The sequence below is a fragment of the Francisella sp. 19X1-34 genome, from assembly GCF_041102755.1.
Lineage (GTDB): Bacteria > Pseudomonadota > Gammaproteobacteria > Francisellales > Francisellaceae > Francisella.
In genome coordinates, this window is record NZ_JBGCTX010000001.1 from 1 (window position 1) to 57671 (window position 57671).

The following is a 57671-nucleotide window of genomic DNA, read 5'->3' on the forward strand; positions in this document are numbered from 1 at the left end:
ATCCATATAAGACCCATATCTTTATTTTGATCCTTCAAATAATCATAAACCCCACTCCATGTTGCTATTGCACATGAATGATCACCACCAAGAGCTAAAGGAAACTTACCTTCATTAAGAGTCTCTGATACTTTTTTAGCAACCTTGCTAAAGTATTTACTCATCGTTTCTACTTCTGTTCTACCACCGATATAATTATATATCTGAGCATTTATTCTTCTATCTCTAAGCTCATTTAAAAGAGTATAAGGAGCTCTACCGCAACCTATTTCTCTACCAGCATTACCAATTCCAATACCAATAGCTTCTACTTTTTTCATAAAAATCTCCTCTTAAAATCTAAACTTACAATGCCGAAAATAAATTCTTTGGATCTTCTATTGGTGGGACCATATCCATTTGACTACCAATATCATATTTCTCAGCTAAATCTAACGTTAGGCGTAAAGCCGAAAAATCTTCTACAGCAAATCCAACTGAATCATAAATAGTAATTTCATCATCACTCTCACGACCCTTTTTCTTACCTGTCAAAATTTCCCAAACTTCAGCATGTAGTACTTTCTCAACCTCTTCTGGAGATAGGTTTTGTATCTCGCCTTCAATCATTGACTGCTCTTTATACTCAACAACTACTTTACCTCTAAATAAAATACTCATATCTAGTTCTGTCTTACCTGGACAATCTCCTCCAAGTCCACTAATATGCACACCTTCTTTAACCCAGTCATTTTCAATAACTATTGCATGAAGTTTACAAGCAGTGCAAACAACTATAATATCAGCATCTTGACAAGCTTCTTTAGCACTATCGCATGCTACAAATTCAAGATCCACATCCTTCATATTATTAGCATATTTTTTCATAGCTTCAGGATCTGTATCATAATATTTAACTTTTTCGATTGGGCGTATTAACTTATGAGCTAAAGTTTGGAATTCACTTTGAGCTCCTGTACCTATTAATGCCATAGTTTTACTATCTTTACGAGCTAAATAATCTGTTGCTAAAACTGTAGCTGCTGCTGTTCTTAAAGCTGTAAGAACTGTCATCTCAGATATTAACAAAGGATATCCATGCTTGATTTCATTTAGCTGGCCAGTTGCTACAACAGTTTGCTTACCTTCAAAAGGATTTGCAGGATGACCATTAACACATTTGTAAGTAAAAAGTTTATTATCTGCTGTTGGCATAAGTTCTAAAACACCACCTGGTACATGAGCAGCATACCTAGGAGATTTATCAAACTCATTCCATCTGACAAAATCTTCTTTTGTGTAATCTACAAGGTCTTTTATGAAGTTGTTAAAACCATGTTTTTCTACTATTCTAGCCATATCTTGGACTGATAAAATTCTCATACTTTCCTCCAAAAATATTTTTTTTAATTTTATATTTGTTTAAGTTTTAGAAAGTTTAATTTGCAAAGCATTAGACTATTGTATTTGATCAAAAGACACAACAAACCTCTTCGCAAATTCAGCTTCAGATAAAGGTTAAGCTTATAACTTTCTTATTCCGAATAAAGAAATAATGTTTAACTTTATTATACTTCTAAGATAATTTAAAGGTAAAGTTAAAAAATAGCACTATTTATTAGAAGTTTTTATAGTTTTAATAAAAATATTAACCAGACTTATAATACTCCATTAAATAAAACTTTCTCAAATTTTTGCTCTTTAACAACCCAAACTAAAGTAACTCTTTGAGATTTAACTGAAACCTTTTGTATTTTATTGCCAATCTTTATAGTATATAGGCCTTGATCTAGATCTGTTGAGTATAGATCAACATTTCGTGGTAAAAGGTTCCAACTTCTTTGATCTGCTTGAGTAGTAGCTAAGTTATATATCGAAGTTCCTATAGCTGCTAAAGCTCCATAATCACCTGATGCTTTGATAGCAGCAACTGACATTGTTGTCTTTACTATCAATCGTAAAACTTCACGAGTAACAATCATAGCATACCTATCAGATAATGATTTTGCTGCCATAGCTGTTGTATCAACCAATAAAGCAGTCTGACCTTGTGTAATTTCTTTATCATTTTTATACACAACTACATTAACAGGTCTTCCTAAACTATAAGGTGCATAATATGGTAATGAAATCTTTTGTACGCCTGCATACTGAACAAATATAATAATTGGTAGATCAAACTTCTGGATTGGTTCAACCCAGCCATTTTCATATATTACAACAAGCTTACCTTGCCCTTTTTTATAAACAGATCCTCCTTGATCAAATGCTTTATGTATCTGTGCATAATCTTTTTGAACATAGGGATTATCAGGAATAATACGCAATGCATTTTTCATTGAAAGATTAGCATTATTTAAATTTGTATCATATGATTGATAAATAATAGCTGCCAAGTAATAGCCAAAACCATTTTCGTAAGAATTGCTAACTTTATTAGCAATATTATATAGTTGCCTATATTGTTTTGAGCTTGATAAATCCGAGTAGACTTTGTTAGAATTAATCTGATTATAGTTACTTAAATTAGCATTACTTGATAAGCTTTTTGATTCAAAAGTTGCATATTGCGCATATGAAAGATTTCTAATACTTACTGCAGCATTTTCAAGATCATGCTTCATCAAGTAGTTAAGAGCCTGATAAGCATATAAAAAAGTTACCTCATAATCAGGTATATAATAATATAGTTCTCTATCACTTGTTAATGTTGCTTGAGCATCTTTTAAAATATTTCTAACCCTGATTCTTGCTTCAAACTCTGACTTAGATACATAATCTGTCGCCTTTGAATACTTATATAACGATAGATCATCATTTTTTAACAGCTGTTCAAATCTACCTGTTTCGAGGTAATCCAAAGATTCATTTATGCTACTAGAATTAAAGTTTTCTAAAAAACTTGCTTCTATCATTCTTGGTTTATTCTCATCAACACTTTGTTTTACCTTAGCCATTTGATGAGGATGGCTACCACTAAAAGTAGCACAACTAGATATAGTCAAACACAAGAGAATTAGTAAAGAATGTTTAAGATTCATTGTATTATTTTGTTAAATATGCACGTAAGCCTTTGTGGATTTTTGTTAAACTACCATCAATTACAATACCTATAGAATATTTAGGCATTACATCTGTAATTCTTACCTTAGCCAAAACTTTACCATCTAATACTATATGCTGACCTGTAGCAGGATCTATAGTAACACCACCCTCTTGACGAACTTCGTACACATTACCTTTAACAACCCTATTTCCACCTTGATTAAAATATACTTCTCCATCATCTACTTTCAACACTTGTAAAGGATAAATAGCCCCAACGACCTGATCAGATATGATTTTACCAAATCTCTTACCTAGATAATTTAATAGCTCTGAATAGTTATCACTATTTGATTCAACATACTGATTAGCAATGTTTGCAGGAACAGTTATATTGATAACATTTGACCACTTAACTTCCATAGTTGCTAATTCCACAACTCGATATGCAACACTTGCAGACACATGATATGAAGTAAATTCTTGGCCATAATACTTAGTATGCTTTTTAGTAATGCTTAAACCTAAAATATCTCCAGTAAGAATAAAATCAGCTCCTATTTTCTTATTAAGCTTATTTTTTTCATTATCTGTGTCAGAGTTCATTATCCGTTGAGTTTCTCTTTCGTACGCTTCTTGATCCTTTGCATCACGATTAGAAACTCTAAATTTACGAGACTGTGTAATCTGAGCAATTATAATATTATTTAAACCATCTTGTAATTGTTTTACACTCATATTAGCTCTTATTTTAGCATTATGGGCATCAAATGGTAGAATTGCTATTTTAAACATATTCAGATTATTACGTTCATCTACTCCTTTATATTTAGTAGAGCTACTCGAAACAATACTAGTACTACCTGATTTTGCAATAGAACTACCTGAACTAGCAGTTAAACTATTTGAAGAACTAGTCGTTGCAAAAGCAATTGATGAAGTTAATAATATTAGTAATATAAAGAAAGAATTTAAAGCTTTTTTCATTTTCAAACCTTAAAACTGATTTAGATATTTATTATCATCACTCTGCCTAATAATGACTTTTCCATCTAAAGAACTCTTGGAATCTGATGATGATTTTGCATGTTGTTTACGATATTCATCATAGTTAAAGTTTTTAATTTTATTAGCTGTTGCTACTTGTTTAGGATCCCACTTAAGAACAACACCATAAACAGTATTTTTTGTACTTGGCAGTTGATAGCGCCATCTTTTTACTGTTTTAAGACCAACCATATCTAGTTTTGCCTGTGTTTTATAGTAAGTAGATAGAGTCTTTTCAATATCCGTCGCATCTATTCTGCGAGTTTGCTCTGTTTTAGTATTTTTTGCTAACGTGCTAGAAATATTCTCTGACATTGTTAAAGCTTCTTTTGTTGACATCTGTCCTGCTATTAGAGTAACAAGATTTGCTCTTGCCATAATAGCAGCTTGCTTGTAGCCATAATCACCAGCAGATACACCTTGAATATTAGGTCCAGTATATGAACCTTGACCATAAGATAGAATATATGGCTTATTATCTTTACCAAAGCCTACTCTAATACCATAATCTCCCATCATATCTTCACCAGTTTTATCTTTATATAAAACTGATGGTGACTCTCCACCTTTACCAACTATTACTGGCTCATTACCATGTTTAATATCCTCAAACATTCCTTTAATTTTAGCTGAATAAATAACAACCACACCAATAGCAGCGTTACCATTTTTCTCAACAACAAAAGTTTTTATAGGAAGTAAGCCTGATAAATTTCCAAAGCCTGTTGTTAGACTTTTTATTGTCATTTCTTGGCTTAAAAGAGCTTTTTTCTTTTCTGAAACTGATGTAAAGCTATTAGGATCTAAACCTTGCTCTTTTAACTGTTTATTTAATTGTGCCTCCTCAAGAGCTTTTTTCTTAGCATCAATTGCCGCTTGTGTTCCTTCTTTAGGCTTATCAGAGTCTGTATTTATCTCATTTGCTCCTGTACCTTGAGTACTATCAACACTAAAACTCTTATCAACTTTGGTATTTGCAGAAATAAATGATATATAATCTGCTTGAGCTTTTATTAAAGCCTTTTCAAAGGCCATTTGCGCACTATCAACATAGTTTGAATTTGTCTGATTTACAGATGCTACACCAATAGCTGAGCCAACATATTCATACTTATCTCTTAAGTTATTTTGATCTATGTAACCTTCCATTACATCACTTAATATTTGCTCAGCTGATCTACTATCAACATCCGCATCCTTTACAGCAACAGGCGCAGAGCTAGAAGAAATCCCATTATTTAATGTAGCTATATCTGTAGTCATATTATTATTTGACTGCTTTTGATCTGGAGAGCTTTTAGCTCCAGAAGAAACCTTTTGTGATAGCCCTAAGCTTGGAGCAGTAGAGTTTTGCACACTAGAATCTTCAGCAAATAAAGGACTAACTATTAATGATGAAGCTATTAATGAAGCTATAATTTTCTTTTTCATATAAATTTCTCCTATTATTCAAAAACTACCAACCAAACATCGATCTTGTTTGAGATTTAAGAATTTGTTTCTCACCTTGCCACACAATTAAGTTTGTCTTTAAATCTAACATTTTCAAAGTAGCCAAGAAAAATTTAGACTTTCTATCTTTGTCCACACTTGTATTGTTAATGTCTTGGATACTTCCATATACCATATATCTAGCCCCAATATTGTGCCCAATTCTAGTAGCTGTACTCTGGTCTACCATGCCACTATTTGCTTGATAACCTAATTGTTCACGGATATTTTTAATTTGTGTCATATCTGTTACTTGGAACAGTCCAGAATTTACAATTTGAGTCTGGACAGTATTTGATAGCATCGTTGTATTAATATGCTCATTTGTTTCATTACGAATGTTACTAAAGAATAAGGTCGGTGTATCCATAGCTGTAATCTTCTTGACTCCACGAGAGTTAAGCATGTCATCAGCCATTTTTTTAGTAATTGCTTGTAAGTCAGTAGAACTGAAATCTATTGAGGTTGTATCTATACTATCTGGGTTTTCATATGCTACTTTCGTACTACATGAGCTAAGTGCTAACAATGTACCTGCACAAGCTACAGCTATCAAAATTTTTCTTTTCATACAATTTTATTAAAAATAACTTATATAGCGATTATAACAAAAATTATTAGTAATGTTATTTATTATGAATAATAAAGATTCTGTATATTTATTTTTTAAAAAGGTAGGGATTATATTAATATAGAGATTTTTTTAGATATAAAGAACTATTTTATTACTTATTGTATTTAAGATGATTGACTTGCTTTATTAGTTGCTGCTTTAGTAGATTCATCTTGTTTATCTGAACTAAACATATCTTTTCTTCTATCTGCACGACGCTCTAATCTATTTTTTCTTAATGGTGATATAAACTCGCGAGATGTTCTAGCATTTCCTTTTTGAGCTGTACTAGTAGCTTCACTTGCTTTAGCTGTTTGAGCTACTGCTGCGTTACTATTTGCTGCAGCTGGTGTTTGATTACTAGTATCTGCAAAAGATACTCCACATATTAATACTGATACTAAACTTGCTGCTGTTAGTTTTTTTAAAATATTCATGACTTTTCTCCTTTTAACTACTCTCAAAGTTCATTTTCATTTTTACTTATTTTTTTTTGATTATTTTTGTTGTTAATTTTTAACAACATAGTAATTATACTATGAATCTTATAAAGATACAAAATAGTTTATAAAATATAGAAACAAGAAGTACGCATAATTTCAAATTAACCTTATGAAAAACAATGTTTAAAACCAAAACTCATAGCAAATATATTTTTTTATTAAAGAATAATATCAAGGAAATTTTCTAGAAAATAAGAGGGTTTTGCTTAAACAGTTTTTTCCAATATTGAATATTAACAGGCCCTTTTATTTTTATAAAAAGATTTCTAAACAAATAAAATAAAAAAGAGCTCCCATTCTCTATTTTACTCATAGGATAGTCAGACTTATTTACAATCCAAGAAACTCTCTCATTCCTCAAGCTTTTATACTTAAATAAAGCATCTTCTATTGAGTTATTACTTAACAAATGAGCAAGAGTTATAGCATCCTCGAGTGCTGAAGCTGCTCCTTGTTGGAGCATAGGACTACAAGCGCTTGATGCATCACCAATAAATGCGATGCTACCATTATAAAATTCTATATCATTAACTGATCTTAATTTTCCACATATGATGTTCTCTCGATTTGCTGCTGTGATTGCATCTTTAACAGTCTGACAATATTCACGAAACGTTTCTTCTAAAGAGAAATCATTTTTAGTGGCATTACATTGATGGGCATAGCAGTATACTTTTGAACCTGTTAAAGGGTATATCATAAAAGCAGTATCTCTACCAATATAATAGTTAGGTTGTCTGTTATCTATATCTAAATCTGCTAAGAATCTCCAAGTTCTTATATTAAACTCTTTTGGTATATTTTGTCCAAAACTTAACTCTCTTACTCTTGAATTTATTCCATCTGCAGCTATGACTAAATCCCAAATATTCTCTTCACCATTTGTAAATTTAGTAAAAACTTTGTCATTTTGATTCTCTAGAGATTCAATACTACAGTCAAAATGTATCTTAAAATCTGAAGAATTTAAAACTTTAATAAGATCTTTTCTCATTAATGCTATAAATTCAGAATACGCTAAATCACCTTCATTTAAGCTTGCCTTAGATAACAATTCACCAGAAGGCTTTGAATATGATATTTCATCAACTTTATAAGCAAAATCCAAAACCCTCTCTTTTAAGCCCAAATATGCTAAAGCTTTAGTAGGATTAGCTGGCAATGCTATGCCTAATCCTAACTTAGAAATAGTTGGTTCTTTCTCTACAAGAACACTATCTATATTATATTTTTTAGTGCTCTAGCCATGCTAAGACCAGCAATACCTGCCCCAACTATTAATATCTTCATAATTAATCACTCAATAATATATTGAAACCTTACCAAAACATATTTGAACGCATAGGCTTAATAGCAAAAACCACTATTAATATTACATAAGCATACCACGGAACTAAGATTAATGCTGGTATTAAAACTGCTAGCATACATGCAAAAAAGAACATGCTGAAAAATAAAAGTACTTGATATGATGGTTTATTGGTTTTAAGGTACATTCTAGCTTTTTCAACGTATGAACCTTCAAATGAAAATAAATGAATCACTATTGGAAATACCGCTACCAAAAACATTAACAAATAGAATATCCAGCTAACTTCAGTCAAAACTAAGTAATTAGTAGCTATTAGCAGACCAACTAAGAAATAAACAATCTTAACCAATGCTATATCAACAAGAGTGAAATGCTGTAACTTCTCTGACAAGAATTCTTCTTCATACATAAGTCATCCCCTTAAAGTTAGTGGTTTATACACTATTAATAATAACTGATTATACTATTTTTTGAAAGAAACTAAGGAAATCTAACTTTATACTTATCTTTATATGTTAATATTTTCTAACTGACTCGCAGGGACTACTTTTTCAACTGTTTTAACAGCTCCATTACCATCTTGTGTTTTTTTAATAATCTTTGCCGTTTTACCATTAGAATTTATAGTAATTGAGCTAAACTCTTTAAATACTTTAGGTTTACCCTTTGCAATAGTTGAACCTGATTGATTTGCTAGCTTAGCAACATTATTATCAATATTAGACACGAGACTATTAAAATGTTGGTCTAACATTTGTTGTTGTTTTTGAAAGTCTGCTAACATCTGTGCAACGGGATCATCCTGAACAGTTTGAGATGTTTTCTCTTGAGGCTTTTGTTTAACCCAACCTACTTGACCATTAGCATTATTTACAACCTCTACCCAGCCCTTCTTAGAAAAAATAGCTTGATATTGAGGACTCTGATCATCAATCTGTCCTAACTTCTGGGACTTCTGATCTGCCTTTGCATACATTATATAGCTTTCGGCATAAGCTCCAGAAACTACTGCTACACCTAGTATTGTTGCTAAAATTTTTTTCATGTTGACCTCCGATTTTCATATATTATCGTTTATACACAAAATATCTAGTAAAGAAAATAAGTTCTTTCGCTATTTTTTCAAGATACAAATCGACTAATTAGCTATAATTAATTAAATGTATTTAAAATAATCTTACAGCATGAGTAATAAATTTAAAGTTTTAGTTGCAGATGATGACAAACAGATTAGTCAATTTATCAAGGCAAATTTTGAAAAAAACAACATCGAAACAACTCTTGCTTTTGATGGCAAAGAAGCATTGTTTCTTATTAATACAAACAGTTATGATGTAATTATCATAGATTGGATGATGCCATATCTTGACGGTATATCACTACTTAAAATATTGCGTAAGCAAGATATTGAGACACCTATTATTATTCTAAGTGCCTTAGATAGTACCGAAAATAAAATTGAAGGTCTCAAATCAGGTAGTGATGATTATCTTACAAAGCCTTTTTCTATTGATGAGTTACTCATTAGGGTTAATATTCTTTATAACAGAACACAAAAGCTTACTCAGGCGAAAACTCATAAACTAACCTGTGGAGATATTGAACTTGATGAACTTGCACATGAAGTTCATAGAAGTGGACAACCTATAATCCTACAACAAAGAGAATACAAAGTTTTACACTTGTTATTAAAACATAAAAATGAAGTAATCAGTAAATCTATGATTCTTAAAGAAGTATGGGATTATGACTTTGACCCACAAACAAATGTCGTAGAAGTACATATATCTCGCTTGCGCACCAAGCTCACGGAAGAAGGTCTAAATGACCCTATAAAAACAGTTCGAGGCTTTGGGTATGTCATCCAAGAATAAAATAAACGAAACTATCCAACGTAGATACATCATCAGCTCAAGCTTTAAAATGGCTATGCTTTTTACAATACTACTTGGATTAAGTATAACATCTTGGATTTATATAATTCTGTCATCTTTAGGAGACAGAATTATTGAGCATATTATACCATTAACCATAGGGGTAACATGTGCTGTCTGTGTTGTTATAATTAGCTATCTTATAAGTGTTTTTGTAGTAAAAAAAATAAACCATATTGCAAGCTCAGCCGCATCAATTGTAAATACCCAAGACTTTAGCCAAAGAATAAAATCAGATACTAATTGGGATGATCTTAGTAACTTATCAAATATTTTAAATATCCTCTTTGGTAATATTGAAGAGCTTCTTATTGATATAAAAAGCGTCTCAAATAATATCGCCCATGATCTAAAGACTCCATTAACAAGACTTAAAAATAGATTAGAAAATCTTGCTCAATCTAATCCTAACGAAGATACTTTAGAAGCTTTAGCTGAATGTAATCAGCTTCTAGATATATTTAACAGCCTCTTAAGATTAAATCGCTTAGAGCACGGTCGCGAGAACTTATCCAAGAGGCGTATAGATATTAAAAATATTATCAATGATGCTATTGAACTCTATGAGCCAATGTTTGAACAAAAAAATACCCTCCTAGAAACTAGTGTTGAAACTAGAAATCTTAATATTGATAAAAATCTGATTTTTCAAAGTATTACAAATATTCTTGATAACTGCTACAAATACTCTAAGCAAAATACCAAAGTTAAAATAGTGAGTAAAATTGAAAACTCTAAATATAAAATTGAAATTATTGATCAAGGTATAGGTATAGACGATAAGAACATTAGTAAGATTTTTGATAGATTTTTCCGTGAAGAAAAAAGCCGTACTCAAACTGGTAATGGCTTAGGTTTATCATTAGTAAAAAAAATCATCCAGCTTCATAATGGCAATATCACTGCACAAAATAATACCCCAAATGGTTTAAAAATAGCTATTTTGCTACCATTACATTAACAATTTTTAACTATGCTTTTATCGCTTTTAAAACTAAGCTATAACTAATAACACATCTATAAGATAGTAAAAGTAATATGGAAAAAATAGCTGTAATAGGAAGTGGAATATCAGGACTAGCTGTAAGTTATTTACTAAAAGATAAGTATGAAGTTACACTATATGAGAAAAATAACTACTTTGGTGGCCACGCTCGTACTTTAGAGGTCAATAATATTTCTATTGATACAGGTTTTATAGTTTTCAATTACCATACATATTATCATCTATCTAGACTTTTCAAACATCTAAATGTTCCGGTTGCAGAAAGTAATATGTCATTTGGAGTTTCTATTAAAAATGGTGCTTTTGAATATGGCTCCAGTAGCTTTAAAAGCCTATTTGCTCAAAAATCAAATTTATTAAAACCAAGCTACTATAAAATGATTAGAGATATTCTTAAGTTTAATAAAATATCAAATGAACATCTCAATAATGGGACTCTAAATGAAAGCATTACTCTGGCAGAATACCTAGATGAAATTAAAGTAGGCAGATATTTCAGAGAGTATTATCTATTAGCAATGGGGGCATGTATTTGGAGCACACCTCTTGAGAAAATGTACGAGTTCCCCGCCCTTAGTTTTATTAGATTTTTTAATAATCACGGCTTACTTACAACTACTAAGCCAGTCCAATGGTATACTGTAAAAGGTGGTAGTAAAACTTATGTTGATAAAATCATCAAAGAGCTGGAAAATACTAATGTAAAATTTGCACCAATGGCAAGAGCTATATCAAGATCAGACAGAATCTCTATTACAGATAAACAAAATAATATTAATGAGTTTGATAAAGTTGTGTTTGCTTGTCATTCAAATGAAGTTCTAGAGCTACTTGATGATCCAAATCAAAATGAAAAAGAGCTAATATCTGCGATTAAATATCAACCTAATACAGTTATATTACATACAGATGATGCCATTATGCCGAAGCGTAAAACTGCTTGGTCAAGTTGGAATTATCTAAGTGCTGAAACAAAAGATAAGCGTAGTGTTGTATCTCTAAGCTACTGGATGAACAATCTACAGCCATTAGATACAAACACAGACTACTTTGTAACAGTAAACCCAGATCAAAAACCAGATCAAAAGAAAATAATCAACGAACATATTTTTGAGCATCCTGTTTTTGATAAAAAGGCAATACAAGCCCAGCAGCAAATTGATAAAATACAAGGTGTAAACAATACTTATTTCTGTGGAGCGTATTTAAGATACGGCTTCCATGAAGATGGTATACTTAGTGCAGTAAATGTTGCATCAAAGTTAGGAGTAGATACTCCATGGTAAAAGATTTTGTTTTAAGCTCGAAAGTCTACCATAAAAGACATCATCCAAAACAAAATTCTTTTAGATACAGATCTTATTATATAATTCTAGATGTGCTTGATCTAAGTGGTAATAAGCCTAAAATCTTTGGTTTAAATAAACTAAATCTGTATAGCTTTTATGATAAAGATCATGGCTATAGAGATGGTTCAAACTGCCTAAAATGGGCTACTAATTTGCTTGAGGAAAATAATTTAGAATACGATAGTATCAAACTTATGACAATGCCTAGAGTTCTCGGTTATCTTTTTAATCCTGTAAGTTTTTGGCTTTGTTACAATCAAAATAAACTTATAGCCGTGATTGCTGAGGTAAATAATACCTTTAAAGAAACTCATAGCTATATTTGTCACAAATCTGGTCAAGAGATTACAGATAAATGTTGGTTTGAAGCAGAGAAAGATTTTCATGTATCACCCTTCTACCCTCGTAAAGGTTTTTATAAGTTTAATTTTTCATTAAATCTAGAAAATAATACTAAAAACCAAATTATTATAAACTACTATGATGATAGCCAATTACAACTTGGTACAGCGATAACAGCACAAGCAAAACCACTAACTAGTGCAAATCTAATCAAAGAATTTTTTAGGTCCCCATTACTAACTTTAAAAGTTATCTACCTAATCCATTGGCAAGCTCTAAAAATTGTATTTAAACGCATCAAGTATATTCCAAAACCTGAGCAGAAAAAAATTAGGGTCAGTGTGGCTAAATCTAAACATTCTAATTATTCTTAGGAATCCACAGATTCTATAGTTATTATACATTGACTTATGTGATAGCTTAATTGCTACTATTTACAAGACCAATTTTTATTACAAATAAGTAAAATTACAAAGTTTTACAAATACTTAATATTTAAGATACATCTCTCAATTAATTTAGTACTTACAAAGTTTCACTAAAAAACAGAGAGTAAAAATGAAGAAAATAATACCTTTTATTATACTAACTACTGCAACAGGATGTACTGTGGATGGGGTTACTAATTCTGATGAAAAGCTAGAGCATAAAATTGCAAAAGCATTAGAACAAAATAAAACACCTCATGAAGATCAGCATCCAGTAAACATATATGTAGGACAGTATCCAACAACAGCTCAACATGCTGGACAACATATAACACCTCAACATGTAGGACAGCATCCAACAACAGCTCAACACGTAGAACAACATTCAACACCTCAACATGTAGAACAACATTCAACACCTCAACATGTAGGACAGTATCCAACAACAGCTCAACACGTAGAACAACATTCAACACCTCAACATGTAGGACAGTATCCAACAACAGCTCAACACGTAGAAACACCAAGTATACCAGCTCCTCCGCCTATACCAAAAAACCTCCTACCATCAGGATTACATGGTGCAAGTCAAAAAGATCAGGGACAAATGTTGCAAAAACAATCAAATCTAATAGGAGAACTTAATAATACGTTAAAAAAAACCAAAGGAAACTATCTAAAACCATCTATAGTAAAAAGTTTGTTTAAGTCTAAAAAAGGTGATCAATAAGAGATAAAACTATTACCTCTATCTTATTATTTACATTCCAAAGAATATCAGGTTGTAGCTTATTTAAGATTTATAAAAAAATAGCTCCATATATTATTTTACTATACCTTCTTTATTCTTATTTTTAGTCATTTCAAAATAACTTATACCTAAAAGTATTTATTAACAAAATTTAATTTTGCAGCAATATTACCACAATATTTTTTTGGTAATATTTAGACAAGTTATAAAACTGGTATCTACAAAATGTTTGAAAAACTAGTAAAGAAAAATCTCCTAGAATCACTAAATAAAATAGAATATGGTGAGCTACATCTAACTACTCCTGAAGGCGATACTATATTTACAAAAGGTGCTAAACCAGGCCCAACAGCAGATCTTAAACTTAATGACTGGCGTACAGTTGTAAATTTAAAGCTAAAAGCCGATATTGGTTTTGCTGCTGACTATCGTGATGGCTACTGGGAAACTTCAGATCTAAAATCACTAATTTCATTAGGTTTAGAGAATGAGCAAGCTTTTGGTCAGTATATGGAACCAAATATTCTTTTTAAAATACTCCAAAAACTTGGTTACCTAACTAAACGCAACAACATCAAACAAAGTAAAAAAAACATCCATGCACATTATGATCTAGGCAATGAGTTTTATAGCCTATGGCTAGATGAAACTATGACCTACTCTTCTGCCTTATATAAAAATGATGATGAAATATTAGAGCAAGCACAAATAAATAAGTATCAAAATATTATTGATAAATTTGATAAAAAAGATGGCTCAATTATTGAAATTGGTTGTGGTTGGGGTGGCTTTGTTGAGACTGCTTTAAATAGTGGTAATTTTTCTGTCAAAGGCATTACTCTATCTCAAGAGCAACATGACTATGCTAAAGATCGATTAATTGGTAAAAATGCCGAGATAGTTATCGAAGATTATCGTATTCAAGAAGGTCAATATGACTACCTAGTCTCCATTGAAATGATCGAAGCAGTAGGTAGAGAATATTGGAGTACGTACTTTTCTAAGCTTAAATCTTTAATAAAACAAGATGGTAAAATCATTATCCAAAGTATAGTTATTGATGACAAACTTTTTGCTGACTATGCAAAAGGTACAGACATGATTAGAACTTTTATATTTCCTGGTGGATTTTTACCATCTATAGAACAGATTAATCTTGAGCTAGATAAAGTAGGACTTAAATGTGTAAACAAAGAATTCTTTGGTAAAGATTATGCTAAAACTTTAGATGAATGGGACAAAAGTTTTATCAATGTAGAACAAGAGCTCATCAAACTTGGTTTTGATAAACGCTTTCAAAGAATGTGGAGATTTTACCTAAATTCATGCAGTGCTGCATTTACCCACGGTCGTATTGATGTTGCCCAACTGGAGATAGTCCATGCTTAGGAAACTATTAGTAGTATTATTTATAACTCTTCCACTTCTAGCTACTGCTAAACCCTTAACTTTAGCACAAGTAAAAAAACAAGAATCTCAGCAAGTTGGTAAGATACATTTTAAAAAGTGGTTTTTTAGCATATATGATGCGACCCTTCTTAGTCAAAATGGTACTTTTAGCTGGAAGAAACCTTTTCTATTAAAAATTCACTATCTAAGAAATATTAGTGGTCAAACTATTGCCAAACACACAATACAACAGATTTATGAACAACACCCTATGGATGTAAATGATAACTCTAAAGAATATAGTAAGGTATTTAACAATCTAATACCAAACGTTAAAAAAGGTTCTAATCTATATGGTTATATGGACCAAGATGGTAATGGTTATCTATATTCGGATTCAGGGTTAATTGGTAAGATACCTTCTAAAAAATTGTCTAAATACTTCTTTGAAATATGGCTAAGTGATAGATCATCAAATATTAAGCTTTCGAAGAAACTAAGGGGATTATTATGAAAAGATTAATATATAAAATAGGAGTAATTATTATGGCACTAGGACTTTTTGGATGTTCTGCTGATATTTCTAGCTATAAAGGTGAAGGACCAAAGTTAGATTTGCAAAAATATTTACAAGGTAAAATAGTTGGTACTGGGCTTATCCAAGATTATAAAGGTAAAGTTATCAAAAAATTTGATTTCTCAGGGACTGCTAGCTGGGATGGTGATACTGGTACTTTTGATGAGAATATGGTTTATTACAATGGTGAAAAAGATCATCGAATTTGGAAGATCAAAAAAATATCTGATAACTACTATGAAGGTACAACTGGCGATGTTATTGGTAAAGCTAAGATTCATGTCGAAGGTAATGCTATGAACTGGCAATATCAAATGAATATCCCTGTTGGGGATAAAAAGTATAAAATTAGCTTTGATGACTGGATGTATCTAATGCATGATGGAGTATTAATAAATAAAAATACTTTCAAAAAATTTGGTATAACCGTTGGATCGCTAACACTATTTATGCATAAGGAAAATACTGGAGAGTAATATGCAAAAATTTGCAAATAAAACCATATGGATAATAGGTGCTACAGATGGTATAGGAAAAGCACTTTTGCAAAGATTAGATAGCTCTATAGATGCTAACTTTATAGTCTCTTCTCGCTCTGAAGAAAAGCTTCAAGATATTGCTAGTAACCTAAAGAATAAATCTGAAATAATAAGCTTTGATGTAGCTAACTTCTCAGAATTTGAAAAAGCTGCTAAATCTGCGCTAAATCATAATCCAGAGTTTATAATCTACTTACCGGCTTTTTATGAACCATCTTTAATTAGTGATATTGCTATTTCAAACTTAGATAAAACAATACAAACAAATCTTACTGCTGTTTTTTATCTAATTAGATTTGTACTACCGTATTTAAAAAACAACTCCCATTGTCAGTTAGCTATAACAGCAAGTGTAGCTGGTTATATTGGGTTACCAAGGTCTCAACCCTATGCAGCAAGTAAAGCTGGTGTCATCAACTTGGTTGAAAGCTTAAAGGCAGAAAACCCTGATTTAGATATCCGTTTAATTAATCCAAGCTTTGTAAAAACTAAGCTAACGGAGAAGAATAACTTTAAAATGCCTGCTCTACTTGAACCTCAACAGGCAGCAGATAGCATTATAAAAGGTCTACAATCTAATAAGTTTGAGGTTCATTTTACGAAAAAATTCACTATAATTCTAAAACTGATTGCAACATTGCCTTACAAACTATATTTTAAAATTGCAAAAAAAATGATCTAACGTGGAGAGCTTATGCAACAACAATCAAATAAATTCACAATAATAGCTTTTAGCGCAATGCACTTAGCATGCTTAGCAATATTTTTTGTGAATTATAATATTACAGCTCTTTTAGTATTTCTTGTAACCTTTAGTATGAGAACATTTGCTCTTACTGCTGGCTATCACCGTTATTTCTCACATAAAGCTTTTAAAACATCACGAGTTTTTCAATTCATATTAGCTTTGGTGGGTACATGGGCCTCACAAAAAGGACCTCTATGGTGGTCAGGACACCATAGATATCATCATATCCACTCAGATAAAGAAACAGATATGCACTCTCCTAAAAATGGTGTTTTTCAAGCTCATGTAGGCTGGGTTTTTGAAGCAAGAAGTGATGAAGTAGATCCTAAGTTTATTAAAGACTGGGTTAAATATCCTGAGATAGTATGGCTTGATAAATATGCTCATGAATCTTTTGCACTATACTTAGTTGGACTTTTTATACTAGGCAGTTGTATTAGCTACTTCTATCCGACTCTTGAAACTTCGGGATTAGCTTTTGTATTTTGGGGTGGTATATTAAGCACAGTACTACTTTATCATACTACTTTTAGTGTAAATTCAATTTGCCATATTTTTGGTTCTAGAGATTACCAGACTACTGATAATAGTCGTAACAATTGGTTAATCGCGCTAATAACATTTGGTGAAGGCTGGCATAATAATCATCACAAATTTGCATACTCAGTAAGAAACAACCTTAAGTTCTGGCAGCTAGACATGACATATATGATCTTATATGTACTTAAGAAATTTAGAGTTGTCTGGGATTTTAAACAACCTAAGAAAACTGCTTAGATATATAATGATATATTTACAGCATTAAGAATGCTTTGAATAAAACTCTCTCCAAGTGTCTATCAATGCTCTATAAGATTTACCCGTAACTTTTCTACATAAATCTCTTGTACTATGACAATCTGATTCTGCAGTATCTCCTAATTCAAGTCGATTTACTTCTATTTGAAGTAAATGGAAATTCCTACGGTTTACAGCAAATTTTAATGAAAATAAGAACCCTATTACAATAAGAACCAAAGGTACTAATACAAATACCCAGTGTAAGTAAAATAGAGTTTCTGGTGTTTGGACTGCTGCATTTTTTTTATAACCGATGACTGTCAACAAAAGCCCTATTCCCGGTAATATTAAAACGCCTTGGGAAAATTTTCTAGCAAATGACATTGCACCAGCATATATCCCTGTTCTTCTCTTACAGCTCATTAATGTATCAACTTCTGTAACAAAACTAAGCATTGTCATAGGCATTACATAACATGCAGATAAACCCAATCCTATTAAGCCGAAGTGAAGGCTTACTGTAAATGGAGAAGCATTCTCAGGAGTTAAGTTTATTAGAGCAACTACAGCTAAAAACCAAATACAAGCACCTATTCTATAAGCTGTTGCCTTACTATACTTACTTGCAATAAATATATACACTGGCAGAACTATTAATTGTACTATCCACATTGAGCTTACATATGACATTAACTCAGGCTTATCTAAATATACATTTATATAATAAGCTGAAAAACTCATAAGAATATCTAAACCAGCAAATGCAAATAAGTACAATCCAAGATGATAACGAAATGTCTTATTTTTAATAGCTGAGAAAAAGCTAATAAAACCACTTAATGGCACCATAAACCATCTTAGACTTTTCTCTTTATAGTTATTTTTAGGAGGTATCTCACTTGTACCTAGAAATACTATTACCCAAACGCTTGCATAAAGTATTGCAAATACTGTAGCCATAACTACATAAGCTTTGGCACTATATGAAAAGCTTACTAAAAGTAAAGGTGCAATAGCTGTAGATAGTATTGCTGAAAACTGAGATGATCCCATTCTAAAAGCTGAGAGATATACTCTTTCTTTATAGTCATGACTCATATCTGCCGCTAAAGATGCATATGGAGTATCAAGTATCGAGTAAATAAAATCAAACACACAATACATTACTAAATAGTATATAAATACATGAGACTCATTAGAATGATCTGCATTAACATGCATAGGAGTCATCCACAAAGGAATAAACGTAAACAATATAGGAATAAAACCAATCAAGAAAAATACTCTTCTACGGCCAAAACGCGAACGAATCCTATCTGATAGATTCCCTACTATCGGGTCAACAATAGCTAACCAAAAACGCCCTAAACCAAATATAAGTCCTGCTAGCCATGGAGATAAACCAACATTATTTGTTAGAAATATTAAAAAGAAAGTCCCTATAAGAGTAAAGGCACCTCCTCCAAAGACATCACCTAAACCATAGGCAAAATAATTACGTAGTTTTAATTTCATTAATCATACACTCCAGATTTATTAATTAGAAATACAAGCAATTATCTTACTTATTGAGATATAGAAGCACAGATTTTTCTTTCACCTTCATAAGGTTGGCGAGAATGCAAAACTGTATTATTATTAATCCATATTACATCACCTTTATGCCATTTAAATGCAACTGCATCTTTTTCAGCAGCTTCTACCAGTTTATGCATAACTTTAGGATCTAAATATTCACCATCACCTGTTACTACAGACTTTTCTCCAGAGTTTCTAGCATCATTCCAACCTGTATAGACAGCTATCATTGAGTTAAAAAATGTTTTTTGCTGTGTTTGCTCATCAAACCTAACAGCTGGTAAAACTGCTGTGATTGTCTTTAGATTATCATTGTCTAACCACTCCCACTCTGTACCAAGCTCTTTCATTACTTTCTCAGCTTCTTCTTTAGTCTCACACTGAAAAGTTTCTTTCCATGATCTTCCAATAGCTGATTTAGCGTCTGTCTCAGGCGGCATCACACGAATATATCTGACACCTTTATTCTCTATCATATTTGCATACTCAGGATCTATGTCAATAAAACTTTTATAAAGTAAGTTTGATTGTAGGATTGGCGTAGCACCTCCTTTTTCTGCAGCAATATGACAATAGAAAAAAATATTTTTAGGTGGGTTTGGAGTTTGTGCCATCTCATGGTGAAATGGAATACTTTCACTAGATGGTGACTCATTAGCTGTTAATACTCTACCATTTGTCATTTTATTACGTGGAGCAGCTCCTCCAACATATCCCATACGAGGAAACTCAGCTATATCTAGCATTTCCTCAAAAGTTTGTGCTTCATCAACAGGAAAGTCTCTAAATAGTATCGCATCATGTTCTAATAATAAGTCTTTTAGCGCATCTTTATTTTCTTCCACCCAGCCTAAAAACTCTTCACTAGAAGTCACTTGTCCATCATTTTTTAGGACATAAGGGAAAGGCTTACCATTAGTAGTTCTTTGCTCTTGTATATGCTCATTTTTAAATACCATAATTAAACTTCCTTTAATGTAAATAAAACAACTATTTAATCTAAACTATCACTTAGTAATTTGTTAAGGAAGGATTTTTTATTGTAAATTAGTATTTTTTTTTATAAGATTTTCTTAATCAAATATGTTTCCACTTCTAAAAAAATTAAGGAAAAATTATGCTAAAAAACAATTTTGCTTTAGGTTTCTGGCGCCTAGATGATGCTAAACTATCTCAAAAACAAACTATTGAGCTAGTCGAAAAAGCTCTCGATTTAGGTATCTCAACAATGGATCATGCTGATATTTATGGAGAATATAAGTGCGAAAAACTTTTTGGTGATGCTTTACAAAACCATTCTCATCTACGTGATAAAATGCAGATAGTCAGTAAGTGTGGTATTAAATTTGAGTGTGACTTCACTCCAAATAATAAAGTCAAACACTACGACTTATCTCCAGCAAGTATTATAGAATCTGCTGAAAACTCTCTAAAAAATCTACGTGTTGATTACCTTGATCTACTATTAGTACATAGACCTAGCCCTCTTATGAATGCCGAAGTAATTGCCAAAACTTTTGAAAAATTACGTAAAGAAGGTAAAGTAAAAGAGTTTGGTGTATCAAACTTTACCCCATCGCAATTTAGCTTATTAAACAGCTATATTCCTCTAAAAACAAACCAAGTTGAGATATCAGTACTACATACAGATACTTTTTATGATGGTACCTTAGATCAATTACAACAACACAAGATTCGTCCTATGGCATGGTCACCTTTAGCAGGTGGTAAAATTTTTAACCCTGAAACAGCTAAGGAAAAAGAGCTTGTTGCATTTATGCAAACTCTAGTTGCTAAGTATGGTGTAAATAGCATTGATCAAATTGCTATGGCGTGGTTACTTAAGCATCCAACAAATCCTCAAGTAATTATAGGCAGTCAAAATATCTCAAGATTAGAAAATACTGTTAAATCACAAGAAATAGACTTAGATGTTCAAGATTGGTTTAAGATCTTAGAAATTTCAAATGGGCATGAAGCTCCTTAAAATAATTAACTATTCACTTTCTGTTCACTTCTTTCTAATAAAGTAAATACCCCTATCAATAAAAGTAAAATAAATAAAGGTAAAATTGTTACTAGAGCAAATGAAGTTATACCTCCTATACTACCAAATAATATACCTGTAACCTTAGAAGCTAAAGCAGATTCTAATGCACCAAATAAAATAATTACGATCATCATAAGTGCATGTTTATTTAAAGGTAACTTAGTTAGTATAACTGAACATAGGGTTGGTAATATCGGGCCAATAAAAAAGCCAACAAGAGGCAACAAATAAGCATTTATTGGTGCACTAAATATACTAGAAACATCTCTTCCAGACCCAGGTTCAATTGAGAGCAACACCGCACTTAACAATACAATTGAAATTATTAGATACACGCTAAATAGTTTCTTCCAACTAACTCGCTTTAAAATAAAAGAACCAAATAACCTTCCTATTGCAAAAGAAAAAGTTAAAATGCTCGCCATTTGAATACTAATATAATGTGGAAGCTCTAAGATTTTGTTATTAAACTGAGGCAACCAACTACCCATCCCTTGTTCAATAGACTCCTCCATCCCCATCATAATTAAAAAAACTAATACACTTGGGAAAAGAATTAGTTTTAATAATGATTTAAACTTTGCAAAGCCCATATTTGAATCAACTTTTTTATCCTCAGTTAATAACGATTCATCAATTCTTGTAAAAGACCATACTAAGGCAACCACCAAAGTAAAACCACAGAATAAATAAAAAATAAGCAGCCAGTTTCCTAATTTCATAAATAAAGAATAAAGTAACATACCTATTGAAAATGAAAACATATAAACACCTTCAACAAAGTTAATAAAACTTGCATGCTCTTTGGGGTTATTTGTAGCTAAAGATGTATAAGAGTAAACAAACATTTTAGAAAAAGTGAAGATTACTCCTGCTAAAATCAGATAAAATCTTATTGTCCATATTGAGTTAAAAAGTGGTACAAGGAAACAATATAATGCAATAATACATAGTGCCAAGATAAGTCCTCTTTTCAACCCTAGCTTATTGGTTATATATATAACAGCAAAAGCAAAAATAATCTTCGAAATCTGATAGTATGATTCCAATGATCCTGCAGCACTATATGAGATATGATAAACCTCAACACCTTGCATAACAAAAGTCGATAAACCACAAATTAAGAATGCTGTTAAGATATAGGTAGCAACAAGCTTTACTTTTATATTTAAATTTGAGTATTCTTTTTTGTACATTGGTATGCCTTATATTTTATTAGTCCAAATCAAAATGCTTCAATAGATATAACCAACTAATGGTAGCTCCAGGCCATGCAAACCAATATCTTGTATTTACTTTTCCAGTATCAGGATATACAGACTCTGAAAAAAGTCCGTCTTTTTGTAGTATTTTATCGAGTGTTGTCACAGTCTCACACCACAATTTCTCATTTTTTGATACTAATGATATTGCAAGAAGTTGAGCTGTCCCTAATGGCCAATGCCCCTTAGCATGGTCTGATCCCAACCCGCCAATTTCCCCAGAATAATATCCTCTATTCTCAGCAGAGAATGACCATTTAATAGTATTATAAAATACCTCATCGTCTACTTTGATAAAGCCCCAATAAGGAGCTAAAGCTGTTGGTAAATCGTTAGCATCATGATAAAGCTCATGATTTTGTAAATCTGTCGTATAGCAGAAAAGCTTTTTACCATTATGTTCAGTAATCATATATTTCATAATATCTGCTTTGATACTATAAGCTATCTGACCAAAATCTTTTTTTGAAAATGAATATTCTAAATCTAGCTTATTCAAACACTCAAAAGTACGCCAAGCTAATATTTGAGTTGAAAAATGATATGGATACAAGACAGGGTCATCAGCAGGATTTTCTTCGGTTTTAAATAAAAACACGTCATCTGCTTTTTCAGATAATAAAATATCACTTAACTGATCTAGTTTGCAAAAAAATGGCTTTATCTTTTCAACTAAATCTGGACAAGTTTTAAGTAAATCATATACTTCTAAAATTGGATAACATTGCTGATCAAACTGAAAAACCTTATCTTTAACTTTTCCATTAATAACATGTGATCTGCCCCACCCATCATTAGTCATATAGGTAAACAACCAGTAAATATGCGAAAGCATATAATCTTTTATTTCAGTCTGATTGGTAATCCTAAACACAGATTCTAACAATTTAAACATGAAATAGTTGTCACGGTTCCAAGTCAGAGGTAGTGACTGATGATCAGTAATCATTGCACCATTCTCTTTTAAGCAACAACACCCATATGTGTAAGCAAAATTTCTAGAAATTATATAGCTCTGTCGTTCGTCATCGAGCTTAATTTGAAATTTTTTCCAATATTGTGCATTTAATTTTTCAAATTTTTGGATATTAGCAAATGACAAAGAGCTATTATGTAATTTTTCTTTATTGTCTGAAAGACTATAGCAAACATAGATTTCCATTTGTGAGTTTTTATCTAAATCAAACTTTGCAGTATTGTCTATATATACAGGTTTATTCGAATTATCGATAGTATCTGGCAAATTCCAGTTAATACTCGAACTACTAATCAACGAGACTTTAAGATAACTACCGGTACCTAATTCATCAATCATAAATGTATGATCATCGATCTTCTGATAAAGGTTATTAGTTTCAGGAAATGCAATAGGGCCATTTTCAGTTATCTGTGCATAGCTAGCACGTATAATACCCCACAACCCATTTAAACTTACACTAATCAGCTGACAAGCAGTATCTTGGTTTTTAATCGAATATTTCTGTATTAACAAATTACTTTTAGGTACTGTAAATATTGATAGAGAAATTGAAATTTGGTTTAAAGATGTTTGACTAAATAAGCTATTTGTTTGATCGTATATAACTAAATCAGAGAGGTTAATTCTTTCATTAGATCTATTAAAGTCTAATCCATAACCCTTCTCTGCAGTTTTATTACTCAAAAAACTATTTCTATATGACCTTACAAAACTTGGATCATACCACTTGCCTTCAGGAAAACGCTGCAAAGGGGCAAGCTTAACAATACCATGTTTATTATGCGTAGTATTCAGTGAAATAATTTTTCCTTGAGGTGAAATAGATGACATAATATAGCCATTACCTAGATCATACGGTTTAGTTAATGATTCGCTATTTTTATTTATTTTGCCCATTTTGCGCTAATTTACTTATACCTATATTTATATAAGTTACATTAAAGCATCTTCCATAAAAAGTGAAATGTATAAAAATAATTTATGAAACTAAATAAACTATATAGACCAACCTAGAACAGTTGATGAAGTTACAAGATCTAATAATACTATTTATCTTCTAAGATTTTTCTTTGGTTTTTACTTTTTCCTTATTTTTTCTACGGCGTCTTGCTCTCTTCTTTTTAACCTTTTTATTTTTCTTTGTTTTTTTAGCTGATGGTCTCTCAGTAGCACTTGCATCAAAAGGCTTACTAATACGAGGATCATATAATTCAAAATCGATATGTATCCTATCTAAGTCAGCTCTAACAACCCTTACTGTTATATCTTGACCAATTTTATAAACTTTGTGAGTTCTTTTACCTATAAGTATATCTTTAGTTTCATCATAGATGTAATAATCCCCCGGAATAGCTGAGACATGTATTAAACCTTCTATATACATATCTTTGAGCTCAGCAAAAAGTCCCAAACCATTAACATGCTTAACTTGTGCCTCTAAAACATGACCAATATAATCTTGCATAAAGTAACATTTAAGCCAATTTTCCACCTGCTTAGAAGCTCCATCAGCATTACGCTCTTGTTGTGAAGCATTATCACAAATATTAGCTAATTCAGAATCTTTATAATCTGCCCCACCATGCTTATATTCGTTAATAATTGATTTGATAATTCTATGGACTACTAAATCAGGATACCTTCTAATTGGTGAAGTAAAATGGGTATATTCGTTATACGCTAAACCAAAGTGTCCATCATTGTTTATACTATATACTGCTTGATTCATACTACGCAAAGTCATCATCTGAATATCATCATAATCGGCTCGATCTTTTATACTATCAAGCATTTCAGATAAAGCTTTCGGTGTAACCTTACCATCTTTACCATAAGCTAGATGTATACCATGCCTTGATAGATATTTTTTCAGAGTCTCCATACGATCTTCTTTAGGCTCACTATGGACTCTAAATGGCGAAGTTTTCTTATGCTTAATCATAAATTTAGCAGCTGCAACGTTTGCCACAAGCATACATTCTTCAATCAACCTGTGAGCATCATTACGATGTCTTGGGATAATTGACTCTATATGATTATGTTCGTTAAGTATTATTCGTGTTTCAACAGTATCAAAATCTATTGCTCCTCTTATTTCCCTAGCATCATGCAACACATTAAATAACTCATATAAATCAAATAAGTTAGGTACTAGCTCAGGAGTTTTCTCAACAATAGTATTTTGTTTTTTCTCTAAAAGCTTAGCAACTTCTGTATAAGTAAGTCTCGCTTTTGAGTTAATTACTGCTGAATAAAACTTATACCTTGAGAGCTTGCCTTGCTTACTGATATTCATCTCACAAACAAGTGAATATCGATCTTCCTCAGGTCTTAATGAGCATAGTCCATTAGATAATTTTTCAGGCAGCATAGGTATAACATAACCAGGAAAGTAGACCGAAGTTGAACGACGTTTTGCATCTAAATCTAATGCAGAATCTTTTGCTACATAATTTGATACATCAGCAATTGCAACATATAACTTCCAACTACCACTTTTAGTCTTATGCGCATATACTGCATCATCAAAATCTTTAGCATCTTCACCATCTATAGTTACAAAATGCTTATTGCGTAGATCAATTCTACTACCAACAGACACATCTTCAGAGATATCATCTAAATATCTAAGTGCTTTTTTACTCCATTGTTCAACTAAATCATATTTTTGCGTAGCCATCATCATTGCCTCTTTGACAGGTGATACGGCTTCGACTTCTTGCTTAAATTTAGCAACAGCGCAACTATTTACGCTTGGTTGAACTACTATTTCTGCTTCTATTAATGAATTATGTTCGATCTTTTCTTTTGGAGGTAAAAGAACTATATCATTAGTTATATTTTTGCTTATTGGTTTTAAAAAGTGACAATCAAAACTTTTATAATAATACCCTGTAACAGTCTTTTGAGCTCTTGAAACAATAGTTTTTATTTCGGCCTCAATCTTGCCTCTCTTATTAACACCTAAAACTTTAGCGGTAACTTCATCACCAACCATTACCAATTTTGATTGATGTGATAAAATACCAACTTTTGTATTTAAAGTATTACTAAATAATTCTAAACGAGAATCTCTATCAGATGTAACTTTTGAAGTTATATAAATAGGAACCATCTCTGGCAGACTATAGTATGACTTATCCTTCTCTAACTGCTCATCTCTAACCATTGCTCCAAGGCGATTAACTAACCCGTCAAACAGACTCTTCTTAAAAATCTCTAATGCTGTTGCTATATTTTCGATACTCACAGGTAATTTAGTATCTTTTATATAGTTTAGTATAACCTCTCTACTTGGTATTGGGTTATCGTATTTTTGTGCTTCTAGATCCCTATTTGGATCATTTTGTATGCTATATTTACTCACTTATCAATATATCCTGATCAAAAAATTTTTTACTTATTAATTTACCTTTCTCAAATTCAGCTATAGCAACAAACTTTCCGTCATCATATATTCTAACTGTTTTATCTAAGTTTGGTTTATCTGCTAAGAGCCCTCTTTTATATAAATCATCTTTCTCTTTTTCTTCAAGAGAATATATCGGCTTATCAACAAACACACTCTCTATACTAGCTATACTAGCAATTTTTTCTTCAAAGTTTAAATCTTTTAGTTGCTCAAGGGTAAATGCTTGATCTAAATCAAAAGGACCACTTAGGGTTCTTTGTAAAGCTACTAGATGTCCGCCACAACCTAACGCTTTACCTACATCTATAGCTAAACTCCTGATATAGGTTCCTTTAGAACATTTAACTCGCACTCTTATAGTAGTTTCAGAGAAACCTAGCAGTTCTAATTCATATATTTTTATACAACGTGGTTTTATCTCAACTTTTTTACCTTCTCTAGCAAGTTTGTATAATGGCTGTCCATTATACTTAAGAGCTGAATACATTGGGGGTACTTGAGATATTTCACCACGAAATTGTCTTAACACATCCTCAATTAAAGATTCTGTTAAAGTTGGTATATTCTGATTTTCAGCAATCACATTACCTTCAGCATCACCGCTATCAGTTTCAACACCTAATTTAATAGTCGCGATATATTCTTTATCTGCATCAAGTAGGTATTGAGCAATTTTAGTAGCTCTACCAAAACATATAGGTAGAACTCCGGTTGCCATAGGATCTAATGTTCCTGTATGACCAGCTTTCTGAGCATTAAATAAGTATTTTAGTTGTTGAAGAATTTTATTTGAACTAATATCTTTAGATTTATCGACTACTATTACACCATTTAGATTTAATCTATTTTTTTTCATGTAAGCCTTGCTTTGCTAATATTTCTATCATTTTTCCAGCAGCTTGTTGCTCTGCCTTTCTACGTGATGTCCCCTGAGCCACCACATCAATATTTAACTCTTTTGAATTCGCTTTAACAGTAAAAACTTGCTCATGATCTTTACCTTCTATAGTCTCAATACTATACTCTGGCAAACTTAAAGAATTTTGTAAAAGAATTTCTTGAAGCTTTGATTTGTTATCTTTTATTTTAACGTTATTTAAATTAATATTTGCTATTACATCTTTATACCAACTCAGTACAACTTTTCTAACAGTTACAAAATCACTGTCTAAATAAATCGCCCCAATTATAGCTTCAAAGATATCTTCAAGTATTTTTTCTCTTTTTTGTCCGCCTTGTTCACTCGCACCCAAGATAACATACTCGTTTATATTAAACTGCAAGGCTAATTGAGCCAAGGTCGCACCTTTGACAAGTTTTGATCTTATCTGAGAAAGTTTTCCCTCTGCTAAATCTGGAAATTTATGGTACAACTCCTCGGCTATCACGAAGCCTAGTATTGAATCCCCTAGAAACTCTAATCTTTCATAGTTTTTCTTCGTTTTGCTACGATGAGTCAAAGCTCTTAACAAAAGTGTTTGATCTTTAAACTTATAACCAAGAATATTGTAAAATCTAGAGTATTCAGGAGCCATTTTATCTAAAAGACCTTACCAATTTGATCCCAACGAACTTTTTTATCTATTTTATTCCAGCTCATCCATACTAATTTAGCCTTACCAACTAAATCTTTCTCTGGAACAAATCCCCAGTAGCGACTATCTTCACTGTTATCACGGTTATCACCCATAACAAAGTAGTGTCCTGCAGGGACTCTCAAATCTTCAAAATCATTACCTTTAACAGATTCTATCCAGTCAACCTGATGTTTAACTCCATCTAAATCTTCAGTACAAACCGTATCTCCAGCTCCATTTGACCTAGATTGATTATAATAATTTACAGCATCTTTATCACAATCAGTATATTTAAGCTTCTGTCCATTTATTGTCAACATCTTATCTTTATAAGAGATTACATCGCCAGGAAGCCCAATAACTCTTTTAACAAAATCAACATTTGGATTAACAGGGAAATGAAACACTACTATATCACCGCGTTTAGGCTCACTCATGCTTATTAAAGTCTCATTTGAAAATGGTGCTCTAATACCATATGCTGTTTTATTAACAAAAATAAAATCACCTACTGGTAATGTCGGAGTCATAGACGCTGTTGGAATAAGAAAGTTTCCAATAAAAAAAGTCCTAATAAAAAACACTATAATAAAAACACTAAATAACGACCTTGCTTGATCTGCAATAAACGGAGCTTTTAAGCCATTATCTTTATAAAATTGTCTTTTTTGCTTTTTAGTAAGTCCTTCCAAATGTTCTTTGTAAGGGGAAAGTCTTGTTTTCTGGAAAAAGAAATAATCTATTGCGTAGATCAAACCAGTAGCTATAGTTAGAAACAATAGCCAAAATGTAAATCCCAGGTTTATAAAATAATCAAATATTTGCATAAGATTACTTAACTACTTTATCCTTTTGTACAAAATAGCCAACCCCTCTTATTGTCTGAATAAAGCCTGGGATATTTAGTTTCTTTCTTAAGTTGTGCATATGTACTTCTAAAGTGTTTGTATCCATTTCTTTATCAGTAGCATAAACTTCTTCTAAAAGCTGTGTTTTTGGCACAACTCGTCCAGCATTTTGGACTAAAATAGTTAAAAGTGCTAACTCTTTTTTAGATACAGAAATAATCACACCATCTTTAGTAACTGTTTCCGAGCTAGGATTAAAACTATAATCACCAAACTTAATTTCTTCAGTAACTTTTTTACCAGTTCTTTTATCTATTCTACGAGAAACAGCCTTAATTCTAGCTATTAACTCTTTAAGTTCAAACGGTTTAGTTAGGTAATCATCCGCACCAAGATCTAGACCCTTAATTCTGTCTTCTAGGCCATCTCTAGCAGTTAAAAGAAGAATAGGTACTTTCACACCTCTGTTTCTAACATTTCTAAGAACTTCTAGACCTGTCTTAATTGGTAGGCCTATATCCAATACTACTAGATCATAAAGACCGGACTCTATAAAAGTCTGTGCCGCCTCGCCATCAGAAACCAAATTAACAATAAATCCTTCTTTCTGTAAAGCTTCTAGTAATCCTTCTCCAAGATTCAGATCATCTTCCGCTAATAGTAGTCTCATAGTTTTTATATACCTTTAATTATATTTATTAAAAAATCAATTATATTTAGACAACACAAGTGTCATGATAATTATACCCTACAAGGTAACTAAAGCAAACGTTTATTTAACGTTAAGATAACTATAACAACTAGAATTTGGCCTTATTATTATAAGCTATCGTCAAACTCTTTGGTCAATTCTTTAGCCCTATTGATATTTGCTTTAATTGCTTTATCTACAATGCATCCAAGGTCATTTTCTTCAAATACTTTTAAAGCCTCAAATGTTATTCCATTTTTCGATGTAACATTTTTTCTTAATGTAGCTATATCTTCATCATTATTTAAAGCCATTTGTGCTGCTCCTAGACATGTCTGAGCAACTAACTCTTCTGCTTGCTTTTTTTCCAACCCTCTACTAATAGCTGCATTAATCATATGTTCCATAAACTGAAAATAATAAGCAGGTCCTGAGCTAGCTACTGCAGCAATAATATCAATTTCACTCTCATCCTCAACAACAGTTACTACACCCATAGTCTTCATAATATCTATAACCAACTCTTTATGAGAGTTATCAATATTATCATTAAAGTACACTCCCGTAGCTCCATAGCCTAAACTACTAGGTGTGTTTGGGATAGCTCTGACAAAGGCTATTTCTTTATTAAAAAGCTTTTCATATGCATTTGTTTCTATTCCTGCAGCAACTGTAACAATTATTTGTTTAGCAGTAACTAAATCTCTAATTTCTTTGATAAGATCAACCATACCTTGTGGCTTAATTGCTAATATTAGAATATCTGCTTGTTTAGCTGTTTCAACCAAAGATTTTGATGCGGAAATAGAATATTTTTGAGCTAAATTCTCTCTCTTCTTATCATTTCTATCAAAAACAATAATATCACTGGCATTGTAACCATGACTAACCATTCCGGCTATCATTGCCGATGCCATATTACCACCACCAATAAAACATATTTTCATAACAATTTCCCTCTTTTAATTTATTTAAACCATTAAAGGATAACATTTACAATAAATATTGCTAATATATATCAATGCTAAAACCCTTCAAACTTATTAAAATGAAAGAAATAGTTCTTGCATCAAGCAATAAAGGTAAAATTAAAGAGTTTAAAAAAATATTTGCAGAAATAAATATAAAAATAATACCTCAAACTGAATTTAATGTCCCAGATGCTGAAGAAACGGGCCTTAGTTTTATTGAAAATGCTATTTTAAAAGCTCGCAACTGTTCTGAACATACTGGCTTACCAGCGATAGCTGATGATTCAGGTTTAGAAGTTTTCTCACTAAATGGTGAGCCAGGCATATATTCAGCAAGATACTCTGGAGAGCATGGAAATGACAAAGCCAATATTATAAAACTACTAGATAAGCTAAAAGATCACTCATGTAAAAAAGCTAGATTCGTATGTGCTTTAGCATACGTAAAGCATCCATTAGATCCAACTCCTATTACAGCCGTAGGGTTTCTAAATGGAGAAATCTCAGATATTTCAAGAGGTGCTTACGGGTTTGGTTATGATCCAATCTTTATTTTACCTGAACTAAAAAAAACCTTAGCTGAAATTTCACCAGAACATAAAAACCAAGTAAGTCATAGATCTATTGCTTTAAAAAAGCTTATTAGAACTCTAACTGAAATTTAATCACATATCAGATTATCTAAATCCTTGATTGTATGTTAAAATACTATGACATGTGGGTCTTGGTTGATAATAAAACTATATAATTTTAGGTTAGAATGTGAAACATTTAAAAGCTTTTATTTATTTTATTTTATCTCATATATATTCGAGCCTATTTACTATTTTTATACCTGCCATATATCTAAAGAAACTACGCCGCAGTCTAAAAAATCCAAATTATAGAAAAAGATGGTCCGAGAGATTTGGACAAACTAGAATTCGCCTTAAAGACTGTATATGGTTACACTCTGTATCTGTTGGTGAAACAGTATCTGCTGAACCTTTGGTCAAGAAATTGATAGAAAACTATCCAGATGATAATTTTGTAATAACGACTACAACCCCTACAGGAAGTGATGTTGTTAAACGCTTATATACAGGCTACGATAATGTTCATCACCTTTATATACCTTACGACATATTCCCATTTATAAATAGTTTCTTTACAAAATTAAATCCTAAGATTTTCATTATAATTGAAACTGAAATTTGGCCAAATATATTAAATAAATGCTTTGCTGAAAACATCCCTGTAGTAATAACTAATGCAAGACTCTCAAAGAGATCTATGCGTAACTATACAAAGCTGCCTTTTGCTAAGGAGTTTTTATTTAATAAAATATCCCACGTTAATGCTCAAACAGAAAAAGATGCAAAAAGATACCACTCTTTAGGAATACCAAAAGATAGAATATCATTGACAGGAAATCTAAAATACAACCTTATTACTCCCGAAAACCTACAAGAAAAAATGTCTAGTTTAAAAGAGAGTTTAAAAGATAGACCTATTTGGATTGCTGGCAGCACCCATCAAGGTGAAGAAGAACAAATACTTAAAGCACATAGAAATATTCTAAAAAAATATCCTGAGTGCCTGCTTATTATTGTTCCAAGACACAAAGAAAGATTTTTAAGAATAGAAAAACTTATAAACGATGAAGAGTTTTCATATCAAAAAAGAAGCTTAGTTAAAGATAAAATACTTAATAGTACCGAAGTATATCTTGGCGATACAATGGGTGAACTTTTAGATTTGTATTACATCTCTGATATAGCTTTCGTTGGCGGTAGCCTTATAGATAATGGTGGTCATAATTTACTTGAACCTGCAGCTTTAGCAAAACCAATAATTAGTGGAACAAGCCTATTTAATTTTAGTAAAATATCAAAAGAACTAAAAGAGAATAATGCTTTAATAAAAGTAAAAGACCACAAAGAATTATCTGACAACGTAATAAAGATATTAAGCAACAAATCTTTTCGAGATAAATTATCTACAGGATCGCTTAAAACATTTACTAAACATAGTGATGTTTTAGACAAACAATATGACAATATTATAAAATTCTTATGAAAACTAAAAACATCTTAATGGATCTTAATAATTTTGCTGAAAAGATCTTTAGAAACATTTCCTGCCCATCCAACACGTTATTAGAAGCTATGAAATATAGCTTTTTTAGTGGTGGTAAAAGAATAAGAGCTCAGTTTGTTTATGCTATCGGGAATATTTTCAATCTAGATATAAATAACTGTCACAAAATTGCTTTTGCTATAGAGGCAATTCATACATACTCTTTGATTCATGATGACCTACCAGCTATGGACAATGATGATATACGCAGAGGCAAACCAACATGTCATATTAAGTTTAATGAAGCTACAGCAATTTTAGCTGGCGATGCTCTCCAAGCATTAGCTTTTGAAGTAATTCAGGATATTGAAGTAAACAACGTTGCTCAGCTTAAAAATATCAACAAAATTTTCTGTAGATGTAGCGGGTCTGCTGGGATGGTATCTGGTCAGCAACTAGATATTGAAGGAGAAAACAAAAAACTTAAGTTAGATGCACTAGAGACTGTTCACATTAATAAAACTGCTAGGATGTTTACAGCAAGCATACTACTTCCTTATTTAACACTAGATAACCACTGCTCTAGCACAAAGGCTTCCTTAATTAAGCTTTCTGAATTAATTGGCTTATGCTTTCAAATTAAAGATGATATTTTGGATGTTACAAAAACATCAGAAGAATTAGGAAAAACTAGCGCTAAAGATTTAGCTGCAAACAAATCAACTTATGTTTCTTTAATGGGCTTAAATAAAGCTAATGAATACCTTAAAAATAAAAAAGAGCAAATTAATACTCTTATTGAAGAATTTAAAGAAAAAAACTTAAATTTAACAGAACTTGAAGAACTTATTAACTTAGTTACTAATAGAAACTATTAATAATTTTTGCTACAATTCCGTAAATTTAGTTATAAAAACATTAAAATGCAAATCTTTCAAAAAATATATGCTTGGCTAGTCCACCTTTTTACATCTTTAGGTGCTGTATTTGGAATATTAGCTATTATCTTTTCAATTGAAGCTGCTAAGGCTAGCGTAACTAGCCAAGTAAGCTTGCATCATCATTATATTAAACTTTCTATGTTTAGCATCATCATGGCTATATTTATTGACTCTATTGATGGAAGTTTAGCTAGATTAGTTGATATTAAAAAACTAGCTCCTCTTGATGGCGCACTTTTAGATAATATCATAGACTTTACAACTTACTCTATTGTACCTTGTATTTGGATATATGTTTCAGGAGTTGTGAGCCAAGAATGGTTGATACCTACAGTAGTAATGATAACAATTTCATCATCATATCAATTCTGCCAACCTAATGCAAAAACAAATAATAACTTCTTTGTTGGATTCCCAAGCTATTGGAACGTTATAGTAATGTTTATGTTATGCTTCCAATCTTCGCAATTAATTAATGAACTTACAATTATAATACTAACAATATTCTCATTTATACCAATAAAATATATCTACCTTTCAAGAACAGAAAATATAAGCAATAACAAAACTGTAAAACTCTTTACTTTTATATTTACAATGCTAGCTTCTGCTTCAACATTTTTAGCTGTTCTTCTTTACCCTATGAGAACGCCATCTCCAATTATTAGCATTATAGTTTTATTTATGATTTTCTATGTACTATTTAGCCTTAAACTAAACATAAAACCTGTAAGAAATTAACCTATCTATTTACTGTCTCTATATGCTAATATATTACTCAAATCAATTATTTGAGTGTTGTTTATGAAAGTTCTAAGCCAAGAAGAACGCCAAAAACTTTTTGTTGAAAATATCTTCCCATATAAACATAAAATACCTCGTAAAGTTTATGAAAAACAAAAACATCACTTGCAAATAGAGTTGTTAAAATTCCAACGATGGGTAAAAGAAAATAACAAAAAAGTATTAATTATTTTTGAAGGTCGTGATGCTGCAGGTAAAGGTGGGACTATCAAACGTATGATGGAACATCTTAATCCTCGTGGTGCTAAAGTTATAGCTCTTGAGAAGCCTTCTGAAAGAGAGCGAAATCAATGGTATTTCCAACGCTATATTGAGCATCTTCCATCTGGAGGTGAAATAGTCCTTTTTGATAGGTCATGGTACAACCGTGCAGGTGTAGAAAGAGTTATGGGGTTTTGTACTGAAAGAGAATATTTCTCCTTCTTAGAACAGGCTCCTCAGCTTGAAAAAATGCTTGTTGATAGTGGTACTATGATAATCAAGTTTTGGTTCTCAGTAAGCCAGCAAGAGCAAAAAAATAGATTTATTGCGAGAGAATCACATCCCCTAAAACAATGGAAACTTAGCCCTATTGATAAAGCATCTCTAGATAAATGGGATGATTATACTGAAGCCAAAGAAAGAATGTTTATTTACACAGATAAGCCATATGCTCCTTGGGTAATCGTAAAATCAGATGATAAAAAAAGAGCGAGATTAAATGCTATAAGACATATTTTAAGCATTGTTGACTATGATAATAAAGATTCTGAAGTTGCTATTTCTCCAGATCCACTAATTGTTGGTACATCTTCAAAAATATATAAATAAAAAGGCTATATTTTAAGAAATATATATTGACTAACAGCATTATTTTAAATATAATCTTGCTTATGTTTTGGGCCTATAGCTCAGTTGGTTAGAGCGCCGGACTCATAATCCGTAGGTCGTAGGTTCGAGTCCTACTGGGCCCACCATTACATTCCATGCAATAGTAGCATACCTCTTTTTCTCTAAAATAGATTACTTACTCATTATCAGGATATATACTTGAACCTTTATGTTCAGTATCATTCCAAATTTGTTCTTCTGTTAGATCCGTTTGTATAAACTCTATTACTGCACCATTTTCTTCAACTATCGCAACCTTAAACCTTTCTATAGGAAAGTAATGCCCTAGAAGAATATTTTTACCTTTAATTGCTTCTTCTAAATTTTCCACCTTATATGCTATATGAGGCACTGTTTGAATTAACTTATCCAATGGACAGTTAGGTCCAAAGCGATGATATTGTATCCTTCCTGGTAGCTCTCCTCCTGAAGTATACATATCCATAACAGGACTATACCGCTCTCCATTGCGAGGTTCTTTGACAGGAATCCCTACGTGATGATATTCATATTTCATTTTTATAATAACTCTTTTTGACTTTCCTATAATTATAAAGCTTTTATTTCAAAATTTTACTGAAAATATTGCAACAATAATAAACCTATGGTTTATTATTAAATAATCCTATATAAACTGGATATTCTTAAATATGCTAAATCACACTCAAATCAAATATTTTGTTAAAGTTGCTCAACACTTAAACTATAAGAATGCTGCCAAAGACTTATGCATCTCCCCAACAGCTGTAAGCAAACAAATAATAGCTTTAGAAAATTATTTATCTGAAAAGTTATTCTATAGAGATACTCGAAACGTAGAACTAACTCCGTTTGGAATAATAATGTTAGATAAATGCAAAAAGTTGATTCAAGAAGCCGCGGAACTAGATGAGTTTATTGAATCTAGACAAGCAAGCCCTCAAGGACAGTTAACTATACTTGTATCAAAAATACTTGCTAAAGAGTTCATATTAGAACGCTTAGATAACTTTGTCAAAAAGTATCCCTTAATTCAATGCGAGCTAATATTCTCAGAATATGATTCAGATTTAAACCGTAAAGATATTGATATAATAGTTGGATTCCCGCAAATACCACCTATTACTGATTCTTTTAGATACAAAAGAATGCAACCGATATCAAATATCCTATGTGGATCACCAGAATTAATCAAAAAATATGGACTACCTCATTCAACAAATGATCTTTTACACTACCCCTTCATCTCCCATAGTCTAAGAAAACCTGCAACGAAACTTCCCCTAAAAAATGGTGACTATATACCTTGTTCTTCTCCAATATTATTCATTGATGACTTTAGTGCTCTTAATGAAGCGTGCAAAAAGGGTATAGGACTTTTTTTGACTGGAGATAGATTAGTAGAAAAAGATATTAAAGAAGGCTTTTTGATACAAGTACTACCAGAAGTGAAATTTAGAGAGTATGATATTTTTACTTTTTATCATGCACACGAATATGATATTCCAAAAGTAAGAGCTTTTTTAGATTTTTATCTTTGAGAAACTACTTCTATAGTATTGCTTCTAGATAATTCTGCTTGTCTTTATTTGTAAGTCTAATCTTATGTTCATTCATTAATGTACCATGAAAAGACTTACCCATAGCCTCTAGAATATCCATCATCAACTCATAACAAGTTTTAATATCATACTCCATATTAGCTAATTTTCGATAATTCATTACAGCTACAATACCATCAACTTTGTCTTGTTTTATATCAACAAATATTTGCTCTTCACTATCAGGTAAAATACTAAATATTACATCATTATAGTTAAGTTTTTGAAAGACTTTCTCATCAGTATATTTAACTCCATAATACTTTAAAAAAGTAGCTAAATCTTTTACTTCAATTTTTCCAATTCCTTCAAAATAAAGTAGTAAAAAGCCTTCTCTTAATAATGGATATTCACGTTGCACATTTTCAACATATTGATATGTAGATGAACTTTTTGCCTGCTCAAGAAGCTGCTCACCATCTTTTTGTTGAGTGCCTTCAAGAATATCTTTTTGCTTGATACGAAGACTTTTACGGTATAAGTCTACTATAATCAATACCACTAAGATTAAAACTAAAATTAACATTAACGTCATTTATCAAATACCCAAGTATATTTTTCTACACATGTATTATATATATAAAGCTTATAAAAATTAAGATTTTTCTAATAACATAGCATCTAATACTTCGATTATTTTATCATCAGTATCTACTATCATACTTTCATGAATTTTTTCAAACTCTTTTACAATATGATCATTTCTTTGCTTATCATCAAACAACTTCTTTAGCTCTATAAATAAACTGTCTACTGTACAATCTTCCTGAATTAACTCTTTAATAATTTCACTCTTATGCAAAATATTAGGAAAAGCCCAATAGCTATGATGACCTTTACCTACTAATAACCTTCCAAGAAAAGCTGAGATAGCAGATAATTTATATCCAACAACCATAGGCAACTTACACAGCATTGCTTCTAATGTAGCTGTCCCAGAGGCTAATAAGCTAAAATCTGAGGCCTTTAATACATCATGAGAATTTGTTTTGTAAACTTTTATACCAAGTCTGTCAATCTGTTCTTGATACTTATCAAATAAAGGTTGTAATGATGGTTTTGCTAAAGGCATAATTGCTTGAAATTTATAGCCTGCTTTTACTAACCTATCTAATGCATCTAAAAATAAAGGTAAAAGTCTAGTTACTTCTGTACTTCTACTTCCAGGCAATACTGACAATATAGGCAATGCAACACCGTCTAAACCAAGCTCTTTTCTATAGCTAGACCTATCTATTTTAACAGGTATACCTTTTGCTAAAGGATGTCCTACATAGATTGCCTCGAAATTATGTCTTTTCTTATAGTAATCAACTTCAAAGGGAAGTATCGCCAAAATCTTATCTGTAGCCTTTCTAATTTTTTTGATGCGATATTCACGCCAAACCCATATTTTAGGACTAACATAATGAATTGTCCTAACACCAGCAGCTCTTAAGTCCTTTTCAACTGTAAGATTAAAATCAGGAGCATCAATACCTATAAAGATATCAGGCTTATTTTGCTTAAAGTGATTAATAATATTTTTACGAATACCTAAAATACTTAAGCCTTTTGATATAATTTCAAAAAAACCTATTAAGGAAAGAGCATCCATAGGGTACAAGCTTTTGAAACTTTGGGCTTGCATTTTAGGACCACCGATGCCTTCTATAACAGCATCAGGATATTTTTGCCTAAGAGCTTTGACTAAAGTTCCTCCTAACTGATCTCCAGATAGCTCTCCTGCGACAATACCTATTCTCATTACCTTAAAATACCTCTCCTTGAAGTACCTATAACATCAACAAATGGCTCTAGAACAGGAGTATCTTTTGCCATTTCTTTAATGACCTCTGCAGCCTCTTTCATCATTAAGCCACGACGATAAAGGACTTTATAAACTTCTTTTATTTTCTTTATATCTTCAGGAGTAAAGCCACGACGCTTTAATCCTTCAGTATTAATCCCACAGGGAGTAGCTCCTCCAGTAACTGCAGTTACCATAAGATACGGAGGAACATCTTTTCCTATCAGTGCTGCATGAGCAATAAAAGCGTGTTTCCCAACTCTACAGAATTGATGAACTCCAACATTAGAACTAATTATAGCAAAATCATCAATATGAACATGGCCTGCTAAGCCAACACCATTAACTAAGTTTATATAATTACCTACTTTACAATCATGACCTATATGCACATAACACATAATAATATTATTACTTCCTATTGAAGTCACACCAATTTCTTTAGATGTTCCACCATGAATTGTTGCACATTCTCTAATAATATTATTATCACCTATAGTAACCTGTGAAAACTCACCTTTTTTATAAGTGTAATCAATAGGGTCATCACCAATTGATGCATATTGAAAAATACGATTATTTTTGCCAATAACTGCATTATCACCAATAGTTACATGGCTTTTTAGTTCTGTACCCTCGCCAATAACAACATTTTCTCCAATAACACAGAATGGCCCTATTATAGCACTATCTGCTATCTTGGCACTTTCATGTACTACTGCCAAACTATGTATCACGATTAATAATCCTTATATGCTGCCATTAATTGAGCTGAACAAACTACTTGCCCATCTACTTTTGCTACAGATTCTGCTGTACAAATAATATTTTTTTGTTTTACCATTCTTGATTCAATTATTAGTACATCCCCAGGAACTACAGGCCTTTTAACTCTAACCTTATCAATACCCGCTAGCATAAAGGTTCTTCTACCTCCACCAGCTTTTGCAACTACATGAGCAAATAACGTCTCAGCCATTAGTTCACCTAGTATAGCCGTTGCTTGAGCCATTGCCTCAACAATTAAAACCCCAGGCATTACTGGGAAATCAGGAAAATGTCCATTAAAGAAATCTTCATTTATTGTCACATTTTTTTGAGCTGTAATAGTTCTTTCTTCAACGTTCCAATCAACAATCTTATCTAAAAGAGCAAAAGGGTACCTATGAGGTAAAATTTCTCTGATTCCCATAATATCAATTTGCTTGTTGTTTTCATCAAAATGGCTCATTATTAAATAATCCTTACTTATTTTAATTTTTCTTCTAATTCTTTTACTTTTGCCATCAGCTTATCTATCTTAGATAACTTCGCTACAAATCTGCCCCACTGAATTCTTGGTTTAGCTTCAAAAGCAGCATAATACATGCCTGGCTTAGTTATAGACTTGCCTATATTTGAAGCTCCTCCAATTACAGCATTATCACAGATAGTTATATGTCCTGTTATCGCAGATTGGCCTCCAATAAGGCAATTATTACCTATTTTTGTACTCCCTGCAACAGCAGTAACCCCAGCCAATGCAGTATTTCTACCTACAGTTACATTATGAGCTATCTGTACTAAATTATCAATACGAGCCCCTTCTTTAATAACAGTATCATCGATAGCACCCCTATCAATAGTAGTACCTGCACCAACTTCAACATTACTCTCAATAACTACCCTTCCTAACTGAGGAATCTTTGTCCAGCTACCATCTTCATCCCTAGCATTACCAAAGCCATCACAACCTATAGTAGCATTTTGATGAATAATGCAATCAGATCCAATATCAACATCATGAGCTATCGACACATTACTTTTTATAATTGTAGCTTTTCCTATTTTAGTATTATCATGAATAGTAGCACAAGCGCCAATAGTTACATCATCCTCAAGCACTACATTTTCACCTATAACAGCATTTGCATCGATAGTTACATTCTCACCTATAACAGCACTTGAAGCTATTACTGCTTTACTATGAATTTTACCATTAGGTTGTGGTGACTTATCAAATAGCTCCATAACCTTAGCTAGTGCCATATATGGATTAGATAAAACTACAGCGTTAGTATTACAATAATCTAAAGCTTCTTCAGTTATCAAAACAGCTGATGCTTTTGTTTCAGATAAATTTTTCAAATATTTTGGATTAGTACAAAATGAAATATCACCCTCACCAGCTTGAGATAAGGTAGCTATCTTTTTTATCTCAACACTTGCATCACCCTTAACTACACCATCTAAATTTGATGCTAAAAAATCTAAAGTATACATTCAACAATATCCTCTAATTAGAATCCTTATTCATTAAAGTAATTACATCACTTGAGATATCATCAATACCATTTACATAAGCAAGAGCTTGAGTAGTAAGTACAGCATTATAGCCTTTTTGTTTAGCTATAGTCTTTACAGCACTATCAAAAGAAGCTTGGAATTTTTTAGCTAACTTCTCTTTTGCTTCGCTTTCTTTTTTCTGTAACACCATTGCTTTTTCTCTAAAGCCTTGCTCTTCTTTTTGAATCTGTTGTTGCTTTTGCGTTAGCTCCTGCTTAGTCATAGTAGCTGAGTTTTGCTGTAAAGTTTGCATCTGCTGCACTATATTACCTTGCTCTTGCCTTAGTTTTGTAGCTTCTGGTTTAAGATCATTTTCTAGTTTTTTAACACTTACAGAGCCTAAATCAGAATCGTTAAAAATTTCAACTGGGTTAACTACAGCTATTTTTGTATCAGCATAAGCTCCTGTAAAAGCTGCTGTTATTACAGATAGTGATAAAATTATTTTTTTCATACTCTTTTAATCTCCTTGATTATTTAATATTTTTTTAAAAATTCTGTCCCAATGAGAACTGGAATTGTTGTGTTACGTCTCCTGCCTGTACATTGAAAGGTTGAGCAAATGAAACAGCTAAAGGTCCCATTGGTGAATCCCACCTAAACTCAACACCTACTGAATACTTTAAGTTAGTAAAGCTCGGTGAAGTTGGATGAGGAGGCGTTGGAGACAGCACGCCTGGGATATCATAAGTAAGGTATGTATTACCCAGATCAAAAAAAGCACCTACTCTCATTTTCGAACTATCCTTAACAAAAGGTACTGGAAACAGTAAATCATAATTATTATAAATATTAAGGTTACCACCAATTGAGTTCCCTGTCGAGGCTGGATTAGTAGCTAAGTTCATATCACGCGCACCTAATGAACCTTGTAGGAAACCACGTACGCTTCCCCAACCACCACCGTAGAAGTTCTCATAGAAAGGAAGTTCTTGAGTTTTACCATACCCACCACCATAATCAACACCAGCCCTGATCTGTAGCGCTGACTGATCTAAATTTGGAATTGCGACATTATAAGTACCATGAACCTTTACTATATATGCTTGAATATTACTCACACCAGGTAGGTTTATTGAACCATCTAAACCAAAAGATCCTCCAGCTGTAGGAAATATATACCTGTTTGAGTTATCATAAGTCCATCCTGCTGTAAGTGCCGTCTCATAGAAGTTATTAGTCCCTTGCTGTGCAGTAAACCAGTCTACAACTGCTGATTTATATCCATCAGATTGTTTAACCGTATTATCTGCAAAGGTAAGTCCACCACTAACATTACTAAAAGTCGATACTGGTACGCCATATATTAATCTAGCACCCCATCTATCTAGCTGATATGCTGCAATTGCATTAGTTTCTGCAAAGTTTGAACGACTTACATATGCTGAAATACTTTGACTAATACCTGATGTAGTAAAATATGGATTAATATAACTTACATCTAAATTTTGATAAGGAACGGCTAACTGGGCATTAACATTAAATGTGTTTCCTGTACCAAAAACATTTGGCATATTCAGTCTACCACCAATCATAAACCCATATAGATCTGAAAATCCTAGGCTACCACTAACAGAGTTAGCATTTCGCTCTTTAATATTATAGTTTACATTAACTAAATCATCTGATCCCTTTACAGGAACAAGTTCCATATCAGCAGAGCCTACATATGGTAACTGCTCTAGTCTTCTTTGCGACTTATCTATTTGTTTTTTATTGTATTGACTTTGCTCATAATATTGTAACTGTCTACGAAAAACATAATCATTAGTTACATTATTACCAAAGAAATTAATTCTATTTACATAAACTTTTTTACCAGCATCAACAACAAACTTAAATGAAACGGTTCTTTTCTTTTTATCTACACTAGGAATTGGATTAACTGTAACAAAAGCATAACCTTTACTACCAAGTAGAGTTTTTATAGCATCTACACTCTCAACAAGTTTTTTCTTAGAGAAAACCTCACCTTGCTTTAATTTAATCAAAGATTGAATCTCAGATCTTGGTAGTAGAAACTTACCAGTTAAGGAAATGCTACCAACTTTATACACTTTACCTTCAGTAACGCCAAAAGTTATATATGAATGCTCACGATCTTTTGACATTGATGCTTGCTTAGACTTAACCTTAAAGTCTAAATAACCTCTATCTAAATAGTAATTGGTTACACCTTGGACAGACTGTCCCATTCCCTGTGGAGAGTAATCGTCAAACTTGGCTAAGAATCCCCAAAGATTCCATACTGAAGGAACTGCAAATGCAACACTACTTTTTAAATCACTATCATCAAACTTCTTATTGCCAATAAAATTTACAGCATCAATTTTAGCAGGCTCACCTTCTTTAATATCTAAGCTTATATCAATTCTATTATTTGGCAGCTTTCTTATATTTTCTTCAATTTTAGCGCCATATAGTCCCATCGATGAATATTGATTCAATAAGGATTGTTTCAATAAGAACATTGTATTTGGATTATAAACGTTACCAACATAAATACCTGCATCAGTGAAAACTTTCTGCAAATCTTCTTTTTTAAGCTTTTTATTACCACTAAAAGTAAAACCTGAAATAATAGGTCGCTCTTTTACATTAATAAAAAGATTACTTCCTTTACGATAAAGGTTTACACTATTAAAAAATCCTGTTCCATAAAGATTGTTAATAATCTGGTTTGTATCTTCAGGTGTGATATAGCTACCTTTCTTATAACCTATGCGGCTTTTAACTACCTGACTTTGTAAGCCTTGCAAACCCTCTATAGACACATTATTTAAGACAAAGCTACTATCATCTGCTAAGCCATTTAATGCAATCCCCATAAGAAGAGAGGCTAATACAAACTTCTTTCTAAAAAAAACCACTCTAATTTACCCCAAAATAGAATCCACATATTCACGAGTTTTTCTATCAATTTCAAAAACTTCTTCTATACTACATGGATTCTTAAAACTCAATTTCTCTGTTACTTCTTTATTTAATCTAATAATTTCTAAATATTTAATTTTGCCATTTAGAAAAGCATCTACTAATTTTTCATTAGCAGCATTAAAAACTATATTTGCCGCATATTTTTTAGTTTGAAGATTATCAAAAACGATCTTTAAAGCTTCAAATCTTTTAAAGCATGCTTTTTTAAAAGTTAATTCTTGCTTTGTAAAGTCAAGCTCCTCAACATTTACAAAACCTCTAGTTGGATAATATAAAGCATTCGCAATTGGTGTCCTCATATCCGGAACGCCTAATTGAGCTAAATAACTACCATCAACATATTTCACCATCGAGTGAATTACACTTTGAGGATGAATTAAAACGCTTATTCTATCAATTTCAACATCAAAAAGCCAATAAGCCTCAACAACTTCTAGAGCTTTATTTACCATCGTTGATGAATCAATAGAGATTTTTCTCCCCATATCCCAATTAGGGTGTGCACAAGCCTGCTCAGGTGTTACATCAACAAGTTCATCAAAAGTCTTCTCTCTAAAAGGTCCTCCAGATGCTGTCACGATTATTTGACTAATATCAGCAGCATACTTTTTTGTACTATTATCAATACATTGAAAAATTGCATTATGTTCACTATCAACAGGTATTAGTTGAGCATTGTTCTTCTTTACCTCATCAACAAGCAAATGGCCAGCTGTCACTAAAGACTCTTTATTTGCCAAGAGTATTTTCTTACCTGCTTTAGCCGCTGAAAAAGTAGGTTTAAGACCAGCTATTCCAACTATAGCAGACATAACGATATCAACCTCAGATGCACTAGAGACTTGTTCAAGCCCTTCGTCACCAACTAAAATATCAACATTAGAAACTATTTTTGCTAACTGTTGTTTTTTACCTAAGCTTGGAACTACTGCATATTTAGGCTTAAATTCCTGACAAAGTTTTGCTAACTTCTCAATATTACTAAAAGCAGTTAATGCAAAAACCTCAAAGTCAGCACACTCTCTAATCACAGCAAGAGTACTATCACCAATAGATCCAGTTGCTCCTAATACAGTAATTCTACTAACAACTTTAGACATAATACTTATTCACTTTCTGATAGGTTGTCTTGTGAAGATTCTTCATCCACCGTTTCTTCTTCATCCTCAAGGCTTTCATCATCTTGCTTAACCACTTTTAAGCTAATAAGTCTTTCATTATTTCTTAGGTTTATTAATCTAACACCTTGAGCAGAACGGCCACATTCTCTAACCTGATCAGAAGATGTTCTAACTAAAGTACCATTATCTGTTATTAAAACGATATCCTCATCATTACCAACAAGTACTGCAACCACAACTTTACCATTACGTTCTGAAGTTGATATTGCAATAACACCTTGACTTGCTCTTTTTGTTTTTCTGTACTCAGAAACAGCAGTTCTCTTACCATAACCATTTTCTGTAGCTGCCAATACAACTCCTTCATCAGGATTTGTAACAATCATAGATACTATTTTTTGGTTAGGCTGTAAACGCATACCTGTTACACCTGCAGCAGAACGTCCCATAGCTCTTACATCTGACTCATCAAAACGTATAGCTTTACCAGCATCTGAGAATAGCATAACTTGCTTACTACCATCAGTAAGAGCAACGTACGATAGCTCATCACCATTATTTAAACCAATTGCTATCTTACCTGTTGATCTAGGTCTAGCAAATTGAGATAAATCAACCTTTTTAACACGACCTAATTTAGTAGTCATAAACACAAACCAACCTTCTTCAAACTGAGAAATAGGCATCAAGGCTGTAATTTTTTCGTTTTTCTCTAATGGTAGAATATTATTAATTGGTCTACCTTTTGAAATTCTACTTGCTACAGGGAAATCATAAACTTTCGACCAATAAACTCGACCAAGGCTAGAAAAACATAGCATAGTATCATGGGTAGAGGCTAACATTAACTTAAAGATACTATCCTCTTCTTTAGTCTTAGTTGCTGATTTACCTACTCCACCACGTTTTTGTGCATTATACATACTAAGAGGTTGTGTCTTGACATAACCATCCATAGATAATGTAACAACCATATCTTCTTCGGCAATTAAGTCTTCTCTTGTTAGATCTAATCTAGAAGCAATAATTTCTGATTTTCTTTCATCACCATAATTATCTCTAATTTCAACAAGCTCTTCTTTAACTACACGAATCAGCTCATTAGTATCACTTAAGATACCGATCAGATACTTAATTCTTTCAATAAGTTCTTTAAATTCGTTTGTGATTTTATCTTGCTCAAGACCTGTTAATCTATGTAATCTTAAAGCCAATATTGCTTCAGCTTGCTCTTGAGTTAAGTTATAAGAAGCATCTACTTGAATACCATAGTGTGATGCTAAAGTCTCTTTACGATACATTTTAACATCAACACCTTCTAGCATACTTTTTACTAAAGTACCATTCCATGATCTTGCTAGCATTGACTCTTTAGCATCTGCTGGAGATGGAGATGCTTTAATAAGATCTATCATCTCATCAATATTTGCTAGAGAAAGTAACAATCCTTCTAAAATATGAGCTCTTTCTTTTGATTTTCTTAGCTCAAAAATTGTTCTTCTAGTTACTACTTCTTTTCTGTGCTTAATAAACTGTTCTAAAATTTCTTTAAGGTTTAAAAGCTTAGGTCTATTATCACTAAGAGCAACCATATTAATACCAAAGCTACATTGAAGTTGCGTTTGAGCATATAAGGTATTTAAAACAACATCGGGAGACTCATCTCTTTTAAGATCTACAACAACCCTAATACCATCTTTATCAGACTCATCTCTTAGCTCTGAAATTCCAGTTACTTTTTTATCCTTAACTAACTCGGCTATTTTCTCAACTAGCTTAGCTTTATTTACCTGGTATGGAATTTCTGTAATAACTATTTGTGACTTACCTGAGGCTTCATCTTCATGAATATCTGCTTTTGCACGCATAATCACGCGACCACGACCTGTCTTATAAGCCTCTAAAATACCATCCGTGCCATTTATGTATGAACCAGTAGGAAAATCTGGAGCAGGTATATATTGTATAAGATCTTCTATTGTAAGTTGTGCATTATCAATAAGTGCAATAGTTCCATTTATAACCTCCGTCATATTATGAGGTGGTATATTTGTTGCCATACCAACAGCAATACCTGAAGAACCATTCACTAAAAGGTTTGGCACTCGAGTTGGTAAAACATCAGGAACTAACTCAGTATTATCATAGTTAGGAGAGAAATCTACAGTTTCTTTATCTATATCTATCAAAAGCTCATGAGTAAGCTTTTGCATTCTAATTTCCGTATAACGCATTGCTGCTGGAGAGTCACCATCAACAGAACCAAAGTTACCTTGACCATCAACAAGTGTATATCGCAGTGAAAAAGGTTGTGCCATTCTAACGATAGTATCATAAACTGCTGTGTCACCATGTGGGTGATACTTACCTATAACGTCACCAACAACCCTAGCAGACTTTTTATATGGTCTATTGTAATAATTTGATAGCTCGTTCATTGCAAAAAGTACACGACGATGTACTGGCTTCAAACCATCTCTAACATCTGGCAGCGCCCTTCCAACAATTACACTCATTGCATAATCAAGATACGACTGTCTTAATTCTCTTTCTATATTTATAGACGATGATTCTTTAGTAGCTATAGACATTACTTACCGCTTTTAATAAAGATAAAACATATAGTCGATATTCTATCACATTGATAAGCAAAAAAGTATCCCTTAACAAATGAACAAAAAATACTTTCTAACCCAGTTTCCAGTCAATTTGTTCTAAATTATTTTCTGCTAAATAACTATTACATTTATTAAAGTGATCGCAGCCCAAAAATCCTCTATGAGCCGATAATGGTGATGGGTGCGTTGATTCTAAAATCAGATGCTTTGACGTATCAATAAGACTTTTTTTCTTACGAGCATGAGATCCCCACAACATAAAAACAATATATTCTTTATGCTGTGAAATTTTTTCAATGACAGTATCTGTAAATATTTGCCAGCCAATATCTTTATGAGAATTTGCGTTATGTGCCTCTACAGTAAGAGTGGTGTTTAAAAGAAAAACGCCTTGCTCTGCCCATCTTGTCAGGCACCCATGGTTAGGAATCTCAAAGCCCTCTACACTGTTTGACAACTCCTTATACATATTTCGTAAAGATGGTGGCACATCAACACCTTTTTGCACAGAAAAAGCCAGCCCATGTGCTTGATTGTAGTTATGATAAGGGTCTTGACCTAAAATAACGACTTTTAGATTATCTAAGCTTGTGTACTTAAAGGCATTAAAAATATCTTCTTTTTTAGGGAAAATGACCTTACCATGACTTACTTGCTCAACTAAATGCTCTAGTATTTGTTTAAAATAAGGCTTTTGTTTTTCTTCTGAAAGAATATCTGACCAAGTCATTATAAGTCACTCATAAGATTTACATTAACTCCACATACTTAGTAATTTCTTAGCCTTAGTACTACCCATATCACTAGCAGTTTCTAACATTTGTTTGCCTTTCTCTTTACTTGAATCAGATACTAGGCCTTGGACATTTTCTTGACCATACTGAGTAAATAATTCTTCTGCTATTTTCTTAACATTCTCACTATGAGATGCCTTAGGATCATAATTATCAGTAAACATTTTTGCATACTTAGAACCTTCTGACAAGTTACCTACTTTCATGTTTGATAACGCTGTAACACCCACAGCATATAAGTCCGTAGGATTTGCTAGAGGCTTACAATAAGTTATAGCATCCATATATTGCTTATTTTGCCATGCATTTATACAGCTTTTCATTGCTGTTTCTGTAGTTGCAAATGCACTTAATGAGGTCGTTACTAAAATAGTTGATAATAATATTTTTTTCATGATTTAATATGATATAAAAGTTGAACACAAAACTTAGTATATCAAATCATTTATTATTTTTAAGACTTGTATTTGGAAATTAAAATTATGAATTAAAAATCTACCATTTTGAAAATGGTGGGTGCAGAGGGGTTCGAACCCCCGACCCTCGCCTTGTAAGGGCGATGCTCTCCCAGCTGAGCTATGCACCCGATTTTGTAAAAGATCGAAAACTTTAATGGCGGAGAGGAAGAGATTCGAACTCTCGATAGGGTTTAACGCCTATACTCCCTTAGCAGGGGAGCGCCTTCAGCCACTCGGCCACCTCTCCTAAACCATGTGAGAAACTATTATATCTTGATAAAACATAGTGTCAAGGCCTATATAGTATTTTAATTAGAAGATTAAGGTGAATTTTCTGAGCAAAATAATTTGAAAATCATTATAATATTTAAATCAATGTAAAATTCTAATTAATCTAATTATATAAAATGCGAAAAATTCTAGTTACTAACGCCCTTCCTTATGCAAACGGAGACCTTCATTTAGGTCACATGCTTGGCTATATACAATCAGATATTTGGGTTAGATTCCAAAAGCTTCAAGGCAACAAATGTATATTTATCTGTGGTAGCGATACTCACGGCACTCCAATTATGCTAAAAGCAAAAAACCTTGGCATAACCCCTGATCAACTAGTAGAAAAATACTCAAACAATCATCAAAAAGATTTTGCTGATTTTGAAGTTGCTTTTGATAATTATCATTCAACTCACAACTCTTTAAACAAAGAGATTGTCGAAGATATTTACAGCAAATTAAATAATCAAAACCTTATATCAAAAAAAGAAATAGCCCAAGCATATGATCCAGAAGCTAAGATGTTTTTGCCTGACAGATTTGTAAAAGGTACATGTCCAAAATGTAAAGCAGAAGATCAATATGGCGATAGTTGTGAAGTTTGTGGTGCTACTTATGATCCAACAGAGTTGATAAGTCCAAAATCTGTTGTATCTGGTAAAGCCCCTATACAAAAAAATTCTGAACATTTCTTTTTTGATTTGCCTGCTTTAGCAGCAGATATAGAAAACTGGATAAAATCCAACAAGAATCTACAGCCAGAAGTTGCAAATAAATTAGCTGAATGGTTCGAACAAGGTCTACAAAGCTGGGATATCTCTCGTGATGCACCATATTTTGGCTTTGCAATACCAGGAACTAATGAACAAAAATTCTTCTATGTTTGGCTAGATGCTCCTATGGGTTATATTGCTAGCTTCAAAGATTTTTGCAATAAAAATGATGTTGATTTTGATCAATACTGGGGAAGCAACTCTAGTGAAAGTGAACTTTATCACTTTATTGGTAAAGATATTATTTATTTTCATGCATTATTTTGGCCAGCAATTCTAGCTTCTACAGGTTACAAGACTCCAACAAGTGTATTTGCTAATGGCTTTTTAACTGTTAATGGTAAAAAAATGTCTAAGTCTCGTGGGACATTCATCCAAGCTAGAACATATTTAGATACTCTAGAGCCTAGTTATTTAAGATATTATTTTGCATCTAGACTAACCTCTCACATTGATGATATAGACTTAAACTTAGAAGAGTTTGTTACAAAATCAAACTCTGATATTGTTGGAAAAGTAGTAAATATAGCTAGTCGTTGTGCAGGATTTGTTTATAAAAAGTTTGATGCTACTTTAGCTGATGAAGTTTTTGATAAAGAACTAGAAAAAGAGTTTGCTGAAAATCACAGTTCTATAACTGAAGCTTTTGAGAAAAGAGAGTTTGCTAATGCTGTACGTTTAATAATGTCATTAGCTGATAAAGCAAATCAATTTATTGACCATCATAAACCTTGGCAACTAGCTAAAGAAGCTGGCCAAGAACAAAAAGTTCATCAAGTTTGCTCGCAAGGTATAAATATGTTTAAGACTTTGGTTTCATATCTTAAGCCTATTATCCCAAGTATTGTTGCAAAAGCTGAGAGCTTCTTGAATATAGAAATCTCTAACTGGGACGAAGCTCCAATATTTTTAAGAAACCACAAGATAAATAAGTTTAAACCTCTTGCTACTCGTATAGAAAAAGAGAAAGTTGACAAAATCATAGAGGATACAAAGAAAATGTTAGATAAAGAGCAAACTCAACAACCTAAAAAAGAAGAACCTAAACTTGATATCACAGATGAGTGCAGCTTTGATGATTTCATGAAAGTTGATCTTCGTGTAGCTAAGATTGCTGAAGCCTCACATGTTGAAGGTGCTGATAAATTACTTAAACTAATACTTGATTTAGGTGGTATTAAAAAACAAGTTTTTGCAGGCATCAAATCATCTTATAACCCCGAAGATCTAGTTGGAAAACATACTGTAATGGTTGCTAACTTAGCTCCTAGAAAAATGAAGTTTGGTATCTCTGAAGGCATGGTACTGGCAGCTGGAGATGGCAAAGGAATATATATATTAGAACCGCACGAAGGTGCTCAACCAGGCATGCGCGTCAAATAGTAATTATAGTTATGAAAAAATCTTTCTATATAATCATAGTTCTTTTAATGTTTTTTTTAGCATTATTAAACTATCTTGATCGTTCGACTTTAAGTATTGCAAATACTGAGATTGCAAACGCTTTTAATCTTGAACCTACAGAAATGGGTATTTTACTTTCAGCTTTTATGTGGCCATATGCTTTGGCAAGCCTACCTGCTGGATACTTGGTTGATCGTCTTGGTATAAATAAAGTAATGCTAGCAAGCATGATTGCTTGGTCAATGGCCTGTGTACTTGGCGGCTTAGTTATTGGTTTTTACTCTATACTTTTTACAAGACTATTATTAGGAGTTGCTGAAGCGCCTTTTTTTATAGTTGCTACGAAGATAATACAACAGAACTTCGCTACTTCACAACGTGGACTTATATCCTCAATTGTCTCATTAGGTCCAAGACTTGCTAATATTTTAGCTCCTTTAGTTCTAGTTGCGCTTATGCTGCTAATTAGTTGGCGCGGAATGTTTATCTTACTTGGAGTTGTAGGGTTAGCAGCAGCCATACTATGGCAACGCCTACAAAAAAAGGGAGTACTCAAAGAACCCAAGCCTTTTAATAAAACTCAAAAAGTATCATTCAAACAAGCTTTAAAGAATAAAAATGTTATTTTTTTATGTATAGGAAATCTTTGTTCATCATATGCATACTGGCTATTTTTAACTTGGCTACCTTATTATTTTATAAAAGTAAAAGGTCTAACATTATCTCAAATGAGTATCGCAACAGCGGCGTCTTTTATTTCTGGAGTAGCATCAGTTATGCTTGGTGGAATAATTTCTGACTTTATGATTAAGCGCAACTTCTCTGCCGTTTCTTCTCGTCTAACTCCAATAATAAGTGGTTGCTTAATTGCATCTATAGCAATTCTTACCTTACCATATATACAAAATATCTTTTTAATTGTTGTTGTGATTGGTGTGACAATATTTTGTTTAGGACTTAGAATCTCACCAACTTGGGCTCTTGTAGCAGATATTTCGCCTAGACATTTAGTTGGTACTATAGGCGGAGCTCAGAATTTTGCTAATTTTATTGGCGGAGGTTTAGCTCCATTAATAACTGGAATAATATTACAAGTTACAAACAATAATTTTATTATAGTTTTTATATTCAGTGGGATTGTATGTTTATTTGGATCAGCTATTTACACACTGATTAGAAATCGTAGAGTTACTTAATTGCTAACAATTATCTTAATCTTACCTTTGGTTACACTATTTAACTCTTCTAAAAACTTAGTTTTATCCGCACTATTAATTTGAACCATCAACATAACAGTATCTAAATACTCTTGAGCTATAACTTTTACATCATAATGTCTTATAACAATATCTATATTAGCTGTTTCACTATATTCATATACTATTTGAATATGGCAACTAGGCTTTATATCTGCTATATTTGCGATACTTAAAACCTCTTTAGCTGCTTGACCGTATGCTCTTATTAAGCCTCCAATACCGAGCTTAACTCCACCAAAATAACGTACTACAACAACTAACACGTTTAATAATCCACTACCTTGTATATGTGCTAAAATTGGCTTACCGGCTGAACCGCTAGGCTCTCCATCATCACTAAATCTAAATTTGTTATCCTCAATAAGCGCATAAGCCCAACAATGATGATTAGCATCCCTATATTTTTCCTTAATAGCTTCAATACTATCTAATGCATCTTTCTCACTTTCTATATAAAAAGCATAGGCAATAAAGCGAGATTTCTTTATAGGTTCTATTTCAAATTCAATATTTTCTGAGATAGTTTTATAAGAGTTCATTTATCAATATTTTATATTTATAAATAAGTTACAGATCTATACTACCAGCACCTTGTCTTAATATTTGGTAAGGCAACTCCAGCATCTCTACAACAGTTGTTGATTCATAACCACAATAATCAGACTCTATAACTGCATCAATGTTATGCATAATTTGACCATCAATTTCAGAACAATCAGTAACTACATGCTCCTGCCCTGGTAAAATAAAAGTACTAATAACCAAAGGCTCACCGATCTCAGCAGATATAGCTTTAGGAACATAATGTTCACTAACTCTTATACCTACTGTATTTTTAGACTTAGTAACAAGTAAAGATGATACCTTCTTTGTAGCATTTAAAATGAATGTATATGGGCCTGGTGTATATCTTTTTAATAATCTATATACATTATTATCAACTTTTGCATACTCAGATATCTCAGATAAATCCTTACATGAAAGTGTAAAGTTGTGGCTACTATCTAAATCTCTAATTTTTATAATCTTATTGATCCCCTTCTTTGACTTCATTTTACAAGCCAAGGCATAGCCCGAATCAGTAGGGATAGCAATAACCCCATCATTTTCTAAGATATTATCAATATCTTTTAGCTCTAAATCATTATTACCATAACTATATAATTCGATTAATCTCTTCATAATTTCTACAACAACCGTTATACTTCTAGGACATTATACAATACTTATTATTATAAAAATGAATAAAATGATTAATGATTTGCTTCCGGCAATTGTATTTTTTGCAGTTTACAAGTTTTATGACATATTTTTTGCTACAGCTGCTCTAATCATTGTAACTCTGGCTCAGGTTGCCTGGGAATATATTGCTCACCGTAAAGTAGCTAAAACACAAATTATTATCGCAATACTTGTTGTGATTTTTGGTGGCGCAACATTATATTTTCACAATGAAGAATTTATCAAATGGAAAGTTAGCATTATTAACTGGTTAATGGGCGTTGGGCTAATAATAACTACTTATACTATGAAAGAAACGCCTATGCAAAAAATTCTCAAAGAGAATATTGAGCTTAAAGAACATAAATGGAAAGAAATCAATAATATGTGGGGAGCATACTTCACTGTCCTTGGAACTTTAAATTTATTTGTGGCGTATTTTTTCTCGACAAATGTCTGGATGAACTTTAAGCTTTTCGGTTTATTAGGTATCACTTTTGTCTTTTTAATAATCCAGTCTATTTATTTATCCAAACACATTAAAAAATAATTTTTATTTTTTAGTTTGCAAAGAATTCTTTTACAAATGTATAATAATATCACTATAAGGAATTTTTAGAAAAATGAGCGAAAATAACCCTGAGATTAATGAAACTGTTATCTCTAAAAAATCCACATGTTCATATAAAAACTTTTTAGGCTGTGCCTTATTAGTATTTATACTAGCTGTTTTTAGCTTAACAGAATTAGCTATACTAGTTGGAATATTTATGTTATTTATATTCTTTTACGTAGCTATAGCCGTACTCGGAGGAGCATATTTGCTATTTCTCACAGCAATAAAAACTTCAAAATATCTAAAAGAGAAAAAGAAAGATTCTAATAAAACTAACCTTCCTTAATTAGTCCCGCAGCATAAGTACGAGCACCTATCAAACCAACATCAGTATTAGTTATTATATGAATTGGAAAGTCTTTCATCATATTGGACATTCTACCTTTATCTCTAAATTTCTCTAAAAATTTGCTTTCTCTTATTTGTTTAATAAGCCTAGGAGCTATTCCTCCAGCAATATATAAACCTCTAAATGGCAGACTTGTAAGAGCTAAATTCCCTGCCACAGAGCCATAAATGCTCAAAAATATATCTATAGTTCTTAAAGCAGATGGTTCTCTATGCTCAACTGCATGTTTAACAATAACTGCAGCTTTATCTGAATCTGAAACACTAAATAACTCTCTTCTTAGTCGCATACATTCAGGTTGGTCATATAATGGATTACGCACTACATATTTATAAATATTGTAAATACCATAGCCACTACAGAATCTCTCAGGAGAGATCCTATGAAAAGTCTTGCGCATAAACTTAAATAACTCAACCTGCTCATCATCTACTGGAGAAAAATCAACATGTCCGCCTTCAGTCTTATAAACTCTAGGAGTATGATCTTTATCATAACTAACCAAACACATTCCTAAACCAGTACCAGCACCAATAACAGCACAAAGAGTATCTTCATCTTTTTGACCCTCTTGAATAGTTAGAATGTCCTTATCCTTATCCTTATCCTTATCAAGAGACTCTATACCATATCCAATAGCTTCAAAATCATTTATAACTTTAACCATACTTTTATCAATACCTAGACTCTCTGATATATATTGTTCAGAAACCATCCATGGCAAGTTAGTAACCTCTACCTCACCATTAGAGACAAATCCAGCAACAGCTAAACATGCAGAGTCAATTTTCCCAGCCAAATCAACTTCGGAGAGAAACTTTTCTATAATAGCTGATAAGCAGTTATAGTTAGCTCCTTTATATTTTCTAACAGCTATACTTTCTGTTACACCATTTTCTAAAAAAGAGACTTCTAATCTAGTATTAGTTCCTCCAATATCTCCAGATAATATATACATTCTTTATACTCCCATTTAGTAGTATCTTGTCAATACAAATAAATCATATTCTGCTATAATGAAGCAATAACTTAATATTACAATTTTTAGTTTAAATGTCTAAAGAGAATAAAACAACTGATTTTGGCTTTACAGAAGTACCCTGGGAAGAAAAACAAAAGAAAGTCGCTGGAGTATTTCATTCTGTAGCAGCTAAGTATGACTTAATGAATGACCTAATGTCTTTTGGTATACATCGTATTTGGAAAAAACAGACTCTTGCAAAAACAGCTGTACGTAAAGGTGATAAAGTTCTTGATCTTGCTGGAGGAACTGGTGATCTTGCATACAAGTTTTGTCAAATGGTCGGATCAGAGGGTAAAGTTGTTTTAAGTGATATTAACTCCTCTATGCTTGAAGTAGGTAAAGAAAAGCTTACTAACAAAGGTTGTGTTGGCAACATCGAATATGTTCAAGCTAATGCTGAATGTCTTCCTTTTCCTGATAACTATTTTGACTGTATAACAATCTCTTTTGGTCTTAGAAATGTCACAGATAAAGCAAAAGCTTTGGCTTCTATGTGTCGCGTACTAAAGCCAGGAGGTCGTCTTTTAGTTTTAGAATTTTCTAAGCCGATTGTACCTTTACTTTCAAAAGTTTATGATGAATACTCTTTTAAGGCATTACCATTTTTAGGTAAGATTATTACTCAAGATGCTGAGAGCTATAAATATCTTGCTGAATCAATACGTAAACATCCAGATCAGGAAACTCTAAAACAAATGATGTTTGATGCTGGTTTTGATAGTGTTGAGTATCAAAATATGACTGGTGGAATTGTAGCATTACATATTGGGTATAAGTATTAAAATGATACAAACAATAAATAAAGCTCTTAGTTTCTTACCAAAACTTGATCCTCAAGCGAGTGCTTTGTTATCACCACTAAAAGATAAAGCTTTAAGTGTAGTTATTACTGACCTTGATTATAGTATTTCACTAAAGGTAGAAAACAACAACTTATATGCTACAGATGAGCTCTCTAATAATGTTTTAAAGGGGAAGCTAGCATATATTCTCGAGCTTATTTTTAATAAAAACTTACAAGAACTAATAATTGCTGAAAAACTTGACTATCAAGGTAGTCTAAAAGATCTAAATGAGTTTAATACATTTTTAAATGCTATTGATATAGATATAGTTTATAAGCTTTCTAGTCTGACAAGCCCAGAGTTCGCTAGTATCGTAACTAAGCCTTTTGATAAATTTAAAGAATATCTAAAAACTTCACGCCAAGAGACAATCATAGATATTAAAGACTATTTGACAGAAGAGAAAAA

General features: G+C 32.1%; 58 protein-coding genes and 3 tRNA genes (1 of these 61 running past the window's edge). 24 read left to right on the forward strand and 37 right to left on the reverse strand.

The features are described from left to right. The 10 genes from AB8E56_RS00005 to AB8E56_RS00050 form a co-directional block, all read right to left on the reverse strand. On the reverse strand, positions 1-320 hold a 320-nt coding region (locus tag AB8E56_RS00005; protein ID WP_329476642.1), incomplete at its 3' end, for an arginase family protein. Between the two features lie 25 nt (positions 321-345). Continuing rightward, on the reverse strand, positions 346-1362 hold the full coding sequence (locus AB8E56_RS00010) for an ornithine cyclodeaminase (RefSeq protein ID WP_329476644.1): 1017 nt from the start codon (positions 1360-1362) through the stop codon (positions 346-348). Between the two features lie 275 nt (positions 1363-1637). Next, the gene (locus tag AB8E56_RS00015; RefSeq protein ID WP_329476646.1) at positions 1638-3020 is read right to left on the reverse strand and encodes a hypothetical protein; all 1383 of its coding nucleotides are present in this window, start codon (positions 3018-3020) and stop codon (positions 1638-1640) included. A 4-nt stretch (positions 3021-3024) separates the two neighbouring features. Next, positions 3025-4011: a CsgG/HfaB family protein gene (locus AB8E56_RS00020; RefSeq protein ID WP_329476648.1), complete on the reverse strand. Its 987-nt coding sequence runs from the start codon at positions 4009-4011 to the stop codon at positions 3025-3027. Between the two features lie 9 nt (positions 4012-4020). Then, positions 4021-5502 (reverse strand): DUF6844 domain-containing protein, encoded by a 1482-nt coding sequence (locus AB8E56_RS00025; protein ID WP_329476650.1) that lies wholly within the window; start codon positions 5500-5502, stop codon positions 4021-4023. Between the two features lie 25 nt (positions 5503-5527). Next, positions 5528-6133 (reverse strand): penicillin-binding protein activator LpoB, encoded by a 606-nt coding sequence (gene lpoB / locus AB8E56_RS00030; RefSeq protein WP_329476652.1) that lies wholly within the window; start codon positions 6131-6133, stop codon positions 5528-5530. 167 nt (positions 6134-6300) lie between these two features. Continuing rightward, positions 6301-6612, reverse strand: coding sequence for a hypothetical protein (locus AB8E56_RS00035; protein WP_329476654.1), 312 nt, complete (start codon positions 6610-6612; stop codon positions 6301-6303). Between the two features lie 250 nt (positions 6613-6862). Next, the gene (locus tag AB8E56_RS00040) at positions 6863-7900 is read right to left on the reverse strand and encodes an FAD-dependent monooxygenase (protein WP_329476799.1); all 1038 of its coding nucleotides are present in this window, start codon (positions 7898-7900) and stop codon (positions 6863-6865) included. 97 nt (positions 7901-7997) lie between these two features. Beyond that, positions 7998-8399 (reverse strand): hypothetical protein, encoded by a 402-nt coding sequence (locus tag AB8E56_RS00045; protein ID WP_329476656.1) that lies wholly within the window; start codon positions 8397-8399, stop codon positions 7998-8000. A gap of 99 nt (positions 8400-8498) precedes the next feature. Then, positions 8499-9035 carry a hypothetical protein gene (locus AB8E56_RS00050; protein ID WP_329476658.1) on the reverse strand — a complete coding sequence of 179 codons (537 nt, stop codon included), beginning with the start codon at positions 9033-9035 and terminating at the stop codon, positions 8499-8501. 139 nt (positions 9036-9174) lie between these two features. On the opposite strand from AB8E56_RS00050, the gene AB8E56_RS00055 reads away from it, so the two are divergent. From AB8E56_RS00055 to AB8E56_RS00100, 10 genes are all read left to right on the forward strand, one after another. Continuing rightward, positions 9175-9864, forward strand: coding sequence for a response regulator transcription factor (locus AB8E56_RS00055; protein WP_329476660.1), 690 nt, complete (start codon positions 9175-9177; stop codon positions 9862-9864). Then, a complete protein-coding gene (locus AB8E56_RS00060; RefSeq protein ID WP_329476662.1) occupies positions 9848-10885 on the forward strand; it encodes a HAMP domain-containing sensor histidine kinase in 1038 nt (345 codons plus the stop codon). Before AB8E56_RS00055 ends, AB8E56_RS00060 begins: the two co-directional genes overlap by 17 nt. Positions 10886-10962: 77 nt before the next feature. Continuing rightward, positions 10963-12216 carry an FAD-dependent oxidoreductase gene (locus AB8E56_RS00065; protein ID WP_329476664.1) on the forward strand — a complete coding sequence of 418 codons (1254 nt, stop codon included), beginning with the start codon at positions 10963-10965 and terminating at the stop codon, positions 12214-12216. Beyond that, positions 12210-12995 (forward strand): DUF1365 domain-containing protein, encoded by a 786-nt coding sequence (locus tag AB8E56_RS00070; RefSeq protein WP_329476666.1) that lies wholly within the window; start codon positions 12210-12212, stop codon positions 12993-12995. Before AB8E56_RS00065 ends, AB8E56_RS00070 begins: the two co-directional genes overlap by 7 nt. 184 nt (positions 12996-13179) lie before the next feature. Beyond that, positions 13180-13779 carry a hypothetical protein gene (locus AB8E56_RS00075; protein WP_329476668.1) on the forward strand — a complete coding sequence of 200 codons (600 nt, stop codon included), beginning with the start codon at positions 13180-13182 and terminating at the stop codon, positions 13777-13779. A gap of 246 nt (positions 13780-14025) precedes the next feature. Continuing rightward, positions 14026-15189: a cyclopropane-fatty-acyl-phospholipid synthase family protein gene (locus AB8E56_RS00080; RefSeq protein WP_329476670.1), complete on the forward strand. Its 1164-nt coding sequence runs from the start codon at positions 14026-14028 to the stop codon at positions 15187-15189. Then, positions 15182-15703: a hypothetical protein gene (locus tag AB8E56_RS00085; protein WP_329476672.1), complete on the forward strand. Its 522-nt coding sequence runs from the start codon at positions 15182-15184 to the stop codon at positions 15701-15703. Before AB8E56_RS00080 ends, AB8E56_RS00085 begins: the two co-directional genes overlap by 8 nt. Beyond that, complete coding sequence (locus tag AB8E56_RS00090) at positions 15700-16242, forward strand: DUF3833 domain-containing protein (protein ID WP_329476674.1); 543 nt, start codon at positions 15700-15702, stop codon at positions 16240-16242. Before AB8E56_RS00085 ends, AB8E56_RS00090 begins: the two co-directional genes overlap by 4 nt. 1 nt (position 16243) lies before the next feature. Next, positions 16244-16987 (forward strand): SDR family NAD(P)-dependent oxidoreductase, encoded by a 744-nt coding sequence (locus AB8E56_RS00095; protein WP_329476676.1) that lies wholly within the window; start codon positions 16244-16246, stop codon positions 16985-16987. Between the two features lie 12 nt (positions 16988-16999). After that, entirely contained in the window at positions 17000-17830 is an 831-nt protein-coding gene (locus AB8E56_RS00100; protein ID WP_329476678.1) for an acyl-CoA desaturase, read from the forward strand. A gap of 24 nt (positions 17831-17854) precedes the next feature. On the opposite strand, the gene AB8E56_RS00105 is transcribed toward AB8E56_RS00100, so the two are convergent. Both AB8E56_RS00105 and AB8E56_RS00110 read right to left on the reverse strand, forming a co-directional pair. Continuing rightward, complete coding sequence (locus tag AB8E56_RS00105) at positions 17855-19348, reverse strand: MFS transporter (RefSeq protein WP_329476680.1); 1494 nt, start codon at positions 19346-19348, stop codon at positions 17855-17857. A gap of 50 nt (positions 19349-19398) precedes the next feature. Next, a complete protein-coding gene (locus AB8E56_RS00110) occupies positions 19399-20370 on the reverse strand; it encodes a TauD/TfdA family dioxygenase (RefSeq protein WP_329476682.1) in 972 nt (323 codons plus the stop codon). A gap of 158 nt (positions 20371-20528) precedes the next feature. Between AB8E56_RS00110 and AB8E56_RS00115 the strand changes: the two genes are divergently transcribed. After that, positions 20529-21398, forward strand: coding sequence for an aldo/keto reductase (locus AB8E56_RS00115; protein ID WP_329476684.1), 870 nt, complete (start codon positions 20529-20531; stop codon positions 21396-21398). A 5-nt stretch (positions 21399-21403) separates the two neighbouring features. Here the strand turns inward: AB8E56_RS00115 and AB8E56_RS00120 are convergent, their stop codons facing one another. The 8 genes from AB8E56_RS00120 to proC all read right to left on the reverse strand — a co-directional run bounded on the left by AB8E56_RS00120 (position 21404) and on the right by proC (position 31177). After that, positions 21404-22657 carry an MFS transporter gene (locus AB8E56_RS00120; RefSeq protein WP_329476687.1) on the reverse strand — a complete coding sequence of 418 codons (1254 nt, stop codon included), beginning with the start codon at positions 22655-22657 and terminating at the stop codon, positions 21404-21406. A gap of 19 nt (positions 22658-22676) precedes the next feature. Beyond that, a complete protein-coding gene (locus tag AB8E56_RS00125) occupies positions 22677-24599 on the reverse strand; it encodes a glycoside hydrolase family 125 protein (protein ID WP_329476689.1) in 1923 nt (640 codons plus the stop codon). Positions 24600-24759: 160 nt separating this feature from the next. Then, positions 24760-27069, reverse strand: coding sequence for a ribonuclease R (gene rnr / locus AB8E56_RS00130; RefSeq protein ID WP_329476691.1), 2310 nt, complete (start codon positions 27067-27069; stop codon positions 24760-24762). After that, on the reverse strand, positions 27062-27970 hold the full coding sequence (truB, locus tag AB8E56_RS00135) for a tRNA pseudouridine(55) synthase TruB (protein WP_329476693.1): 909 nt from the start codon (positions 27968-27970) through the stop codon (positions 27062-27064). Before truB ends, rnr begins: the two co-directional genes overlap by 8 nt. Beyond that, positions 27957-28649 (reverse strand): ribonuclease III, encoded by a 693-nt coding sequence (rnc, locus tag AB8E56_RS00140; protein ID WP_329476695.1) that lies wholly within the window; start codon positions 28647-28649, stop codon positions 27957-27959. Before rnc ends, truB begins: the two co-directional genes overlap by 14 nt. A 5-nt stretch (positions 28650-28654) precedes the next feature. Beyond that, positions 28655-29518, reverse strand: a complete 864-nt coding sequence (lepB, locus tag AB8E56_RS00145) for a signal peptidase I (protein WP_329476697.1) — start codon at positions 29516-29518, stop codon at positions 28655-28657. A 4-nt stretch (positions 29519-29522) separates the two neighbouring features. Next, the gene (locus AB8E56_RS00150) at positions 29523-30209 is read right to left on the reverse strand and encodes a response regulator transcription factor (RefSeq protein ID WP_329476699.1); all 687 of its coding nucleotides are present in this window, start codon (positions 30207-30209) and stop codon (positions 29523-29525) included. 149 nt (positions 30210-30358) lie between these two features. Continuing rightward, positions 30359-31177 (reverse strand): pyrroline-5-carboxylate reductase, encoded by an 819-nt coding sequence (gene proC / locus AB8E56_RS00155; protein WP_329476701.1) that lies wholly within the window; start codon positions 31175-31177, stop codon positions 30359-30361. 101 nt (positions 31178-31278) lie between these two features. Between proC and rdgB the strand changes: the two genes are divergently transcribed. The 6 genes from rdgB (at position 31279) to AB8E56_RS00185 (ending at position 35960) form a co-directional block, all read left to right on the forward strand. Next, complete coding sequence (gene rdgB / locus AB8E56_RS00160; protein WP_329476703.1) at positions 31279-31866, forward strand: RdgB/HAM1 family non-canonical purine NTP pyrophosphatase; 588 nt, start codon at positions 31279-31281, stop codon at positions 31864-31866. A gap of 97 nt (positions 31867-31963) precedes the next feature. Beyond that, positions 31964-33259: a lipid IV(A) 3-deoxy-D-manno-octulosonic acid transferase gene (gene waaA / locus AB8E56_RS00165; protein WP_329476705.1), complete on the forward strand. Its 1296-nt coding sequence runs from the start codon at positions 31964-31966 to the stop codon at positions 33257-33259. Next, positions 33256-34137 carry a farnesyl diphosphate synthase gene (locus AB8E56_RS00170; RefSeq protein WP_329476708.1) on the forward strand — a complete coding sequence of 294 codons (882 nt, stop codon included), beginning with the start codon at positions 33256-33258 and terminating at the stop codon, positions 34135-34137. The genes waaA and AB8E56_RS00170 overlap by 4 nt, the downstream gene beginning before the upstream one ends. 39 nt (positions 34138-34176) lie before the next feature. Then, a complete protein-coding gene (locus AB8E56_RS00175) occupies positions 34177-34941 on the forward strand; it encodes a phosphatidylcholine synthase (RefSeq protein WP_329476801.1) in 765 nt (254 codons plus the stop codon). A gap of 63 nt (positions 34942-35004) precedes the next feature. Further along, entirely contained in the window at positions 35005-35814 is an 810-nt protein-coding gene (ppk2, locus tag AB8E56_RS00180) for a polyphosphate kinase 2 (protein ID WP_192577390.1), read from the forward strand. Positions 35815-35883: 69 nt separating this feature from the next. Beyond that, positions 35884-35960 (forward strand) — tRNA-Ile (locus AB8E56_RS00185). Positions 35961-36010: 50 nt separating this feature from the next. On the opposite strand, the gene AB8E56_RS00190 is transcribed toward AB8E56_RS00185, so the two are convergent. After that, complete coding sequence (locus AB8E56_RS00190) at positions 36011-36391, reverse strand: helicase (protein WP_329476713.1); 381 nt, start codon at positions 36389-36391, stop codon at positions 36011-36013. Positions 36392-36524: 133 nt separating this feature from the next. Between AB8E56_RS00190 and AB8E56_RS00195 the strand changes: the two genes are divergently transcribed. Further along, the gene (locus AB8E56_RS00195) at positions 36525-37394 is read left to right on the forward strand and encodes a LysR family transcriptional regulator (protein ID WP_329476715.1); all 870 of its coding nucleotides are present in this window, start codon (positions 36525-36527) and stop codon (positions 37392-37394) included. Between the two features lie 10 nt (positions 37395-37404). Here AB8E56_RS00195 and AB8E56_RS00200 read toward each other — a convergent pair whose 3' ends face one another. The 13 genes from AB8E56_RS00200 to AB8E56_RS00260 form a co-directional block, all read right to left on the reverse strand. Further along, positions 37405-37989: a cell division protein ZipA C-terminal FtsZ-binding domain-containing protein gene (locus AB8E56_RS00200; protein WP_329476717.1), complete on the reverse strand. Its 585-nt coding sequence runs from the start codon at positions 37987-37989 to the stop codon at positions 37405-37407. A 60-nt stretch (positions 37990-38049) separates the two neighbouring features. Next, positions 38050-39201, reverse strand: a complete 1152-nt coding sequence (gene lpxB, locus AB8E56_RS00205; protein WP_329476719.1) for a lipid-A-disaccharide synthase — start codon at positions 39199-39201, stop codon at positions 38050-38052. Further along, positions 39201-39980, reverse strand: a complete 780-nt coding sequence (gene lpxA, locus AB8E56_RS00210) for an acyl-ACP--UDP-N-acetylglucosamine O-acyltransferase (RefSeq protein ID WP_329476721.1) — start codon at positions 39978-39980, stop codon at positions 39201-39203. The genes lpxB and lpxA overlap by 1 nt, the downstream gene beginning before the upstream one ends. Positions 39981-39982: 2 nt before the next feature. Continuing rightward, on the reverse strand, positions 39983-40474 hold the full coding sequence (fabZ, locus tag AB8E56_RS00215) for a 3-hydroxyacyl-ACP dehydratase FabZ (RefSeq protein WP_329476722.1): 492 nt from the start codon (positions 40472-40474) through the stop codon (positions 39983-39985). A gap of 17 nt (positions 40475-40491) precedes the next feature. Next, positions 40492-41505 carry a UDP-3-O-(3-hydroxymyristoyl)glucosamine N-acyltransferase gene (gene lpxD, locus AB8E56_RS00220; protein ID WP_329476724.1) on the reverse strand — a complete coding sequence of 338 codons (1014 nt, stop codon included), beginning with the start codon at positions 41503-41505 and terminating at the stop codon, positions 40492-40494. A gap of 13 nt (positions 41506-41518) precedes the next feature. After that, positions 41519-42022, reverse strand: coding sequence for an OmpH family outer membrane protein (locus tag AB8E56_RS00225; protein WP_329476726.1), 504 nt, complete (start codon positions 42020-42022; stop codon positions 41519-41521). A 34-nt stretch (positions 42023-42056) separates the two neighbouring features. Further along, the gene (gene bamA, locus AB8E56_RS00230) at positions 42057-44438 is read right to left on the reverse strand and encodes an outer membrane protein assembly factor BamA (protein ID WP_329476728.1); all 2382 of its coding nucleotides are present in this window, start codon (positions 44436-44438) and stop codon (positions 42057-42059) included. Positions 44439-44444: 6 nt separating this feature from the next. Further along, positions 44445-45605 carry a 1-deoxy-D-xylulose-5-phosphate reductoisomerase gene (gene dxr, locus AB8E56_RS00235; protein ID WP_329476730.1) on the reverse strand — a complete coding sequence of 387 codons (1161 nt, stop codon included), beginning with the start codon at positions 45603-45605 and terminating at the stop codon, positions 44445-44447. A 5-nt stretch (positions 45606-45610) separates the two neighbouring features. Then, a complete protein-coding gene (gene gyrA / locus AB8E56_RS00240) occupies positions 45611-48217 on the reverse strand; it encodes a DNA gyrase subunit A (RefSeq protein ID WP_329476732.1) in 2607 nt (868 codons plus the stop codon). Positions 48218-48314: 97 nt separating this feature from the next. Next, positions 48315-48974 (reverse strand): uracil-DNA glycosylase, encoded by a 660-nt coding sequence (gene ung, locus AB8E56_RS00245; protein WP_329476734.1) that lies wholly within the window; start codon positions 48972-48974, stop codon positions 48315-48317. A gap of 24 nt (positions 48975-48998) precedes the next feature. Next, positions 48999-49433 carry a hypothetical protein gene (locus tag AB8E56_RS00250; RefSeq protein ID WP_329476736.1) on the reverse strand — a complete coding sequence of 145 codons (435 nt, stop codon included), beginning with the start codon at positions 49431-49433 and terminating at the stop codon, positions 48999-49001. Positions 49434-49548: 115 nt separating this feature from the next. Further along, positions 49549-49624 (reverse strand) — tRNA-Val (locus tag AB8E56_RS00255). A 27-nt stretch (positions 49625-49651) separates the two neighbouring features. Beyond that, positions 49652-49743 (reverse strand) — tRNA-Ser (locus tag AB8E56_RS00260). A gap of 160 nt (positions 49744-49903) precedes the next feature. On the opposite strand from AB8E56_RS00260, the gene metG reads away from it, so the two are divergent. Together metG and AB8E56_RS00270 are read left to right on the forward strand one after the other, a co-directional pair. Further along, complete coding sequence (gene metG, locus AB8E56_RS00265) at positions 49904-51928, forward strand: methionine--tRNA ligase (RefSeq protein WP_329476738.1); 2025 nt, start codon at positions 49904-49906, stop codon at positions 51926-51928. An 11-nt stretch (positions 51929-51939) separates the two neighbouring features. After that, positions 51940-53145, forward strand: a complete 1206-nt coding sequence (locus AB8E56_RS00270; RefSeq protein ID WP_329476739.1) for an MFS transporter — start codon at positions 51940-51942, stop codon at positions 53143-53145. Here the strand turns inward: AB8E56_RS00270 and AB8E56_RS00275 are convergent. Together AB8E56_RS00275 and AB8E56_RS00280 are read right to left on the reverse strand one after the other, a co-directional pair. After that, on the reverse strand, positions 53142-53747 hold the full coding sequence (locus AB8E56_RS00275; RefSeq protein ID WP_329476741.1) for a YigZ family protein: 606 nt from the start codon (positions 53745-53747) through the stop codon (positions 53142-53144). The genes AB8E56_RS00270 and AB8E56_RS00275 overlap by 4 nt on opposite strands. 28 nt (positions 53748-53775) lie before the next feature. After that, positions 53776-54390 carry an L-threonylcarbamoyladenylate synthase gene (locus AB8E56_RS00280; RefSeq protein WP_329476743.1) on the reverse strand — a complete coding sequence of 205 codons (615 nt, stop codon included), beginning with the start codon at positions 54388-54390 and terminating at the stop codon, positions 53776-53778. 58 nt (positions 54391-54448) lie between these two features. Between AB8E56_RS00280 and AB8E56_RS00285 the strand changes: the two genes are divergently transcribed. Further along, entirely contained in the window at positions 54449-54979 is a 531-nt protein-coding gene (locus tag AB8E56_RS00285) for a septation protein A (RefSeq protein ID WP_329476745.1), read from the forward strand. Between the two features lie 73 nt (positions 54980-55052). Next, positions 55053-55331 (forward strand): hypothetical protein, encoded by a 279-nt coding sequence (locus tag AB8E56_RS00290; RefSeq protein ID WP_329476747.1) that lies wholly within the window; start codon positions 55053-55055, stop codon positions 55329-55331. Here AB8E56_RS00290 and glk read toward each other — a convergent pair. Further along, positions 55318-56352, reverse strand: a complete 1035-nt coding sequence (gene glk / locus AB8E56_RS00295; RefSeq protein WP_329476749.1) for a glucokinase — start codon at positions 56350-56352, stop codon at positions 55318-55320. The genes AB8E56_RS00290 and glk overlap by 14 nt on opposite strands. Before the next feature lie 95 nt (positions 56353-56447). Between glk and ubiE the strand changes: the two genes are divergently transcribed. Continuing rightward, positions 56448-57200 (forward strand): bifunctional demethylmenaquinone methyltransferase/2-methoxy-6-polyprenyl-1,4-benzoquinol methylase UbiE, encoded by a 753-nt coding sequence (gene ubiE / locus AB8E56_RS00300; protein WP_329476751.1) that lies wholly within the window; start codon positions 56448-56450, stop codon positions 57198-57200. Position 57201: 1 nt separating this feature from the next. Continuing rightward, on the forward strand, positions 57202-57671 hold the 5' portion of the coding sequence (locus tag AB8E56_RS00305; protein ID WP_329476753.1) for a hypothetical protein. The gene runs 109 nt beyond the window's last position; the window shows 470 of its 579 coding nt (coding positions 1-470); the start codon lies at positions 57202-57204; the stop codon falls past the right edge of the window.

Coding starts and splice junctions, on each gene's coding strand:
- AB8E56_RS00010 (WP_329476644.1), bottom strand. CDS start 1,362: ATGAGAATTTTATCAGTCCAAGATATGGCTAGAATAGTAGAAAAACAT.
- AB8E56_RS00015 (WP_329476646.1), bottom strand. CDS start 3,020: ATGAATCTTAAACATTCTTTACTAATTCTCTTGTGTTTGACTATATCT.
- AB8E56_RS00020 (WP_329476648.1), bottom strand. CDS start 4,011: ATGAAAAAAGCTTTAAATTCTTTCTTTATATTACTAATATTATTAACT.
- AB8E56_RS00025 (WP_329476650.1), bottom strand. CDS start 5,502: ATGAAAAAGAAAATTATAGCTTCATTAATAGCTTCATCATTAATAGTT.
- lpoB (WP_329476652.1), bottom strand. CDS start 6,133: ATGAAAAGAAAAATTTTGATAGCTGTAGCTTGTGCAGGTACATTGTTA.
- AB8E56_RS00035 (WP_329476654.1), bottom strand. CDS start 6,612: ATGAATATTTTAAAAAAACTAACAGCAGCAAGTTTAGTATCAGTATTA.
- AB8E56_RS00045 (WP_329476656.1), bottom strand. CDS start 8,399: ATGTATGAAGAAGAATTCTTGTCAGAGAAGTTACAGCATTTCACTCTT.
- AB8E56_RS00050 (WP_329476658.1), bottom strand. CDS start 9,035: ATGAAAAAAATTTTAGCAACAATACTAGGTGTAGCAGTAGTTTCTGGA.
- AB8E56_RS00055 (WP_329476660.1), top strand. CDS start 9,175: ATGAGTAATAAATTTAAAGTTTTAGTTGCAGATGATGACAAACAGATT.
- AB8E56_RS00060 (WP_329476662.1), top strand. CDS start 9,848: ATGTCATCCAAGAATAAAATAAACGAAACTATCCAACGTAGATACATC.
- AB8E56_RS00065 (WP_329476664.1), top strand. CDS start 10,963: ATGGAAAAAATAGCTGTAATAGGAAGTGGAATATCAGGACTAGCTGTA.
- AB8E56_RS00070 (WP_329476666.1), top strand. CDS start 12,210: ATGGTAAAAGATTTTGTTTTAAGCTCGAAAGTCTACCATAAAAGACAT.
- AB8E56_RS00075 (WP_329476668.1), top strand. CDS start 13,180: ATGAAGAAAATAATACCTTTTATTATACTAACTACTGCAACAGGATGT.
- AB8E56_RS00080 (WP_329476670.1), top strand. CDS start 14,026: ATGTTTGAAAAACTAGTAAAGAAAAATCTCCTAGAATCACTAAATAAA.
- AB8E56_RS00085 (WP_329476672.1), top strand. CDS start 15,182: ATGCTTAGGAAACTATTAGTAGTATTATTTATAACTCTTCCACTTCTA.
- AB8E56_RS00090 (WP_329476674.1), top strand. CDS start 15,700: ATGAAAAGATTAATATATAAAATAGGAGTAATTATTATGGCACTAGGA.
- AB8E56_RS00095 (WP_329476676.1), top strand. CDS start 16,244: ATGCAAAAATTTGCAAATAAAACCATATGGATAATAGGTGCTACAGAT.
- AB8E56_RS00100 (WP_329476678.1), top strand. CDS start 17,000: ATGCAACAACAATCAAATAAATTCACAATAATAGCTTTTAGCGCAATG.
- AB8E56_RS00105 (WP_329476680.1), bottom strand. CDS start 19,348: ATGAAATTAAAACTACGTAATTATTTTGCCTATGGTTTAGGTGATGTC.
- AB8E56_RS00110 (WP_329476682.1), bottom strand. CDS start 20,370: ATGGTATTTAAAAATGAGCATATACAAGAGCAAAGAACTACTAATGGT.
- AB8E56_RS00115 (WP_329476684.1), top strand. CDS start 20,529: ATGCTAAAAAACAATTTTGCTTTAGGTTTCTGGCGCCTAGATGATGCT.
- AB8E56_RS00120 (WP_329476687.1), bottom strand. CDS start 22,657: ATGTACAAAAAAGAATACTCAAATTTAAATATAAAAGTAAAGCTTGTT.
- AB8E56_RS00125 (WP_329476689.1), bottom strand. CDS start 24,599: ATGGGCAAAATAAATAAAAATAGCGAATCATTAACTAAACCGTATGAT.
- truB (WP_329476693.1), bottom strand. CDS start 27,970: ATGAAAAAAAATAGATTAAATCTAAATGGTGTAATAGTAGTCGATAAA.
- rnc (WP_329476695.1), bottom strand. CDS start 28,649: ATGGCTCCTGAATACTCTAGATTTTACAATATTCTTGGTTATAAGTTT.
- lepB (WP_329476697.1), bottom strand. CDS start 29,518: ATGCAAATATTTGATTATTTTATAAACCTGGGATTTACATTTTGGCTA.
- AB8E56_RS00150 (WP_329476699.1), bottom strand. CDS start 30,209: ATGAGACTACTATTAGCGGAAGATGATCTGAATCTTGGAGAAGGATTA.
- proC (WP_329476701.1), bottom strand. CDS start 31,177: ATGAAAATATGTTTTATTGGTGGTGGTAATATGGCATCGGCAATGATA.
- rdgB (WP_329476703.1), top strand. CDS start 31,279: ATGAAAGAAATAGTTCTTGCATCAAGCAATAAAGGTAAAATTAAAGAG.
- AB8E56_RS00170 (WP_329476708.1), top strand. CDS start 33,256: ATGAAAACTAAAAACATCTTAATGGATCTTAATAATTTTGCTGAAAAG.
- ppk2 (WP_192577390.1), top strand. CDS start 35,005: ATGAAAGTTCTAAGCCAAGAAGAACGCCAAAAACTTTTTGTTGAAAAT.
- AB8E56_RS00190 (WP_329476713.1), bottom strand. CDS start 36,391: ATGAAATATGAATATCATCACGTAGGGATTCCTGTCAAAGAACCTCGC.
- AB8E56_RS00195 (WP_329476715.1), top strand. CDS start 36,525: ATGCTAAATCACACTCAAATCAAATATTTTGTTAAAGTTGCTCAACAC.
- AB8E56_RS00200 (WP_329476717.1), bottom strand. CDS start 37,989: ATGACGTTAATGTTAATTTTAGTTTTAATCTTAGTGGTATTGATTATA.
- lpxB (WP_329476719.1), bottom strand. CDS start 39,201: ATGAGAATAGGTATTGTCGCAGGAGAGCTATCTGGAGATCAGTTAGGA.
- fabZ (WP_329476722.1), bottom strand. CDS start 40,474: ATGAGCCATTTTGATGAAAACAACAAGCAAATTGATATTATGGGAATC.
- lpxD (WP_329476724.1), bottom strand. CDS start 41,505: ATGTATACTTTAGATTTTTTAGCATCAAATTTAGATGGTGTAGTTAAG.
- AB8E56_RS00225 (WP_329476726.1), bottom strand. CDS start 42,022: ATGAAAAAAATAATTTTATCACTATCTGTAATAACAGCAGCTTTTACA.
- dxr (WP_329476730.1), bottom strand. CDS start 45,605: ATGTCTAAAGTTGTTAGTAGAATTACTGTATTAGGAGCAACTGGATCT.
- gyrA (WP_329476732.1), bottom strand. CDS start 48,217: ATGTCTATAGCTACTAAAGAATCATCGTCTATAAATATAGAAAGAGAA.
- ung (WP_329476734.1), bottom strand. CDS start 48,974: ATGACTTGGTCAGATATTCTTTCAGAAGAAAAACAAAAGCCTTATTTT.
- AB8E56_RS00250 (WP_329476736.1), bottom strand. CDS start 49,433: ATGAAAAAAATATTATTATCAACTATTTTAGTAACGACCTCATTAAGT.
- metG (WP_329476738.1), top strand. CDS start 49,904: ATGCGAAAAATTCTAGTTACTAACGCCCTTCCTTATGCAAACGGAGAC.
- AB8E56_RS00270 (WP_329476739.1), top strand. CDS start 51,940: ATGAAAAAATCTTTCTATATAATCATAGTTCTTTTAATGTTTTTTTTA.
- AB8E56_RS00275 (WP_329476741.1), bottom strand. CDS start 53,747: ATGAACTCTTATAAAACTATCTCAGAAAATATTGAATTTGAAATAGAA.
- AB8E56_RS00280 (WP_329476743.1), bottom strand. CDS start 54,390: ATGAAGAGATTAATCGAATTATATAGTTATGGTAATAATGATTTAGAG.
- AB8E56_RS00285 (WP_329476745.1), top strand. CDS start 54,449: ATGAATAAAATGATTAATGATTTGCTTCCGGCAATTGTATTTTTTGCA.
- AB8E56_RS00290 (WP_329476747.1), top strand. CDS start 55,053: ATGAGCGAAAATAACCCTGAGATTAATGAAACTGTTATCTCTAAAAAA.
- glk (WP_329476749.1), bottom strand. CDS start 56,352: ATGTATATATTATCTGGAGATATTGGAGGAACTAATACTAGATTAGAA.
- ubiE (WP_329476751.1), top strand. CDS start 56,448: ATGTCTAAAGAGAATAAAACAACTGATTTTGGCTTTACAGAAGTACCC.